The organism is Ectobacillus ponti (assembly GCF_024294785.1).
Classification (GTDB): Bacteria; Bacillota; Bacilli; order Bacillales; family Bacillaceae_G; genus Ectobacillus; species Ectobacillus ponti.
Window position 1 is genome coordinate 424,931 of the sequence record NZ_JANCLT010000003.1, and the last position, 56,637, is coordinate 481,567.

Genomic DNA, 56,637 nt, shown 5'->3' on the forward strand with positions numbered 1-56,637 from the left:
CGAGCCGGTTCCGCTTTTCTTATAGGTTTTCGTTTTGTTGTTTCATTTCGTCTCTGGTTACGACATGGGTTCCGAATTCAAGTTTCTTGTGCTCAGCAACGGAATCTCCCGGATAGATCACGTCTGTATGATAAGGGTCTCTTGTATTGAGTGCAGAGGTAACGCCGACAGAGGGCTGCTTTGGCGCATTTGTCTGAATATCCTGTTTCTTCATCTTATTGTCTCCTTTCAGTGGCCATGCCATTTTACTTCAGAACGAAATATAAGAATAAAACAACGGCGGCCAGAATGACGGCAGCGGACAGGCCGAGCAGGAGCGGCGACCAGCGCATGCCTTCCTCCTTGCGCACATCCTGCCGCGCGCCGGGGGAGATCTCGGCGGCAAACTCTTCCTTTGGCGGTTCGTAATGTTCGTTCAATTCTCTCATTCCTATCGTGGACAGATTTCTTTTCTTAGAGTGGCGCAAAAGCGGGAAATCATTCGTAAGCACCGGTAATTCGGGACATGCTATAGGCTGAGGTGATAGATCTACATGAAAGAGTTTGACACGGTCATTGTCGGTGCAGGATTGGCCGGGCTCACCTGCGGGCTGGAGCTGTCGGGAAAAGGAAAAAAGGTGCTGCTGCTGGAGGCCGAGCCGGTGGTTGGCGGGCGTACCGCCAACTACAGCCTGGGTGGGATGGAAGTGGAGTCCGGCTTTCACCGCTATATCGGTTACTATACGACGATGCCGAAGGTGCTGCGCAAGGCGGGCATCCGGCTGAACGAGATTTTTACATGGGAAGAAAAAATTGAAATTCGCGTCAAGCATGATGACAAGCTTGTGACGCTGGGCCTGGCCCCGTTGTTCGGCCCGCTGAAGCTGATCAGTGGAGTGCTTGGGAATAACAAGCTGCTGTCGCTTCGCGATAAGCTGTCGCTTGTCCCGTTCTTTCTGAACGGCTTTAAGGATTATGCGCTGAAGCCGAAGGAGCTTGATAAAATGAGCATCCGGGAATACGCGGCGAAGTATGGGGTGCGGGAGGATGCGTTTCACAATGTAGTGGTCCCGCTCAGCACCGGCATTTACTTTCTGCCGCCGGAGCGGTATTCCGCCTATGTGTTTTTCGGGCTGCTCGCACCGGGCATCCCCCGTTTGTTCAAGCTGCGCATTGGCGCCTATTTGGGCGGAATGACCGATGTGATGTGCCGGCCGATGGCGGATGTGATTGAGAAACGCTGCGGCACCGTGATGACAAAGCAGAAGGTGGTGAAGCTGCTGCTGAATGAGCAACAGGAGGTCATCGGGGTGGAAACACACAGCGGCGAGAAATTCTACGGCAAGCATGTGGTGGTGGCTACTACGCTCAACTCAGCGAAGCAGCTGCTGAATGTGCCGTTTGGCAAGCACGCTTGGTTTCAGCCGATGCTGAAGCTGCCGATGATGCCGGCTGCGGTGTTTCAGATTGATTTGAAAAAGCCGGCGCTGCGCAAGGATATTACGACCTTTGGCCCAAGAACATCCATGGCAAGCTTCGCCGAGCAATCCCGGACTACCTTTCGGGGACGCCCGGGCCGGCTATCCATCATTCTCGCTGACCCGGAGAAATTCCTGCCGTTGACGCCTGAGGAAACGCTGGAAATTGTACTTAGAGATGCTGAGGCGCTTGGGATGCATATTCGGGAGGATGTACTGGATTATCGGAAAATCGACCACAATTATGATTTTCACTCTCTTGAGCCGGGCTACAACTGGATGCGCCCAGATCAGAACACGCCGGTGAAGGGGCTCGTGCTGGCCGGCGATTATACGATGCAGCCGATTTTCGCCACAATGGAGGGGGCTTGTATTTCCGGTGTCAACGCGGCCAAGATCATTTTAAAGCGCAAAAATCCAATTCGCCGTAAATCGCAGGAGGGATACATATGAAAAAGCGCGAGGAGTTTTCCCATGAAAAAAATCCGCAGCTGGACGGGAAATATGAGGGGCCGATCAACGATCCGATGCCGCAGGGCGGCACAGCAATGGGAGTCCGGATTGATTTGGACCCGACAGAGCCCCGGGAGCCGCGAAACCCGTTTCATACGGTGCCAAAGCCGGATCCCGGTATGCGGGAGCTGCGCGACCGGATGGGCGGGAAAGAGGTATGAGAGGGAGGCTGCCGGGGCAGCCTCTTTTTACAGCTTAAGAAATGCTCTGTCCGGTATGTATGTGCTTTTTCAGATCCAAGATTGCCTGCAGGTGCATGCCTTCGTGGAAGATGGTCCGGATGATCACCTGTTCGATGGTCCGCATGCCCATTTCAGCAGGAGCAAATTTCTCCTTCAGGCGATGGCCGTACCGTTCGCGCAATTGGGCCGGCTGCTGCCGGAGCAGCTCCTTAAGCTCCTGCAGAGACGGTGTTTCAGCAGTAAAGCTTTGCGGGGAGGTGCCGTAGCCAAACCAATCCTGAAATAAGGCTGGAACCGGCACCTCCTCCTTCGTCAAAGCCCGGATCCATAAATACTGGTCCAGATAGATGTGCCCCAAATTCCAGCGGATATTGTTCCGGAATCCAGCCGGAACGACCTCTGCCTGCTCCTCTGTCACCTGTTCCACTGCGCCCAGCAGGTAGCCTCGGTAGCTCTCGAGCTGGGTAAATAACACTTCATGACGTTGCTTCATACTCATTCCTCCTTTTCTCCTGTAATATTCCGTACACGTGTTCTTATTCCCTGCAAAGCTGCTTTAATAGGTGAGACATTCTCCCAATACCCAGCCGACAGACAAGGAAAGAAACAGCAGCATCAGGCCGACAGCCCGATTGTCCTCTTCCACAGCCTTTTGAATGCTGAAGCGGATGGTGACAAGCTCAGCCAAATAAAAAGAGATGATTTGGGCCACAATCCCAATGCCGCCCCAAATCAGCATGTCTGTCAGAGACACAGAATTCGCAATGGCGGAGCCCAGCACGAAAGCGAGGCCGAGCAGCTTGCCGCCAATGGACATGGCAGCCGTTTGGTTTCCCTGGCCGATGAGCCGGAACTCCTTTGTTTTGGTTGTCAGCTCGAAGGCGAGCAGCCCGGCAAACAGCAGCAGCAAGCCGACTCCAGCGTATGATAGAAAGCTTAGAAATAGACTCATAGAACCCCTCTTTTCCTTATGTACTTGCTTCTATTATATATGACAAAATGCAGCTTGTTCAGAAGGGAATTTGTATTCCTGTGAAAATTGGGAATTGTCTCCTTTTTGTCAGATATGGTATGATCGTGTTAAATGTTAACATTAACTAATTTAAGGTTAACAAATGTTGTGTGGAGGAAGCTCATAGGAAAACGAAAATACCCGATGATTGGAAGCTGAGAGTTTCCTCTGCCTGCAGGCAGACTGGGCGATGATTGAGGACCTTGGATTTGAGATTGAGGAGTGCGCGTTATAGGAGGGAGGAAACAAACTGCTACGTTGTGGAAACGGGGCAGTTTGTTTTGGGCTCCTGTGATAACAGGCGAAAAGCGCCTGTTAGCGGTTAGAACCTCCCTTCAGGAAGCCGAGCGAGTCCCTTCCGCTTTTCTTGGTGTCCAGCTGCAGGGACTGGCTTCCGGCCAGGGAGAACCCATCTCCATAAAAGGCAAAAAGCGCCTTTTAGGAGCTGGAACCTCCCTTCAGGAAGCCGAGCGAGTCCCTTCCGCTTTTCTTGGTGTCCAGCTGCAGGGACTGGCTTCCGGCCAGGGAGAACCCATCTCCATAAAAGGCAAAAAGCGCCTTTTAGGAGCTGGAACCTCCCTTCAGGAAGCCAAGCAAGTCCCTTCCGCTTTTCTAAGTAATTGTCAGAAAATTGTTGTTGACGAAATAAAGAATCAAGGTATAATAAGTCACATGATAATGTTAGGAAAGCTAACATGAGGGGGGCGTGCAGGATGCAAAAGGTAGAGGCAATTATTCGGCCGCAGCGGCTGACAGATGCGATTAAGGCATTGAAGGAGATCGGAATCACCGGTTTTACGGTCAACCAGGTTGTGGGACGCGGAAAACAAAGGGACGGCAGAGGGGTATACCGGGGCCATAACTATAATGTGACATTGCATCCGAAAGTAAAGCTTGAGATTGTTGTATCCGATTATAATGTGGAACCGGTCGTACAGGCCATCATTCAAGCCTGCAAAACGGGCGAGGATGGCGATGGGAAGATTTATGTTTGCCCGGTGTATCAGGCTTTTAATATCCGGACCGGTCTTCCGGACACGTCAATCGATGAATTGGCTGACAGGGAGGCAAACTGATGGGCCTCGTGTACTTGAATACGGTTTGGATAGTTGTGGCTGCAGCCATGGTGCTGTTTATGGAGGGCGGCTTCAGCCTGCTGGAGGCAGGGTTGGTTCGGACTAAGAATGCTGTGAACGTTACCATGAAAATTTTTGTGGATTTAACAGTTGGTGTGCTGGCTTTCTGGCTGGTCGGCTATGGCCTGCTGTTTGGCAAGGATTTTGACGGATTTATCGGAACCGCTCTATGGAATGCCCCGGAAACAATCAACATGGGGCTGAAGCTGCCGAATGCGGCATTCGTACTGTTCCAAATGGGCTTCGCGATTGCCTGTGTTTCCATTATTTCCGGAGCTGTGGCGGAGCGCATGAACTTTAAGGCCTATGTTGTGATTGCTGCACTCGTTTGTATGGTGGTCTATCCCGTGTCCGGCCATTGGGTGTGGAATGCAAACGGCTGGCTGGCCAAGCTTGGCATGAAGGATTTTGCCGGTTCAGCGGTCATTCATGCGATGGGCGGCTTTACAGCGTTGGCGATTGCATGGGTGCTTGGCCCGAGACGGGGCCGCTTCAACTCGGACGGCAGCGCCAACGTATTCGCGCCGAGCAATATTCCGTTGGCCTCCTCCGGTGCGTTCATTCTTTGGTTTGGCTGGTTCGGCTTTAATGCCGGCAGTACGCTGGATGCTTCGAATCCGGCTTTGGCGGCAGTGGCCTTGCATACGATGCTGGCGGCGGCGAGCGGTGGAACGGTGACGCTGCTGCTGACGATGTTCAAGTTCGGCAAGGCTGACCCGAGCATGACAATTAACGGTGTGCTGGCCGGGCTCGTTGCCATTACAGCTGGGGCACCCTATGTCGGGTCCAGCAGTGCCATTCTCATTGGGGCGCTGGGCGGCTTCATTGTCGTGTATGCAACGCTATTTGTTGACTTCCTGAAGGTGGACGATCCGGTTGGGGCAGTTGCAGTGCATGGATTCAACGGTGCATTCGGCACACTGGCGGTCGGACTTTGGGATACATCCTCCGGTTTGCTGACAACCGGAAGCATGAAGCTGCTGCTGGTACAAATTCTTGGTATTGTCGTGGTCAGCTGCTGGGGATTCCTGGCCGGTCTTGGGATTGCCAAGGTTGCGGGCCTCACAGTGGGCCTGCGCGCGGCAGCGGCGGAGGAAGAGGAGGGCCTTGATATGGCATACCATGGAATTCCTGCTTACAATGAGCTGGACCGCTTCGCCGATATCCCGCGCAGCATGTATGATTTCGAAGAGTCCACCGGGATTACGGTGGCTCAGCTTACGATGAAAAAGGAAAGCTCTGCATCATAAGAAAAGGCTCCTTGCTTTGCGGCAAGGGGCCTTTTTTGTAAGTTTATAGCTTAAAGGAGCTCTTCAAGGAAACAATCAGGTTGAAGACGAGTCTGTCAGCTGCCGTATGCTTCGGGTCTACGTTAAAGTAGCCGTGGCGGAAGAACTGGAATTTGTCCTGCGCCTTTGCTTCCTTCATGTTCGGCTCTATGAAGCCTTGCACAGCCTGAAGGGAGTTTGGATTCACTTGATCCAGGAAGGTTTGTCCTTCTTCCTTCTCCTGGTCATCCAAAATGAGCGGCTCGTACAGACGGAATTCTGCCGGCACAGCCTGAGTCGCCTCCACCCAGTGGATGGTGCCCTTTACCTTGCGGCCGGTGAAGCCGGTGCCGCTCTTTGTTTCCGGATCGTATGTGCAGCGGAGCTCGATCACATTGCCGTTTTCATCCTTCACGACTTCTTCGCATTTGATGAAGTACGCATGCTTCAGGCGCACCTCATTGCCCGGGAAGAGACGGAAGTATTTTGCCGGAGGGTTCTCCATGAAGTCATCCTGCTCGATGTAAATCTCGCGGGAGAACGGAATTTGGCGCATGCCCATCTCTGGCACTTCCGGGTTGATTTCAGCATCCAGCCATTCCACTTGCCCTTCCGGATAGTTCGTGATGATGACCTTCAGCGGACGAAGGATGCCCATTGTGCGCGGCGCCTTCAGCTTCAAATCCTCGCGTACAAAGTGATCCAGCATTTGGGAGTCCACAACGCTGTTTGCTTTGGCAACGCCAATTTCACGGCAGAAGGTGCGGATGGCTTCCGGCGTGTAGCCGCGGCGGCGCAAACCGGAAATCGTCGGCATACGCGGGTCATCCCAGCCGTCTACAAAGCCTTCGTCCACAAGCTGCTTCAGCTTGCGCTTGCTCATCACCGTATTGGTCATGTTCAGACGTCCGAATTCGATTTGCTGCGGCTTGCTCTCCATTTCACATTGCTCCACAACCCAGTTGTACAGTGGACGCTGATCTTCAAACTCCAGCGTACAGATGGAATGGGTTACGCCTTCAATGGCATCCTCAAGAGGATGGGCAAAAGCATACATCGGATAGATGCACCATTTGTCCCCTGTATTGTGGTGCGTGGCATGGGCAATGCGGTAAATGATAGGATCGCGCAGGTTGATGTTTGGCGATGCCATATCAATTTTTGCGCGCAGCACCTTTTCGCCGTCCTTGAACTCACCATCGCGCATGCGGGTGAACAAGTCCATATTTTCTTCAACGGTCCGGCTGCGGTACGGGCTTTCCTTGCCCGGTGCTGTCAGGGTTCCGCGGTATTCGCGGATTTCTTCGGCAGACAGATCATCTACGTACGCCAATCCCTTTTGAATCAGCAGCACTGCGCGGTTATACATTTCCTCAAAGTAGTCGGAGGCAAAGAACAGGTCGTCCCACTCAAAGCCAAGCCATTTGACGTCCTCCTTAATGGAATTGACGTACTCAATATCTTCTTTCAAGGGATTTGTGTCGTCGAAGCGCAGATTTGTTTTTCCTTTAAACTCGTCGGCAAGCTCGAAGTTCAAGATGATGGATTTGGCATGCCCAATATGTAGATATCCATTTGGCTCCGGCGGGAAACGGGTAATGACATGGTCACGTTTCCCTGTTTCCAGGTCGTCAATGACGATGTTGCGGATAAAGTTGGAAGAGTTATGTTCCACTTGGTTTCAACCTCTTTCATCTAATTATTTTCCTTAATCTTTTATAACATAGGTGGTGGCATTTTGCTACTGCTCTTGCCGTGAACAAGCCGTTTCCAAATAGTAAATCGGGAAATCATCCCAAAATATCCGCCTCCTTCCCAAATCTGGCATGGATGGATGAAGCGGTGCGGGCACCATACTAACACATATAAAAAGAAAGGATGTGAAATCATGAGCCGATTGGAAAAGCAAGTGTCCGGCAAAGCCAAGCTTTCTAACAAGACCGTGAAGTCACGGGTCATGTACTCCCGCCAGAATCGCACAGATTCCGAGTTTGCCCGCGAGATGTCCCGGACCATGCAGCGCGACCAGCTGATCGAACTGACAAAAGCCAATAATGACGAGCATAAGTGAGCAGAGGGCTGGCCTAATGGGCCAGCCCTGTTTTTGGATTGAAGTTAAAGAAATAGGCTCAATAGACCATACAGTACAGCAGCCAGTGCAGCAGAAATGGGCAAGGTGATAACCCAAGTGATGACCATGCGTTGGGCCGTCACCCACTTGACTCCTTTGACCCGGTACGCGGAGCCGACACCGAGAATGGAGGAAGAGATGACGTGCGTAGTGCTGACCGGCAGATGGGCGAAGGTTGCGCCGAAAATGACAAGAGCTGATGTTAAGTCTGCAGCGACACCGTTCACCGGCCGGAGCTTCATAATTTGCCCGCTGATGGTCTTAATGATTTTCCAGCCTCCGACAGAGGTGCCAAGCCCCATGACGGCAGCACAGGAAAGCTGTACCCAGAAGGGCACATCAGCTGAGGTTTGCAAGCCGCCGGCAATCAGGGCCATGGTGATAATCCCCATCGTTTTCTGGCCGTCGTTTGTGCCGTGCGTATAAGCCTGTAAGGCAGCTGTGAAGATTTGATAGATACGGAAGCGCCGGTTTGTCTCCGCCAGCTTATGGTTTTTGAACAATACCTTGAACAACGAGTAGACAAGATAACCGATTGCGAAAGCCAAGATCGGCGACAGCACCAATGCCTCAATGATTTTCAGGAAGCCGCCGTACTGAATGGCATGAAAGCCTTCTGCCGCAATGGCTGCGCCCGCGATAGAGCCGATCAGCGCGTGCGAAGAGCTGCTTGGAATGCCGTAATACCAGGTAATCAGGTTCCAGGTGATGGCAGCCAGCAGGGCGGCGAGCAGCACAATGGACCCGTTTCGCAGCGTGAACGGATCTGCGATGTCCTTTGTGATGGTTTTGGCCACGCCGGTAAAGGTCATAGCCCCGACAAAATTCATGGTGGCCGCGAGGAGAATCGCCAGCCGCGGCTTTAATGCCTTTGTGGAGACAGAGGTTGCGATTGCATTGGCTGTGTCGTGAAAGCCGTTGATGAACTCAAACACCAATGCAAAGGCAATGATGAGCATGGTAAGAATAAAAGCAGTATTCATATGCACCCTTCTTTTTTTATTTCATTTGATTAAATACTCATATTCATAAAATGATTATAGGACTTTTTACAAAGATTGAACACATATATGCTTATTTCTTCACAATATCGCTATGAATTATTGATCCTTAAGCGAAAATTAAGAAATGCTTTCCATAATGGAACAAACTGATACAGCAACATTTCGACGTATTTAGGCAAGAAGGCCCATTCCTCCATGGTGTGAAGGTGTGAATGGCGCCGGCAATGTCTAAAATGTGGATATACACACAAACAAGCACCTCCATGTGTTTCTATGTTGCCCGTGTAAGTATGCAAGCAGCCACGATCACAGAGCTATGAATGTACGCCAACAGGGCAGGGCATTACGATTGGGGCATACCCCTGATCATAGGGGCGTTGTCAGCCACCTCCAATGAAACGCCGCCTGAAGAAAGAAGAATGGTGAGGATCGTTTGCACTTCCAGGGAGTTGGCCGGCAGTGCGCAAGTCTCCCGCTATATGAGTTTCCGAACGGATGAGAGAGGTGATTGCATTGGAATACGTGGCCTGTACAGCCGTTGTGCCAATGTTTGGTGAAGTTGTGAAAAATGAGCAGCCGGCCGCCGGGGGGTGCAGAGAACATGTCCAGCAAACAATCTAGCATGAAACAGGCAGTGCGGTTTGGGCTGGTCGGCGGGCTGAATACAGCGGTGGACTTTGTCATATTCTTCCTGCTGTATCGTCATTTACATGTGTACGCAACTGTTGCGCAGGTCCTGTCTTACAGTGCCGGAGCGGCCAACAGCTACGTCTGGAATAAGTACTTTACCTTTGGCGCCAAGCAGAAGGCAACAAAGCGGGAGGTATTCTCGTTCCTGGCGGTCAATCTTCTGTCGCTCGGTGTCACGGTACTGCTGCTGGACGGGCTGCGGGAGCAGTGGGGATGGCCGGCGTTGGCTGCGAAGGCGGCCGCCACCATTGTGGGAATCGGCATGAATTTTATTGGATCAAAGCTATGGGTATTCCGACAGCAGGCCCTGTCGGAATGATAGAATGCCCCGGCTCCTGAAGAGCCGGGGCATTCTTTTAAGCTTTGCGGACGGTCATCCACCAGCCATAGCGGCTTTTTACCCAAGCAGCCTTGCTTTGTGCATAGGCTTGTCCGATGAAAGTGGTGGTCGTTACAATGCGGTATACGTTCGGCTGTCCGGTAGATTCATAGGTTGCTTGCCAGCCCGTATCCTTTTTCAGTCTTGCCAGAGCGCTTTCGACTGCGGCTTTGCCGACAAAGCCGCCCGTAACAACACGGTATCTCGCTTCATTCACGTCATATGTCTTTTGGACAGCAGTTTGGAAGCTGCTCCAGCTGCCGCGGCCCAGAATGATATGCGGGCAATCCTTGCCGGACCAGTTTTGATGCGGCACCACCCGGGACAGCGGGATGTTGTATTCGCGCATGAGGTATGCAATGAGCTTGCGCGCATTTTCTTCCGCCTTGGCATAATTGCCATCGGCATTTTCTGCAATTTCGATCCCGATGGAGCCGCGGTTGCCTGCGCCCTCATCATCGCCGGCATGCCAGCCGGATTCATTCAGCGGCAAATGCTGGATGACCTGCTTGTCATCTACAGTGAAATGCCAGGATGCCCAGCGGTCCGGAGCGCCTTTTGCCTGATTCATCAAATAGTTTGCATGCATCAGCGCATTGGCGCCAACCGCTGCGTTGGCCGTATTATGGATTGTGATGTACTTTGGCTTCATGGTAAGGCCCGGGCGCACCCGTTCATTGCCGAGCGGCACAATCATTTTCTTGTACGTCACGCCGCGGATGGCATCCGCAGTAAAGGAGGCTGTCACGCCTTCGTACTTCGCCTTCAATGTTGTCACCCAGCCCTTTTGGCCCGCTGCGGTCTGGATATAAAACCAGTCGCCCGCCTGCTTCAGCACCGTCACGCTTTGCGGCGCAAGCTTGGCAGTTGTTTGATAGGCGGCAAACGGATTTGTGTGCAGGTATACATCCTCCTGCAAAGTGAGCTTGTCATTCTTCGTATCAATGTCGCGAAGCTCTACTGCAGCATCATCGTAATACACCCAACGCTGGCTTCCATCACTTATTGTAACGAGGAACCAGTCACCATGGCGTTTGGAGGAGCTGAGCATCTGCGGGGCGATGCTCCCGTCTTTTGTGCCGTTCGGCGTTTTGTACAAGGAAACAATGTTCTTGTTGTAAAGCAGATAGGCGCCGTTTTTCTCAAAGTTGGCGTACACACTTTTGGTGATCGCACCAGGAATGGCGGATCCGATTTGATCCTTGCCCCCATCAGGCACGATGGTTACAGAAGCTGCGGATCCGTTATACGGAACAGCAGCAAAGCTGCCAACGGCAATTGCTGTAGATAGTAGGATGTTCTGTGCTGTTTTTTTCATGTCTTTTTTGCAGCCTGCAAGCTGCAATCTCTTCCCCCTTGCTTTTCTCTATATGGCTGTTGCCTGAGGGGCAACTGTGACTACCTTATATATCGTAAAATAACATATAGAAAAATACAAACATATTTTACGCGGGTTTACCAGTTGGAATATGTGCACATGCGGAAACAGCGAGAGCTCCCCCATATCCGGAGGAGCCCCTCATCATAGGCCGTGCTCGCGTCCCTCTAAGCCGGGAGCGCTGTCAATGCCGCCGCGGGCATTATCCTTTGCGTTGTCGTAAGCCCGCTGCCGCTGGCCTTGCTTGCTGCCCAAGTAGACGGTTTTATGCTGCTCCTGCAGCTTATGGAATTTCTCAAAATCCTCATTCATGACAAAAGCCTCCCTTTGTTACAGTTCTGTTCCAGGCTGCCCGTTGATGCTGTAGGTTACAGTCATCCGGGCATGTAAGGAGTGGGATACGGAGCAATATTTGTCCTTGGACAAGGTGATGGCCCGCACCACTTTATCCTCCGGCAAATCTCCCTCCAACGCATAATGAATATGGATATCGGTAAAGCGCTTCGGATGGTCCTCAGCGCGTTTTCCCTCCACTTCCATATGAAACGCGGCCGGGTTCAGGCGCATTTTTTGCAAAATGGAGATGATATCAATGCCGGTGCAGCCGGCAACAGCGCTCAGCAGCAGCTCCGTCGGCCGCGGGCCGCTGTTTTGGCCGCCGACCTCTTCTGCTGCGTCCATGCGCATTTCATGGCCGGACGGCCCGGTGCCGGAGAAGGACATGTGCCCATTCCAGGAGACGCTTGTCTTCATAGTATGCTCCTCCTTTTATAGCGGAAAAAAGCCCGGGAGCTTCCGGGACCTCTGCCTACTTCTTATGCTTTGGCGGAAACATTTCACTGTTTGTGCGGGTGTTCGGCACAATTGTGGCATTATTGTCCACAATATGCGGCCCCTTGTCGCGAATGCCATTGGCATGCTGCTTTTGAATTGTATGCGGATCTTGATTGTTGCCCATGTGTATCACCTCCATGACTATAGTATTTGTTGCTTTTCTGCAATTTTATTTGGAAGATATTGTGTGATTGGAGGTTATTTGGTAATATTTGTATACAACTAATCCAGTAATCTCTTTTATATAAAGGAGAAATCCATGCAAGAGCTGCTGTAATTTGAAAGCGTATACAAAAAGGGGGATTTATAAGGATGAAACGAAAATGGCTGGCGCTGACCGCTGCTTCTGCACTCATGCTGCCGATTGCGGCGCCGAATGTGCTGCATACAAGCGCGTATGCAGCTGTGCAGTCTGTCATTCCCGGGGCACAGGACGTGACCGTAACGAAATTTGATGGGACAAATGGAAGCTGGCTGACAACAAAGAATCCGGCTCAGTGGCAGGCAGCCGGCGGAAGCATTGGGCTGGCGCCTTACAATTGGGGCAGCCAAGCTGCCGGCACAGGCTGGTACAAAATGTACAAGCCGGCTGCAGTGACCGGCACACAAATCAAGGGAGCGTTTGGTGACGCCCGCTTTGTCCTCCGGATTCCGGACAATTGGAACGGCAAGCTTGTTGTAGCCGGCACACCGGGTACGCGTGATGAATTCTCCACAGATCTCCTGTTCAGCGATTTTGTGCTGGCGAAAGGCTATGCATTTGCGGCAAGCGACAAGGGAACAGCCGGGGAGGCGGATGCTTCCGACCCGCTGGCAAAAGCGAAGAATCCGCTCATTGCGGCTGATGACAGCATGGCCGAATGGCACCAGCGTTTCCGGGAGCTGACAAAGGCGGCGCAGGCTTACCTTGTGCAGCATTACCCGGAGCAGCTCATTTCCAGGCATGACAAGCAAAACCCGGCCAGCAAGCTGATTACAAAGGACCACCAGGTGCCGACGTACGCAATCGGAATTTCCAACGGCGGCTATGTTGTGCGCTATGCCCTGGAGCATGACGGCAAGCGGAAGACAGGTGAACCGGCCTTGTTTGACGGCGGCGTGGACTGGGAAGGCGTGCTCTGGCGGGCGAAGGATCCGAACCTGATCACGTCCTTGACGCAGGTTGTCAACAATGCGGGACAAGCCATTTACGGAACCGGTGCAGCCAAAGAGGAGGCAGTGAAGGCTATGCATGCCGCGGGTTTGCCGGAGGGCTCGGAAAAGCTGTGGGCTTACCATGACCAAATCTATTGGTTCCTGACATTGAATATGTATCGCGATGAGATTGACCCGAATGCGCCGGGCAGAATCGATTGGCACAATTATTTTAATCTCATAGGCGGATTGCGTGACCGCACGTATGATGGCATTTTCAAGGATTACAACTATATGCTGCGTCCGGGCAGCGTGAAGAACAATGTGCGGGCCATTGAAAATACTGGTGATCTGCAGGCGCCGCTCATCAGCATCGCGGGCACCTATGACTCGCTTATTTTCCCAAGCGTCCATGCGGACCGGTACAGTGAGCTTGTAAAGAACAACGGCAGCGCCAGCCTGCACCGGATGTATAAGATTGAGAAGGGCAACCATGTGGACAGCCTTGTGTGGAACAGCGCCACGGACCAGGAGAAGCAGCTGCAGCCTCTCCTGCCATATGCGCACCAGTCCTTTGATTTGCTGGTGGATTGGGTGGAGAATAAGCAGAAGGCGCCGGCAAGCCATACCGTGGCTGCGCCGAAGGTCAACACAAATGTGGTCAACCTGAAGACAGGCGAAGAGCACGAGCCGGCAGAATAGCCTGCAGCACAATATATCGTTATAACACATAGTCTTTTCTTGCATGTTTCCTTCTCTTATAATGGGGAAAACAATAGGGGGCATGTACAGATGTGGAACGATTTTAAAAAATTTGCGTTAAAAGGAAATGTTCTGGACCTGGCTGTTGGTGTTGTGATTGGCGCTGCATTCGGCAAAATTGTGACGTCGCTTGTGCAGGACGTCATCATGCCGCTTGTCGGCATGCTGCTTGGCGGCGTCAATTTCAGCGGCCTGAAGCTCACCTTTGGCAGTGCTGTCATTAAGTACGGCAGCTTTCTGCAGTCGGTCGTGGACTTTTTCATCATTGCCTTCTCGATCTTCCTGTTCATCCGCCTCATCAGCAGGCTGAAGAAAAAGGAAGAGGTGAAGCAGGAGGCAGCCAAGCCAACGCAGGAGCAGCTGCTGGCGGAAATCCGCGATTTGCTGAAGGCGGCGGCGAAGGAGCATTAAGCACAGGGACGGGAGAGAATCCCGTCTTTTTTAATGGAAGGATTTTGAAGCTGGCATACAGAATTGGTTTGGGGAACAGGGGGGATATCATTTGTTTCAAACGGTGAAGGGCTTTTTACGGGTTTGGGAGTATGAAACAGCTGTTACCGGGCGGCTGCTTGCGCAGCTGACAGACGGGGCGCTCAGGCAGCCGATGGCGCCGGGCCAGTGGGATTTGGGAGGAGTCGCCTGGCATCTCGTAACGGCAGTGCAGGCGATGACAGCCTGCACTGCGCTCCGCTTTGCAGCGCCGGAGCATGGCAAACCGGTGCCGGAGTCAGCCCGGCTCATAGTCGGCCAGTATAACCAGATGGCAACGTCCTTTGCTGAGGCGCTGCGCGTACAGTGGCAGGATGAGGACCTGCTTCGGGTCATTGACTTTTTCGGGCAACAGATGCGCATTGGCAATCTGCTGTTCTTCTTGCTGCAGCACCAGACGCATCACCGCGGACAGCTGACGGTGCTGATGCGGCAGGCAGGGCTTCCGGTGCCTGGGGTGTATGGCCCATCGAAGGAAGAGTGGGCAGCGCGGGGCATGCAGGATCCAAACCTGTAGGAGGGAAAGAGGAGGATTCAAAGGGGGGAACGCACCTTTGGGTCTTCTTTTTTGGGGCTGTAAGCTTTGCCCCGGAGACCAGAAGGGATAAAGCTACGGGGCGGAACTGCACTTTTCTATAATTCATCATTTTATATTGATATTCATGTAAAAGAAATACTAATCTTTTAGCGGCATGAAATGTAATATTGTTTGCTTATTTTGCTTTTAAACGTTATAGGGCCCTGTAAAATCCGTATTTTAGCTTCCGTTTCTAAAATTTTCCTTTTTATTTCGACACCTAGAAGAGATGTTTTTTGGTGTGACAGCTGCAGTATATGTTGTATTTCGAGTTTTATTGTTGAATATTGTCAGATTTCTATGCACCTATAACTGAATTATTTACAATATTATGAATATATTTACAAATTCGTTTCGGTGTTATATCTTGTATATACGATGAATTCTCTATTTTGCTCTTCTCGAATTCTTTAATGAGAATTGCGAATCAGAAATTCACTATATTACGCATAGGAGAGATGAGGATATGCTATGATTACACTCAGGAAAATCCACAAGTCCATCGGCCACAAGATTTACAAGGTATGCATTGCCGGTTTGGTAGTAGCCATGCCCCTTGCACTTTCGGGCAGCCCCCACGTATCGAAAGCGGCTGGCATGAATCCAGATCCAGTGCCGGATTACTACACGACACCGAACTATGCGAACAGTCCGCTGCCGGAAGTTGATGCCAACAAGAATGTGATTCAGGGAACGGGTATCCGTAAATTTGTGGACTCCCTGCCAGGCCTTGGCGAGGCGAACAAGAACAACCTGGGGCAATATATCCCGGTTGCCATTCCCGACACGACTACATACCCCGGCTCGGATTATTACGAAATCTCCTTGGTGCAGTATACTGAGAAGCTTCACAGCGACCTGCCGGCCACGACTCTCCGCGGCTATGTACAAACCAACACCACCGACCCTTCTGTACAAAAACCGAATTATTTCGGACCAACGATTATCGCTCAAAAGGACCGGCCAGTACGGATCAAGTTCACCAATAAGCTCGGAACTGGCAAAGACGGTGATTTGTTCCTTCCCGTTGATACTTCCATAATGGGTGCCGGCATGGGACCTGACGGCAAGACAATGTACACACAAAACCGCGCCAATTTGCATTTGCATGGCGGGATTACTCCATGGATCAGCGATGGCACGCCGCACCAATGGATTACGCCAGCTGGAGAAAACACGCCATATCCGAAAGGCGTCAGTGTGCAGAATGTGCCTGACATGCCGGACCCAGGCGATGGATCCATGACATTTTATTACACTAATCAGCAGAGTGCCCGCTTAATGTTCTTCCATGACCACAGCTACGGCATTACGCGGTTGAACGTGTATGCCGGAGAAGCCGGCGGTTACTTGCTCCGCGATCAGGTGGAGCAGGATTTGATCAAGCAGGGTGTGATTCCGCAAGATGAAATTCCGTTATTGATTCAGGACAAAAGCTTTGTGCCGAATGACACGCAGCTTATGGCCACCGATCCGACCTGGGACAAAACGAAGTGGGGCGGAACCGGGAATCTATGGTTCCCGCATGTCTACATGCCAAACCAAAATCCGTATGATATGTCCGGCGCCAATCCGTTTGGGCGTTGGGATTATGGGCCATGGTTCTGGCCGCCGAACACAGGCTTAAAGCAGGGTCCGGTGCCAAATCCGCTGGCCGGCCAGCCTGGGCAAGGGGCCATGAATCCAGGTGTTCCAAACGTCACGGCAGTGCCGGAAGCCTTCATGGATACGCCAGTCGTCAATGGAACGGCTTACCCGTATGTGGACGTGCAGCCAAAGGCATACCGCTTCCGTATCCTGAATGCGTCAAACGACCGGACATGGAATTTGCAATTATATAAGGCGAAGTCCAATGCCAGCATGTGGAATGCAAGCGGCACATTGAATGATGCGGATGCCGGCGAAGTTAATATGGTTCCAGCGGTGCGCACGGCAGGCTATCCGGCGACCTGGCCGACTGACGGAAGAGATGGGGGCGTTCCAGACCCGGCTGCGGCAGGGCCGAAGATGATGCAGATCGGGACTGACAGCGGCTTCCTGAAGAGTCCGGTCGAGCTGGCCAACCAGCCGATTGATTATGAATATAACCGGCGCAGTGTGACAGTTCTCAATGTGTCCAGCAAAACGCTGCTGCTCGCTCCGGCTGAACGGGCGGACGTCGTGGTTGACTTCAGCCAGTATGCCGGCCAGACCCTGATTTTGTACAATGACGGCCCGGCGCCGATTCCAGCCTTTGATCCGCGGTATGACTATTATACAGGCGATCCGGATCAAACATCGTCAGGGGGCGCGCCGACGACATTGCCTGGCTATGGTCCAAATACACGGACCGTCATGCAGATTCGTGTGGCGGCAAATCCGAGCGGTACAACAGCAGGCACAGCAGCAAGCAACCTCAAGTATCCGCTGGGCTCAACGGAGTTTAAAACAGCAATGGAAACCGCCTTCAACAACGGGCAGAACAAGCTGCCGGTGCCGGATGGAACGTGGGGCAACATTCAAGATACAAGCCTAACGTTCACACCGAACGGCTCTACAAGCTCAATTACGATGCCGATGCAGCCAAAAGCCATCGCGGAAGCATTTGAAGCGAATTACGGCCGAATGAATGCTGTACTTGGAACAGAATTGCCGAATACGAACTTCACGAACCAAACGACAGTTATGCTCGGGTACATTGATCCGGCTACCGAGAACTTTAAGGACACGGCGACGCCGCTGAGTACGGTGGCAAATGACGGCACCCAGATATGGAAAATCACCCACAACGGGGTTGATACCCATGCGATCCACTTCCATTTGTTTGACATACAGCTTGTCAACAGGGTCGGATGGGATGGCTCGATCCGTATGCCTGATGCCAACGAAAAAGGATGGAAGGATACACTCAGGATGAATCCGCTGGAGGACGTCATTATTATCATGAAGCCGACAGCGCCGAAGGTTCCGTTTGGCCTTCCTGACAGCATCCGTCCGCTTGACCCGACGATGCCTGTCGGCTCAACCTTCAGCTCTCTGGACCCGCTGACCGGAGCTGCGAGCACGGTAACGAATAAGCTGACAAACTTCGGATGGGAGTATGTATGGCATTGTCACCTGCTCGGACATGAAGAGAATGATATGATGCGTCCAATGACACTGACTGTAGACCGTTCCTTGCCGGCAGCCTCCGTGCTGAGCGGCACAAGACCAGCCAATAGTCCGGCTGTCCTGAACTGGACGGACCCGACTCCGGCGAGCGGTGCTCCGCTTGGCAATCCTGCGAATGAAATCGGCTATAAGATTCAGCGTGCGCCGATTGACGCAGCCGGCAAAATTGGCGTCTACACGCAAATTGGTACAGCTCTGGCCAATGCAACAAGCTATACAGATACAACCGCTAATGCCAATACAAGCTACAGCTACCAGGTGATTGCTTTTAACGCAGCGGGCGAAACAGCCTCCAATGCGCTGACACTTGCCGGCCTGCCGGCAGCACCGGCAAATTTGACTGCTGCAGCATCCGGCACATCTGCAAATTTGACGTGGACGGACCAAGCAACAAATGAGACAGGATTTGTGGTGGAGCGCTCTGCAGACGGCACAAACTTCACCGTCGTGAATAGTGCAGTACCGCCTGTAACAGGCAGCAGTGCCAGCTATACAGATACAGGCCTGGCGCCGGGAACGTACACGTATCGTGTGAAGGCAGTGAACGCAGTCGGCTCATCCGCCTATTCCAACACGGCTGCTGTGACAATCACAGCAACTCCGGCTGTTCCGGCAGCACCGGCAAACCTGCAGGCAACGCTGCAAATGGGACCGACCGTGGCACTGACGTGGGCGGACCAAGCGGTAAATGAAACGGGCTTTACTGTAGAACGCTCCGCGAATAACGGCGTAAGCTTCACAGCAATCGGCAATGCCAATGCGGTAACGGGAACAGGAACAGGCTCCTACAATGACACGAATGTGAACGCAGGGCAGACATATTTGTACCGGGTAAAGGCGGTAAATGCAACAGGCTCCTCCACGTATTCCAACACTGTCAGGGTTCCGCTGCCAAGTGCACCGGCCGCGCCTTCCAACACGCAGCTGTCCATTAGCAATCGTGGAACTTTGACAGATACCTTAATGTTCCAATGGAGAAAGCCGTCCGGCACAGTCTCAGGCTACATTGTCCAGTATGCAACGAATGCGGCATTTACACAAAATGTCGTTACTGCACCGCCGATTGGTGCCGCTGCAACCTCTTATAGTGTCAACGTGGCGAAAGGGAATACGTACTATTTCCGTGTGCGGGCAGTGAACGGATTCGTTGTTTCTCCGTGGTCAGCCGTACGATTTATTACAGCTCGTTAAAGCTGTAAATGCAATCGTGTATGGCGAAGGGGCATTCAATCTTGTCCCTTCGCCGTCACTTGAGTGTAGAAAGGAGGCTGCAGTATGAAAAAGAAAACGCTTATTACGTCTGTTATTACCGCATTGCTTGTCGTTTGCGTGACAGCGGCGATATTCACCGACACCTTTGCCTTTGCGACGGGACAGAGCGCGGCTGCCAAGAGTAAGACAAAGCAACCGAAGCAGACAACGGTGCGGAAAGGCCGCTTTACTGAAATCAACACAGTCAGCGAAGCAGCGGCTGTCCTGAACGTCAAACCGATTTGGATTCTGGATGAGGTGAAGAAGGGCAAAACCATGGCTCAAATTATCAACGCAAAAGGAATGACGGAGCAGGAGTTCATTCAGAAGGCAACAGAGCTTGAAACAAAAACGATACAAGATGCAGTGAAAAGCGGATCCATGTCCCAGGCGCATGCTGATGCGCTGCAAGCCGGCATGTCTGACCGCCTGAAAGAAAACATGAAGATGAAGGCGATGGATGTAAAGGAACACGCTGCGATGAATATGAACCATTAATGCAAAAAAGCTGGTCTGAAGACAGTATGTCACTCAGACCAGCTTTTTTTCGCTGCACAAGTTTAAGCAATGTTTGGAAAGCGTGGAAGATGGCGAAAGCTCTATGTTACGATACAAGAGAGATTGATAGAGTATGAGGGTTCAGCACAACATATAGAGACACTGCGAGTGAGGGGAATAGGATGAAGAGAAGGATAGCAGGTCTGCTGCTGGCAGGCTGTATGGCTGCCGGTATATGGACTCCGCCTGCAGCTGGTGCGGCCGGATGCGGCGTGCCGGGACTGTCAAAGCTGACCGATCCGCTTGCCGGACGGATGGAAAATGGGGAAACCTTGATTTGGGAGGGAGTCAGCCCTGATTTGCTTCGGGCGAAACAGAAGTACGAGGAATTGCTGGCGCAGAGGGGCTGGCATATTGTGTATGCCTCCGCGCACCGCCCGTACCAATATCAGCGCCACTTTTATGAAATCGTTACCAGGTTGCGCAGCGGGAAAATGAGAAGCGGTGCCTGCGCGGGACTGCGGCGCACTCTGCAGGCTGAATACAAGAAGCACGGGTTAACGGGAGCTGTCGCGAAGCCGAATCCGGAAGCGCCGCATGTGAAGGGCATCGCGTTTGATGCTGCTGTGTTTGACGGGAAGGGGCGCCGTTTGAATCCAAATGGCCGCATCAATCCCGAGCTCGTGGCTGTGGCCCGCCAGGCCGGCCTGCAGTTTACCGTTCCGGGCAGGTACGCTGTGCATCATCAGCTGATTCCGGGCATGATGAGACAAACGGCTGCCATCGGGAAGAAGAAAACGGTCCATCAACCCGTCCTCCGGCAAGGCAGCAGGGGCGCAGCTGTGATCACGCTGCAGAAGGCGCTGAGCAAGAAGGGCTACAAGGCTGGCAAGGCGGATGGCGTGTTTGGACAAGCAACGAAAAAAGCGGTAGTCCGCTTTCAACGGGACAGGAGGCTGAAAGCCGATGGCATTGTCAGCGCTGCCACCTGGAAAAAGCTGATTGGATGATAGAGGAGAATGGCAATTGTGCCATTCTTTTTTTATTGGAATATACACAAGCTGAATAATGGTAATTCAGCGGTAAAATCGGTAAGATAACAGTGAGCATGTACATATCGTTTCCAGAGAGGGGAATCACCATGACGAATTTGTTTACACCCTTTACATATAAGGGGCTGGAGTTGAAAAACCGCATTGTCATGCCGCCGATGTGCCAGTACTCTGTGCCGGCGAAGGATGGCGTTCCGACAGACTGGCATGTGCTGCATTATGCCAGCCGTGCTGTGGGCGGAACAGGGCTGGTCATTATGGAAATGACAGATGTGGACCCGGATGGGCGCATCACTGACTTTGACCTGGGCATCTGGTCAGACGAGCATGTGCCGGCGTTCCGCAGGGTAGTGGATGCGGTGCACGCACAGGGTGCAAAGATCGGCATCCAAATTGCGCATGCGGGCCGGAAAGCGACAGACGCAGTGCCGCCGGTGGCGCCATCCGCCATTGCTTTTAATGAAGAATCCCGCACGCCGCGCGAGCTGACGACAGAAGAAGTGCAGGAAATGGTGGAGAAGTTCCGCCTTGGCGTCCGCCGTGCCGTACAGGCAGGGGTGGATGTTGTGGAGATTCACGCCGCGCATGGCTATCTCATTCATCAGTTCCACTCGCCGCTGACAAATCAGCGTACAGATGTATACGGGCAAGATCCGGCACGCTTCGGTGCAGAAGTCATCCAGGCGGCCAAGGAAGAGCTGCCTGCCGACATGCCGCTGATTGTCCGCATTTCTGCAGTTGAGTACGTGGAGAATGGCTATGGCCTCGATTACAGCATTGAATTGTGCAAGCGGTACCAGCAGGCCGGCGCGGATATCTTCCACGTTACATCTGGCGGGGAAGGCCCAATCGGCTCCAACGGACGTCCGGGTGTGCATGCGGGCTATCAGGTGCCAATGGCGCGCGCGGTGAAGGAAGCGCTGGGCTGCCCGGTCATCGCGGTTGGCCGTTTGGACAATCCGGTGCTGGCAGATGCTGTGCTCGGCAACGGCGAAGCGGATCTTGTGGCTGTCGGCCGCGGCATGCTGCATGACCCATACTGGGCGCTGCATGCGGCCGAAGAACTGAAAATGAAAGTGGATATTCCGCAGCAATATGTTCGCGGCTTTTAAGCAAAAAAATCCTGCCCGGTGCTGGCAGGATTTTTTCTGTTGTTTTTGCTACACTAGTGGTACAAACAAACAGAATTTTCAGACCTGCGGGAGGATGGTAGCATGAAGAAGAGGATTCCAGTATATATCTTAAGCGGATTTTTGGGGAGCGGCAAAACAACGGTGCTGCTGCGCATGATTGCGGCCTGCAAGGAGCGCGGGCAGCGGCCGGCCATTATTCTAAATGAGCTTGGCAAGGTGAATGTGGAGGAGCATTTGTTTGCTGACGAGGACTTGAACGAATTGCTCGATGGCTGCATCTGCTGCACCATTCAAAGCAACTTCCGCGCCGTGCTTGATGATTTGGCTGCGCAGAGCCCGGACGTGCTGCTGATTGAAGGGACGGGCGTTGCCAATCCGGTGGAGCTGATTGAAGTATTGACAGAGCCGCGCTACACCGGATATTTTCATCTGCATTCGCTGATCAGTGTTGTCGATGCATCCAGATTTTTGGAGTATCAAAGCATTTTCCTCAGCTCCGGGGCAATGCGCAAGCTGTTCCGCGACCAAATCCGCTGCGCCTCTTATGTGGTGCTGAATAAAACGGATGCCATATCAGAACGAAAGCTGGCGGGCATTGTGGAAAAGGTGCGGGCGCTGGTGGGAGAACATGTTCCGCTGTACAACACAACCTTTGGGCAGATTCATGCGGATGAGCTGTTCCAGGAGCGGATTATGGTGCATCATGCGGATGAGCCGGCTTCCCGCGGGCAGCATCACGCGGCAGTCAGGGCGGTACGGATGGATGCTGTGCCGCCGCTGGAGCAAAAGCAGCTGCAGGACTGGATCAAGAGCCTGCCGGACAGCATCTACCGCGGCAAAGGCGTGCTTCGCCTGCAGGGGAAGGAAGGGCTGTATGAGCTGCAGTATGCATCAGGCCAGCTCGCCATCAAGCACATGTATATGGACAATCCAAACGTGACGGCCGCTCTTGTGTTTATTGGGGAAGGAGAGACAGCGAAAGCGCTGGTGCAATCGTTTCAGAAGGAATTTGGCAAGGTACGGCTTCGGTAGGGCGCTTTTGCCGGCGCCGTGGATTAGGCATCCGGCTCTGGCTGTATAAAAATTAGAATGGTCACTTCAGGACCAATTTTCATCCAGGGAGGAACGGGTTGTTTCATTGCTTCATGTATAAGGGATATTCAGGTTTGTTAAGTGGTTCTTTTACAAGTTTATAAGAACTTATGTATTGACTTCGTTTTGATAAGTATGCTATCTTAATAGTGTGAAGGATATGGTGATTTTTCCTATTGGAATAGTGAGTTTTTACAGCGAGGAACCTGGGCTGTAAAAAGCTCCGCTGCCGATTACCCGCAGGCAGCGTTCATATATACACGGCAAGAAAGAGAAGCCAGCTCTATTTCTGTCATGCACCTGTCACTTGAATGAGAAATATACTGTGTGTACAAGGAGGGTAGACATGATCAGAAAAGCACTTGCATCATTTCGCAGGCAAATGTATTACACATTCGGCATTCTTTTGATTGCCTGGCTTTGTACACCGTTTGCCGAGCATCTGCTTGGCTTCGGTGTTGGATTGATGGTCAGCGTGTACTGCGCCTGGCTCTTGGGCCGCCGAATCGAGAGGATGGGCGAAAGCATCATGCTGAATAAGCGGATGCCGTCGCTTGGCACCGTCAACCGTTTTGCCGCCGCCATCTTGGGATGTCTCGTTTTATATGAAATTGAGCATCACATGGCTATGTGGGCCTTTGCAACCGGCATTCTTGGCGGTTATACGCTCTTAGTGGTAAACCTGGGCTATTACAGCGCCTATCATCAGGAACAAAAATCGGCTCAAGGTGAATCTATATAATTTGGTTATGTCAGCCTCGCTGCCGGCAGTGGCCTGTATCTTCCACATCCCAGCCGCCCGGTAAGAACGGCTTTCATATATAGCACAGTATATACTGTTCGATTAAAAGCTCCGGCCCCCCTCCGGAGTCTTTTTTGCGCCTAAAATAAGCATTGTGCCGGTTCTCTCGTTTCATTAAAATGGATATATAAGTAAATTTCAAGCTGGAGAGGGGCGTTTCGTATGAGGAAACTGTTCTATCTGACTTTTGCCATATTCCTTGCTGTTGTGTCAGGCTGTTCCAATACATCGCAGGAGAAGACGGAGAGTTCCGCTTCCAAGGCTGATATGAAGCAGGCAGGCATGCAGAGTCAGGCTGCCGATGTGAAGGAGAAGGCGGCAGATCCCCAGGCCGAAAGCAGGCCGCAGGTAAATCGCAAGCTTATTAAAACAGTAGATTTACAGGTGGAAACAACAAAGCTTGAGGAATCTGTGCAAAAATTGGAGAGCTTGAGCAAGCAATTTGGCGGCTATGTACAGTCCAATCAAGTGCAAGGGACTTCGCTGGAGCAGGGGAAACGCGGCAAACGCACCGCCTCTTACGTCCTCCGCATCCCGGCCGACCAACTGGATGCCTATTTGAAGGAAGCCGGCAGCATCGGAAATGTGCTGTCCAAAGCAGTCGGAACAGAGGATGTGACGGAGCAGTACTTTGATACGGAAGCGCGCCTTACCTCCTTGAAGACGCAAGAGGAACGGCTGCTGGCGCTTCTGAAGCAGGCCGGTTCGCTGAAGGACATGCTGGAAATCGAGAAGGAACTGGCTGCGGTCCGTTATGAGATTGAACAGCTCACGACCACACTGAAAAAATATGACGGGCTGGTAAGCTACAGTACAGTGCGCTTTACTTTGACGGAGGTCGCCACCATTACAGATACGACGGAGCCGAAGACGACAGGAGAGCGCATTGCCCGCCAGTTCCGGGATAACATCACCGCCATCGCGGACGGAGCGCAGGCTGCGGCTGTTTTCCTGATCGGCAACTCACCCATTCTCCTGCTGCTGGCAGCTCTTGCAGCCGGGGGCTTCCTGATTTTCCGCAGGGTAAAGCAAAATCGGGGAAACCGCAATATTGGCAGCTGAAGGCATTGAAAAAACCTGACTCCGGTCAGGTTTTTTCAATGTGCGGCAGCACGTTCGCACCGGTGAATCCAGGCCTCTACGTATTCCTCGTGCGGTAAGACCCTGTGATCCAGGTCGCCAATCCACCGGATTCCCTCCTCTGCACACCAGCGCAGGCAGGTTTCATACAAATCCATATCCAGTTCGTCGTCATCCCAGTACACACGTACAGCCTGCACACCGCTTCTATAATATGAGTAGGCGCGTGTATGCCCGTCTGTGAGAAAAATGGTGCCGCCAAGCCGCTGAATGGGAAGCGGTGCATGATTATGATAGTTGAAAGGGTTAAAGGCTGAGTGCTTCAAACGATCCAGCTTCCCTTGGCTGATATAGAGCCGGCTTGGCTGGAGAAGACGCAAATCCATATAAAATGTCCGCATACGACAGCCTCCTAAAACACAATCGTTTTGTTGCCATGGACAATGACACGGTCTTCCAAATGCCACTTTACAGCCCGCGCCAGCACACTCCGTTCAATGGAACGGCCGATTTTCTTCAAATCCTCCGCATTATGATGGTGCTGGACGCGTTCAATGCCCTGTTCAATAATCGGGCCTTCATCGAGGTCGTCCGTCACATAGTGGGAGGTGGCGCCAATCAGCTTCACGCCGCGTTCAAAGGCGCGCTCATACGGCCGGGCACCGATGAAGGCAGGCAGGAAGGAATGATGAATATTAATGATGCGGTGCGGATGCGCCGACACAAATTGCGGTGTCAGGATTTGCATATAGCGGGCCAAAACAATGAGATCGATCTCATATTCCCGCAACAGCTCCAGCTGTGTTGCTTCTGCCTCCGCGCGGTTTTCCCTGCGGGCCGGAATATGGTAAAACGGAATGCCGAGCTGCTCCACAGCCTCGCGTGCATCCTCGTGGTTGCTGATCACCAGGGAAATGTCTGTAAGCAAGTCTCCATTTTGCCACTCCCACAGCAGCTCCAGCAGACAATGCAGCTCTTTGGAAACAAAGACAGCCGTCCGTTTCACCTCATACAAGGGCAGCAGCCGCCAGTTCATTTCAAAATCTGCGCCAATTGTCCGGAATGCCTCCTGCATATATGCAGCCTTTCCCGGCAAATCCGGGCACTCGAACTCGATGCGCATGAAAAACGTGCCGCCTGTCGGGTTGGTGGAATATTGGCTGGACTCGATAATATTCGCTTCATAGGTAAATAGGAACTGTGAAACGGCTGCGACGATGCCCGGCCGGTCCGGACATGTAATGAGCAGCCGTCCCCGGTTGCGGTTTTCCTGCTGAAAAGCCTGCAGATGTGCGGCAATGGATGGCTTCATAGTTTCACTCCTCTATTTGAATTTCTCTATTATAACGCAAGACTTTCTCTTTCAACATACAAATTTTTTGAATATTGAAAAGAAAGCGCTTAAGAAACTCTTAAGAAATACATATGCCCATTGTTAAGGATTGCAGGTTACAATGAAGGTAATTCATGGAAGAAAAGGGAGGGAGAGCATGAATTCGTTTCAGGTGCTGGTCGTGGATGACGATCAGGAAATTCGGGATGCGATCGAGATTTATCTGCGGAATGAAAATATGCGTGTGCTGAAGGCGAAGGACGGCATTGAGGCGCTGGAGCTGCTGCATGAGCAGGAGGTGCATCTCGTTGTGCTGGATATTATGATGCCGCGGCTGGACGGCATTGCCGCCACTTTTAAAATCAGGGAGCAAAAAAACATCCCCATCATTATTCTCAGCGCCAAGAGTGAGGACGCCGACAAGGTGCTCGGCCTGCAAATCGGCGCTGACGATTATGTGACAAAGCCATTTAATCCGCTCGAGCTGATTGCGCGGGTGAAATCCCAGCTGCGCCGTTATGTGACACTGGGCACCTATGAGGGAAAACCGAAGCTCATCGATTTGAACGGCCTGACATTGGACCAGGAAACAAAGGAAGTACAGCTTCATGGCGAGACGGTCAAGCTCACACCGATTGAGTACAAGATTGTGGAGCTGCTGATGAAGCATCCGGGGCGGGTGTTTTCCATCCATGAAATCTATGAGCGGGTATGGCAGGAGCATTGCTTCAGCCCGGAGAACACAGTGGCTGTGCATATCCGGAAAATCCGCGAAAAGATTGAAATTGATCCGAAGAATCCAAGATATTTGAAGGTGGTGTGGGGACGTGGCTACAAAATGGAGAAATAGGTGGGCGAAAGTGGTTTGGCTGCTGTTGTTTTCCTTTGGCCTGACCGGCTTGTTATCCGGCATGCGCCATATGAATGTGTACATGGCACGCGATTATTTTCACTCCGCGCAGTTTGATGCGGAAACACGTCATTTCGTGGAGCTGCTGACGACGCTGGAGCTGAACAAGTCCAGTGTCGAGGAGCTGAAGCAGCATATAGAGGTGACCGATGCGGACATTCGGGAGCACCGCTACCGGTACGGTGACCTGGAAGCGCAGCTGTCCAATATCAAGGCGCAGTATGAAGGGAAAATTGACGGGGCCAAGAGCGCCGGCGACACCTCTGCGGCAGACACGCTCATCGCGGAACGGGACAAGAAGCTGGCGGACATTACGAACAATTTCAAGAGCGATGAGTATGTACGGCAGAAGGTCGCTGCAGAAAAGCTGCAGAAGCTGCAGCAGTATGATGAGGAAACGCAAGCGTTCAAGAGCCAGCTTGCCCACTATAAAAAAGGCTATCTATACTATTTCAGGGATGGGGATACAGGGCAGGTATATACGAATATAGAAGGAAGCGATGAAGAGGCGAAGCAGGTGATGAACAGCAGCAAGAATTTGTTCTCCCGCCAGTATCCGGAGCGGGGTGCAGGCAGCCTGTTTGATGGCTATATGCTGCAGACCGGTGACTGGGAGGCGGTGCAGCCAATTGTAAAGAAGAGCGCAAAGGACTTGAGCGGAACCGTAGTCATCGCCGGCGATGCTGACCCGGCCAGTCCGGTCATGGCAGAGTATCAGCGGTACAAAGCCATGCAAATGCTCCTGTGGACGTATGCAGGCCTCAGTGTGGCAGCCTTGCTGGCCTGCTGGTACTGGAACAAGAGAACAGGCATGTTCCATAGCTTGCTTGCAGATTCTTGGCAGAGCCATTACCGTAAGATTCCTTTGGATGTCAGGATTGTTTTGTTCCTCCTGTCCTCCTTTCTCACCTTCGTTTTTGTGATGGAACAGGGTGCGTTCGCTGTAGTGGAGGGGTATTTGTATCAAACCATGATGAACATTGCTGAAGGCACGCTCACTCTTGCAGCAGCGGTGGCGGCGGTATGTATCCAATGGCAGCTGCTGCAGGCATCCCGGAAGAGCGGCACACTTCGCCAAGAGTGGGAGCATGCGTTGCTGTACAAGGGATATGATGCTGTGAAGCAGGCATTTCGCATCCGCAGCATCGGCACGCAGGTGACTATGCTGACGGCTCTCCTGTTTCTGGCCGGATCCAGTGCCCTCTTTGCGGCCGTAGACCCGGCATTCACAATCGTGTATGCTGTTCTCTGCCTCTTTGTTGCTTTGCCGGCAGGTATCTTAATCTTGAAGTATGCCGGATATCTCAACCGTATCATCATGAGTACGAAGGAGCTGGCTGCGGGCCAGCACGTGCAGGATATACCGGTGCAGGGAGCATCGGCGCTGACCTCGCTTGCGAAAAGCATCAATGTGCTGAAGCAAAACGTAAAAGCCTCGCAGCGGGAGCAGGCAAAAAGCGAACGGCTGAAAACAGAGCTGATCACCAACGTCAGCCATGATTTGCGCACGCCGTTGACCTCCGTCATCACATATACGGAGCTGCTGAAAACACCAGGGCTTGGCAATGAGGAGCGAGCTGCGTACGTAGAGATTATAGACAGGAAATCCAAGCGGCTGAAGCTGCTGATTGATGACCTGTTTGAGGTCAGCAAGATGGCGAGCGGCAGCATGGAGCTCGCGGCGGAGCGCGTGGATTTGGTGCAGCTGCTCCAGCAGGCCCTGGCGGAATATGATGAAGCAATTGCGGCGTCCACGCTGCAGCTCCGCTTCTCGCATGGGCAGCCAAGCATCTTTGTCAACGTGGACGGTCCGAAGCTTTGGCGCGTGTTTGATAATCTGATCAGCAATATTTTAAAATATTCCCTGGAAAACACGAGGGTGTATATCACAGCGGTGCAGGAAGGGGAGGAGGCGGTGCTGACCTTTAAAAACGTCTCTAAATATGAGCTGGGCGGCAGCACGGATGAGTTGCTCGAACGCTTCCGGCGCGGCGACACGTCCCGCCATACAGACGGCTCCGGGCTTGGTCTCGCCATTGCCAAATCCATCGTGGACCTGCATGGCGGCAGCCTTGAAATTGAGGCTGACGGCGATTTGTTCAAGGTGGTCATCAGCCTGTACGGGGCGGAGTAGTCCGCCTCTTGTACTGTCTCCCCCATTTCCGACATACAGATAAAGCATAATGCTGGAATGGAGGGATGGGCATGGGAGAGGAGGGGCGCAGCATCCGGGCTTTTGTGGATCTGTGGCACGAGCTTGCAAAGCGCAAGCGGCTGCGGAAGGAAATGCCGCTTGTCCGGCAAAGCGCGGCGGTGGAAGAGCTGGTGAAGAAGCGGGCGCCGCACATGAACCAGCTGATTCTGGCACTACAGGAGCATGCAGAGGTGCTTGGGCTGATTCTGCAGGTGCTGGAGGCAGCCCGCTGCTTTGGCACCGGCGAAACGAAGGTGTATCCGTTCATGGTGGACATGGAGAAAGCGGTGGAGCAGAGCGGCTCCTTCAAATCCGTCTTCTACAGCGCCATCGTGCAGGCGCGGCAGCTGCTGGCGCAGCACAGGGATGTAACGCTGCTTTCCTGTGTGAAGCAGGCCATGAAGCTGGAGGAGGAAGCCATTCAGCTTGGCGATCAGGCGTTGGATTACATAGGATTATTTGAACAGCTGGTGTACGAGGATGATGACGAGGGGCTCCGGCAGTTTGTGCGGGCAACCTGCAGCCTGTATTTTGAAGCGCAGGATATGTACGAAAATTTGCTGCACCATGTAAAGCTGTACCGGCAGCTGAACCGTGTGTACGGCCCGCGGAAGCTGGCTGATTATAATCGCTACTAGCTAAGAAGGGGGCTGACATGTCAGCCCCCCTCGCTTTATTTTAACTGCTTTGTTACGGCATCCAAATCCTTGGAGAAATCATTCAGCTCTTCCACAATGCCAGAAATCGTGTGGACAGAAGCTGCTTGTTCCCTATTGGCAGAGACAATGGAAGCAGACATGCGCTCCAGTTCAGCAGCCGCTCCCTCAATTTCCTGAATAGAGGAAAGGATGTCGTTCGACTTTTGAGCCAGCTCCGTAATGGAAGAGGTCATATCCAGCGTCTCATCCGCGGCTTCCTTTGTTACCGCAAGGATGTCAGTGAAGGAATTGCCGGCCTGCTGTATGACAGCAACGCCACGCTCGGCCTCCTGCAGACCGTGCTCGGCGGACTGTACAGCGCTGTCTGTCTTGCTTTGCACATCTTTTACAAGGTTGGTAATCTGCTGGGCAGCCGAAGCAGACTGCTCGGCCAGCTTGCGCACTTCCTCGGCCACCACCGCGAAGCCGCGCCCTTGCTCACCGGCGCGGGCAGCTTCAATGGAAGCGTTCAGGGACAGCATATTCGTCTGGTCCGCAATTTGAGTAATAACCTCAATTGTCTGGCCAATTTGCTGGGACTGTGCTTCTAAATCGCGTACTTTGCCTGTTACATCACCGACAGATGCCTGGATGCGCTGCATTTGCTGCAGTACGGCTCTCACAGCTGCATAGCCTTCCTCCGCCTTTTGGCTGGAATCGCGGGAGGTGCGGTTTACAAGCTCGGCCGCTTCGCTTACCTTTTGCATGCTTGTGACCATTTCCTGCACAGTGCGTGTGCCTGTTTCCGAAACAGCTGCCTGTCCGGCTGTCTGTATGGTCATATCCTGTACGGACTGCGAGACGCTCTCACTCGCATGGGCCGTGCGCTGTACCTGCTCCTGCAGCTGGTCTGCTGTATGCACGACACGCTTGGAGGCGTCGCCCAATTGCTCATACAACTGCTGCACCATGGCTGCCTGGGCCTCCTGCTCCCGCTCAAGCGTGCGCATATATCCGTTTTTCACTGCAATCTGCCAGGAGGTTGCCCCGGAGGTCAGCAGGAGATATACGGCATGCAGTACAACCATAATAAGGGTATAATCCTTCACTCCGAACACAACCGGCGTCAGAGCCGGCACCGCGAAGCCAAGGATATGCTGCAGTGCGAACAGCACGGTCATCAGCAGAATCAGCTGAATGTCTTCATAAAAGGAAACTACGGCCACCACCATAAAAACAGAAAAGTGATACACAGACATGCCTTCACCAGCTGCAATCATGGTAAAGCTGATAAAGGTGAACAGCAGGGTGTTGACTACAGCAGCCAAACGGGCTTGCCCGCTGCGCCGGTTTTGCAGGAAGGCCAACAGCCAAAGTGCAATGGTTATACCAAACAGTGCATAAAAATACCCTGTCCCTGCACTTGCGTGTGTGCCATGCTCACTGTTGCTTTGCATCGGGATATACATATGAAGCAAACGAATGAGACCAGATAATACAATACCAATCATTCCAAGCCGCAACATAATTGTATTTTTAAACCGCAGCATCATACTTACACCACCTTAATTTAAATATAACAATATTATGTATATTTAGCAAGGTGTGAATTGTCCCCAGTTTCAGCACGTAAAAGAGCTCCCTGTTCAAGCTCATTGCACAGGGAGTCCCTCACGATTGCTTTAGTGTGCCGTTGCGTTCCGGCGCATGGTCCGCTGCAGTACGAATGCGGCTGCGAGCAGAAGGGCAAGCAGTGTCATATACAGGGCGTCATCGCCGCCCAGATGGTACAGCGAGGTGCCAAGCAGCGGTCCAATAGCAGCTCCGGTAAACCGGACAAAGTTGTACACGCCCATGGCGGTTCCTTTCTCCTTGCCGAACAGATTGACCAGCGAGGTCGATTGCGACGGCAGACTGACACCGAGCAGAATGCCATAGCCGAGCAGGAAGAGGATCAGAACCGGCATGCCGAGGACGTGCCAGTGCAGGCAGACCCAGAACAGGGAGACAACAGCCCCGATTCCGTAGGAGGAATAAATCAAAATCGCGGCATGCGACAGATAAGCCTGCAGCCGTCCGCCGAGAATGGTGCCGAGGACAATGCCGGCAGTCAGCGGCATAAAGAACAGCCCCTTCATTGTCAGCGGCACCTGATACAATTCATCCAGCAGGCCCGGCAAAAATACAAGGAACAGATAGTAGCCGTAAAACTGCATAAAGGCAAGCAGCATGATGGAGCGCGCAGCCGGATTGGCCAGAATGCCGGTGAAGGTGCCAAAGGCAATACGGCGCGGCGCGGCATCGCGCGGCAGCGTTTCCGGAAGCTGCACCCGATTATACACATAGGCAAACAGCGCGCCTGCCGCCAATACGGCAAAAGCGGTGTGCCAATCCATATAAGCGGAGATCAAGCTTCCCACGACGGGGCCAAGCACCGGACCGAGGAACACCATGGTCTGATAGATGCTCATGGCCTTGCCGCGCTCATGCGGCGCGTAGATGTCGCCGATGACGGCTGCGGCCACCACAGATCCTGTAGTAATCCCGAAGGCCTGCAGGGCGCGGCCGAACAGGAACAGGTAGTAATTTCCGGATACGAAGCAAATCAGCGAACCGGCAAGAAAGAGAAGCAGTCCGGGCAGAAGAGTCGCTTTCCGGCCGCGTGTATCTGTCAGCGGCCCGACGAAAAACTGGTTGGCAGCCAGAATGAAGGTGTACAGCGAAATCGTCAAATTCACCATGAACTGATTCACATGATAGAAGCGGCCGATTTCTGTCAGGCTGGGGGTGTAAATGGTTTGGGTAAAGGGACCGAGAAAAGCGGCAATGGATAAGCCGATCAAAATGGTCCGGTTCTGTGATTTCAAATGATTCACCTCATTTATTTTTTACTTTGTTATCAGAAATCCATTTTTCATTATAACAGAAGTATATCCAATCTGTATGGCATGAAGCTTAGGGCAGCTGTAGTTCGCTGCATGATTCTTCCTCTGCAGGTGATGATATACATGTACAAATTAAAAGAAGGACGAGGTGCAAGCAACATGGGATACAACAAGGGAAAGAGAGGCAGACAGCTGGCGGCTGCCGCTGTGCTCATTGGGTCCTTCATCGCGCAGGCAGCACCGGCCAAAGCGCAGACACCTGCTCCGGTGAAGCTGCGGATTTTAGAGACAACCGACATTCATTCGTACCTGCTGCCATACGACTACTACAAGGATGCACCGACAAACGAGTTCGGCTTTGCCAAAGCGGCAACCTTAATCAGGCAGGCGCGGCAGGAGGCAGCCAACTCGGTTTTGTTTGACAATGGGGACCTCATTCAGGGCAATCCGCTTGCGGACTATGTTGCCAAGGTCGAGCCGCTGAAGCCGGGGCAGGTGCACCCCGTGTATAAGGCATTAAACCCGCTTGGCTACGACGCTGCAACCCTTGGCAATCATGAGTTCAACTATGGCCTGGATTTTTTGGCGGAGGCGGTGAACGATGCCAGCTTTCCGTATGTGAACGGCAATATTTATGTAGACGACCAGGATCAGGATGATACAAATGATGAGCTCAAATATAAGCCATACGTTATTTTGGCCAAGCAGGTACAGGATGAGAACGGCAGTACGCAGACGCTGAAGATTGGCATTCTCGGTCTTGTGGCGCCGCAAATCATGCAGTGGGACAAGGCGAACCTGGAAGGAAAGGTGAAAGCACAGGATATCGTGGCTGCTGCGGAGAAGCAAGTGCCGAAGATGCGCGCGGAAGGCGCAGATCTCGTCATTGTGCTGGCCCACACCGGCTTTGACGTGGCGGCCGAGCCATATAAAAACGCAGAAAACGCCGTCATGCCGCTGTCCAAGGTGCCGGGCATCGATGCCGTCCTGTTCGGTCACAGACATGTGATGTTCCCGGGTGCCGCGGAATTTAATAACATGGCAGGGGTGGACAATGTAAAAGGAACGATAAACGGTGTCGCGGCGGTGGAAGCCGGCAACTGGGGCAATGGCCTCGGCGTAATAGATGTCATGCTGCAGAAGGTGGAGGACAAGTGGCGGGTGACAGGCTCGCAGGCTGTTGTCCGCCAGGTCTATGACAAGCAGACCAAAATCCCGCTCGCGGAAGCGGACCAGCAGGTGACTGAGGCGGTGCAGAATGAGCATAACGCGACAATTCAATATGTTCGTTCCAAGATCGGCGAAACAGCTGTGCCGCTGTACAGCTATTTCGCGCGCGTACAGGATGACCCGACGATTCAAATTGTGAATGCAGCGCAAACATGGTATGTGGAGCAATATGTGAACGAAAAGCTGCCGGACTATAAGGGAGTTCCGATTTTGTCTGCCGGGGCTCCGTTCCGGGCCGGGAGACAGGGGCCGTCTGATTTTACGAATATTGCGGCGGGAGAGCTTTCGATTAAAAGCGCCAACGATTTATATTTGTATCCAAACACACTGAAGGCAGTGGAACTGACGGGTGCAGAGGTGAAGGAGTGGCTGGAAATGTCCGCCTCCCAGTTCAACCAGATCAATCCGGAAAGCACGGAACCGCAGCCGTTGATTACAGCGGGCTTTGAACCGTTTAACTTTGATGTGATGGACGGGGTGTATTACGACATTGATATCACACAGCCGGCCAAATATAAACCGGACGGCACAGTATGGAATGCAAACGCGCAGCGCATCAAGAATTTGCGCATGCCGAACGGCACCGCCGTCAGCGGCACAGAGCGATTTCTTGTGGTGACGAACAACTACCGGGCAAGCGGGGGCGGCAACTTCCCGGGACTGGCCGGCGGCAAGGCGAAGGTTGTTGTCGATTCGGCTGATGAGAACCGGCAAGTGCTGATCGATTACATCCAGCAGCTCGGCAAAATGAATGCGGCCGCTGATCAAAACTGGCGGATTGCACCCATTCCGCGAAATGTGATGCTGACGTTTCAATCCTCGCCGGATGCGGCAAGTATGCTGACACAGAATCCGGCCATCAAGTATGTCAGCGAGGTGACAGACGATAAGGGCATATGGGGCTTGTATGCACTGCAGACATACTTCCCGGCTCTGACGGTGGAGACCGTCCGCGACAATGATAACAAGTTGCGCGGCCAAACAGTGCCAAGGGCTTCTGTTACCGTACAGGCCGGCACGAAGGTGCTTGGCATGGGAAAAGCCGATGCTGAAGGTGAAATTCTCATCACCATTCCAAAGCAGAATATCGGCACAGTTCTGACCATTACAGCCTCGGACAAGGGTGTGGATAGCAAACCGGTTACCGTACAGGTGAAAAGCCGCATTGCTGTGAAGGATCCGGAAGTCAGGGCAATCAAGAGTGCTGACACCAGCATCAGCGGCAGCGCTGAACCCGGCATGAAAATTATGGTGAAAAAGGCTTCGGAGGTCATTGGGACGGGAACGGCTGATCAAGAGGGCAGATTCCAGGTGGAGATGAAGAAGCAGCGCCGCGGCACGGAGCTGTATATATACGCAGCGGACAAGGACGGCAATATGAGCAAAGGTGTGAAGAAGACGGTGAAATAGTACAAAGGGCATGGGATGCATTTCCGTTTGTTTTTCTGTGTTGTGTGCTACAATAGCTAAAACAAAACGGGGGAACAGTATGCGGTACATAGAGGTGACAGATAACGAGCAGCTTTCGGAGGTTCGAGAGATTTTTGCGGAGTATACAGCATCACTTGGAATTAACCTGGACTTCCAGGGTGTGGAGGCAGAGCTGGCAGCCTTGCCTGGGAAATACGCACCGCCTGAAGGGGCCATATTTCTTGCGATAGATCAGGAGACAGCAGGCTGCGTTGCTCTTCGGAAATTGGAAGAGGGTGTGGGGGAAATCAAGAGATTGTATGTGCGTCCGCATTTTAAAGGTCGGGGCCTGGGCCGCCAATTAATGTCCCTGATAATCCGCAAAGCGCCGGAATTGGGATATACAAAGCTGCGGCTGGATACACTGCCCTCTATGAAAGAGGCGGTGTCGCTGTATACAAGCTTAGGGTTTAATCGGATTGCACCATATTGCTACAATCCGATTGAAGGTGCAATGTATATGGAGTTAACATTGCCAAGCCATATGTAAACAACGAGCCATCCTGAAACCAGGGTGGCTCATTTTCATTCTATTTCACCACTACTGTCATAGCGGCAGCGCTGATTTGCTTTTTGGCATTTGTTGCTGTTACATACAGCTTTGTGCCTGCCGGCTGCCGCGGGATTTTCGCGCTATAGCTGCCATCTGATTTTTCGGTGGCTGAATAGGTCTTTGTCCCAATTTTTACGTTCACGGCTGTGCCGGGCTCTGCTTTGCCTGTTACGGTTGTGGAGAGAACCGTAGCTTTGTTGACAGCGGGCATGTTTGGAGCCGCTTTTACGATAGCTGCTTGTGCTGCTGTACTCCTGTTCCCGGCGCTGTCAGTTGCCGTAACAGATAAGGCTGTGCCGGCATTCTGCACAGGAATGGCCACCTTGTATGTGCCATCCGTTTGGGAGGCAGCGGCTGTATAGGCCTTGCCGCCGATTGTAACTGTCACAGCCGCTCCTTTTTCCGCCGTGCCGCTGACGATTGTGTCCTTATTCGTCACCTGCTTGACTGCAGGTGCGGCCGGCGCTGTGCCGTCTTTTACAGTAACGGACACAGCGGGGCTTGTCATGTTCAGCTCATTTTGAAACAGCACAGTTAATACGGTGCCTGCCGGCTGCGGCGCAATGGCCGCCTGGAAGCTGCCTGTACCGGATGTCGCGCTTCCCAGCAGCACCGTTCCTTTTTTAATTTGAACGGTTACGCCGGCAGGTGCTGTTCCGGAGATGACCTTGTCATTGTCATCCACGGCATTCACAGTTGGCGCATTGAGTTTTTTTACAAGATAGGCGGATGCGATAAAGTCTGTCTTGCCGTCCGTTGTTTTCACCGGATACCAGACGAATTGATTGCGCTTTACAGGAGACAAGTCATATTTCCATGTGCCGGTGATGGTCAGCACGGTGCCCTTCACAAGAGAAGGGTCCGTTGTTGTTGAAGTGCCCGGCTGCGTCCGCAGTTTGACGGAGTCTCCTGTTACAAGCGCCTGGTCGCCGGCCTGCAGCTGATAGACGGAAGCGTGCAGGATGCCTGTCAGCTTGTAGGACAGTGTGGTGAAGGCGAGCGTGCCTTTGCCGTCCTCCACATAATTGAAGTCCTTCACCTGAAACGGGTAGGGGGCAAGCTTGGTGTCGCCCAGGAAGCTGCCTGCTTCCAATTTCGCAAATACCTGCTCCTGATATGCGCCTGTATTGCGGGAGCCGTCAGCCCGGTAGAGCGGACTGTTCACCTGCTTGACGCCATTGTAGGCCATAACCGGAAAATACCAGTTCTCCATGACATTGCGGCCAATGCCGCTGATTTTCGGGAGATCTGTGCGGTCATAGGCCTTGCTGAGCATGCGGACGCCCTCTTGAATGTTAAACACAATATCCGTCTTTAAGCGCTCCTGCACCGCGGCGCGCTCATCCGGACTGTAGTCCGCCAAATTTGTGATTTGCATGATGCCGATGCCGTTATCAGCGGATACATACGGCTGTCCTGCGTCTGTAAATTGGCGCCAGCCGCTTTCCTGGTCCGCCACAGCCTTTACGACCTCAGGCGGAACATTCGCGTTCAGCGCCGCATTTGTCAGCAGGCAGTTCATCTGCTGATAGGACGGGTTTTGATTCGGCACGATTGCGCCAAACTGGGCGCAGGCGCCGGCAATATCGGCTGCCGCAGCTGCCTGCCCGGATGGCAGAGCCGGAAGCAGTAAACTGATCGCAAGTCCTGTTTTCAATAGAATGGATCTCATAGTCATTCTCCTGTCTCTATGAACTCTACTAACTATTATAGCATATCAGTTTCGTAGACTCCTAGAAACTTACAGGGGAAAAGCCTGCAGGGCAGGCTGCGATACGTCAGAGACTGTATTTTTTCAAGCGGTATTGCAGGCTTTGCCGGCTCATGCCCAGCGCGCGCGCCGTCTTGGACACATTGCCGTTATGCTCCTCAAGCAGCTGACGGATGTATTGCGCCTCTGTTTCACCCAATCTTTGCTTAAGCGGAACCTCTTCCTCAGGCATCGCCGGCGGCTGAGATGGCAGTGGAGGGATGGAGGCCGGCAAGTCCTGCAGCGAGCGGTAAAAGCGGGCGGACAAATGGGCGGGGGTAAGCGTGTCTTCTCCCTCAGCCAGATTCATGGCTCCCTCAATGATGTGCTCCAGTTCACGGACATTGCCCGGCCAATCGTGCAGCAAGAAGCAGCGCCGCACTTCCTCGTCAATGCCGCGGACATGCAGCCCGAACAGCACATTATATTTTTGGATGAAATAGGGAACGAGCTCGTCAATATCCTCCTTGCGCTCCCGAAGCGGCGGCAGGAAGAGGGTGACGACGCTGAGCCGGTAGTACAGGTCCTTGCGCATGCGGCCGGCGGCGATGGCCTCAATTGGATCTTCGTTGATGGTAGCGATAATCCGGACATTGACTTCCTTCTCCTGCATCGAGCCGATTCGGCGCACGGTGCGCTCCTGCAGCACCCGCAGCAGCTTTGCCTGCAAATGCGGGCTGAGCGAGTTGATTTCATCGAGCAGCAGCGTGCCGCCGTTCGCTTCCTCAAACAGGCCGGGCTTATCCATCGCTCCGGTGAATGCCCCCTTTTTCGTGCCGAACAGGATGCTCTCCATCAGGCTTTCCGGAATGGCTGCGCAGTTTTGTGAGATGAATGGCTTTGAAGCGCGGGCGCTCTCATTGTGAATGCTTTGCGCGAATACCTCCTTGCCGGTTCCGGTCTCGCCGACAAGCAGGACGGAGGAGGAGGTGCGCGACGCCCGTTTCGCTTCCGCAATGACGGAGCGGACCGCCTCGGACCGGCCGATAATATGCTCAAAGTGAAAGCGGGTGTCCCTTGTTTGCAGCATGTTCTCCTGGATGCGCTGCTGCAGCTGCGTAATATCTTTGACAAACTCGACCGCACCTTGGATGCGCCCGTCTTTCATGATTGGAAAGGTATCGTTGATGGTGGTAATTTCTTTTCCTTTGTTGTTGAAGTACGTTTGCTTAATATTGCGGCGCGCCTTGCCGTGCTTTAAGGCATCGATGAGCGTGCTGCTTTGGTTTTCGGCAAAGGCGAATACCTCCAGCGGGCTCTTGTGCAGCACCTCCGCGCTGTCCATGGACTCAATCTCCATCATCTTGCGGTTATAAAGAATGGTTTTTCCGGCTGCATCCACAACATGGATGCCCATATCAATTTCATGTAAAAGCTGCTCGTACAGCGCGTTTTGCTGCCGCAGCTTGTCCAGTTCATTCATTTTGCACCCTCCTTGCTATAACTGTACAGAAATTCTGCATTTACTGCAAAGGAATTTTGCGATTTTGCACCCGGTTTTGTGGATTGCAACGATGCAGATATGAGTTTTGTTGGAATTGTAAAATTGGCACGAATTTTGCATATATAAAGAGTAGGACAATGATAGGGGGTACAAATGATGAATACAACAACAAAGTCTGAAAGCATTATTCAGCAAACAAGCCAATACGGAGCGAACAATTACCATCCGCTGCCGGTTGTCGTCTCCCGCGCGGAAGGCATCTGGATGTATGATGCAGAAGGAACGCGTTACATGGATATGCTGAGCGCCTATTCCGCGGTTAACCAGGGCCACCGCCATCCGAAAATCGTGCAGGCGTTGAAGGATCAGGCGGATAAGGTGACACTGACATCCCGCGCGTTCCACAACGACCAGCTGGCGCCGTTTTATGAGCGCGTGGCTTCTCTGACGAACAAGGAAATGGTGCTGCCGATGAACACAGGCGCCGAAGCGGTGGAAACGGCCATCAAAGCGGCAAGAAGATGGGCGTATGATGTGAAGGGTGTTACAGATAACCAGGCGGAAATTATCGTTTGCGAAGGAAACTTCCACGGCCGGACGATGGGGGCAGTATCTCTGTCTGCAGACCCGGAATACCGCCGCGGCTTCGGTCCGTTCCTGCCGGGCGTCAAGGTGATTCCTTACGGCGACCTCGATGCGCTGAAGGCAGCCATCACACCAAATACAGCGGCATTTCTGCTCGAGCCAATTCAAGGCGAAGCCGGCATCGTAATTCCGAAAGAGGGCTTCCTGAAGGGGGCAAGAGAGCTGTGTACGGCGCAAAACGTGCTGCTCATCGCCGATGAAATCCAAACCGGCCTGGGCCGTACCGGCAAGCTGTTCGCGTGTGAGTGGGAAGGAATTGTGCCTGACATGTATATTCTCGGCAAGGCGCTTGGCGGCGGCGTGTTCCCGATTTCCTGTGTGGCGGCAAACCGTGATGTGCTGGGCGTATTTAACCCTGGCTCCCACGGATCTACCTTCGGCGGCAACCCGCTGGCATGTGCTGTATCCATCGCTGCGCTTGACGTCATTGCGGAGGAGAAGCTGGTGGAGCGTTCTGCTGAGCTTGGCCAATACCTCATGGAGCAGCTGCGCCAGATTGAGAACCCGGTTATTAAGGAAGTGCGCGGCCGCGGCCTGTTCGTCGGCATCGAGCTGCACGGGGCGGCGCGCCCATATTGTGAGCAGCTGAAGGCAGAAGGGCTGCTTTGCAAGGAAACGCACGAAACCGTCATCCGTCTGGCACCGCCTCTTGTCATCGGGAAGGAAGACCTGGACTGGGCGCTGGAGCGCATCCGCAAGGTGTTCGCATAATATACGGGGAGCCTGGCTGTGGGGCAGGCAGGCTTCCCTGCAGCCTATAAAGACAGAATGTTTCAAACAGTGAAACAGCGCTTTGTACATAAATATAAAAGCGCTTACAAAACGGGGAGGATGTTGGATATGGGAGAAAAGCAAGAGCTGAGGCGGGAGCTGAAGAGCAGGCACATTTTTATGATCGCGCTTGGCGGCGTGATTGGGACAGGCTTGTTCATGAGCTCCGGCTACACGATTAACCAAGCCGGGCCGGGGGGAGCCATCCTGGCATACATGGTGGGCGGTCTGGTTATGTATTTAACGATGCTTTGTCTGGGAGAACTGGCGGTGGCAATGCCGCACGTTGGATCCTATCAAACGTACGCCACAAAGTTTATTTCGCCGGGGACAGGCTATGTGGTCGGCTGGATGTCCTGGCTGAACTGGTCGGTGACAGTCGGGCTGGAGCTCATTACGGTCAGCATCCTGATGAAGCGCTGGTTTCCGGATGTGCCGTCCTGGATTTGGTGTGTGATCTTTGCAGTTGTGCTGTTCGGTATTAATGCCTTATCTACACGGAGCTTTGCGGAGGTCGAGTTTTGGTTTTCCAGCATTAAATTGATTACAATTTTGGCCTTTATTCTTCTCGGCGGCGCGGCGATGTTCGGCTTCCTGGATATGAAGGGCGGCGAAACGGCTCCGTTTTTATCTAATTTTACTGATCATGGCGGCTTGTTTCCGAATGGAATTGCCGCAATTTTAGTCACGATGATTGGAGTGAACTTCTCCTTCCAGGGCACAGAGCTTGTCGGCGTGGCCGCGGGGGAAAGCAGCAATCCGGAAAAAACCATTCCAAGAGCCATCAACAATACAGCCTGGCGCATTCTCATTTTCTTCATCCTGTCCATGTTCGTGCTGGCTGGTCTGTTCCCGTGGCAGAAGGCCGGCTTGGTGGAAAGCCCGTTCGTGGTCGTGTTTGATAAAATCGGGATTCCGTATGCCGCTGATATTGTAAACTTTGTGATTATCACGGCGGTGTTGTCCGTGGCAAACTCCGGCTTGTACGCCACGTCGCGGATGCTTTGGTCCATGTCCCAGCAGGGCATGATCGGGCCGAAGTTCGGCAAGCTGTCCAAGCGCGGCGTGCCGATGAATGCCCTCGTTGCCAGCATGCTGGTCGGCTGCTTATCCCTCCTGTGCGGCATCTACGCGGAGGATACGGTATATCTTTGGCTATTGTCCATTGCCGGCTTTGGAGCGGTTTTCATCTGGGCATCCATCGCTTTGTCCAATCTGCTGGCGCGGCGGGCATTTGTCCGCGGCGGCGGCCGGGTGGCGGACCTGAAGTACCGCACACCGCTGTATCCGTTCGTGCCGCTGCTTGGTTTGACGATGAACGTGCTCATTATGGTGAGCCTGATTTTTATTCCGGACCAGCGCATGGCCATCTATTGCGGGGTTCCATTCCTGATTGCCTGCACGCTGTACTACCGCTTCGTGGCGCGCCATAAAATGCGGGACAAGCTGGAGGAGCAAGAGTTGAAGGGTGCTTGATGCAGAAGCCGGCCTGTTGGGGCCGGCTTTGTTCTGTGGGGGAATGCTTTTCGCGGCGGGGCAGCTGTGGTAGAGTAGGAGAAAACAGCAAGAAAGGAAGGATACGATGAAGAAACTGGTAAAAGTGGTCGGCGCGGTTACATACAATGAGTCCGGCGAGATTTTATGCGCGCTGCGTTCCCCGGACATGTCGCTGCCGAACCTGTGGGAGTTTCCCGGCGGCAAAATCGAGGAGGGCGAGCAGCCGGAGGAAACGCTGGTGCGCGAGATTCAGGAGGAACTCGATTGTACGGTGGATGTGTACGAGCTGATTGCCGATGTGGTGCATGAGTATCCGAATATAATTGTAAACCTGCTTACATACAGAACAAAAATTGTCTCCGGCACGCCGACTGCCAAGGAGCATGCCGAGCTGCGCTGGGTGCCGCTTGCGGAGCTTCATACACTCGAATGGGCGCCGGCGGATGTGCCGACCATTGAGGCATTGCAGCACTACAATGGGCGGCAACTGATAAAATAGTTGACATAGAATAGAGTTGTGAATACAGTAGAAGCATACACAGCGGAGAGATCTTGCTTTTCCCTGACCGGGAGCAGTGCTTGAGCATAGGCCAATACGACAGTAGGGGCGGATGAACGGGACAGCGGCGGAAACGGGAGAACAGAGATACATCGGCATATTTCTTGACCAGACACAGGTGAAGGAGTATGCCGATTTTTTATTATAAGGAGGCTTTGTATGAGCAGAACGAAGGGAACAGTAGAGGCGGAAATCAGCAAGGTGATCACACAATGGGAGAAGGACTATCTGGGACGCGGTTCCGTATCAGTTAAAGCGGATATCCTGCGGGACATGGTCATTGTGACGCTGCGCGGCGTGCTGACGCCTGCCGAGTATGCGGTGTGCGGCACACGGGAGGGCATGCTGTCGGTGAAGCGGGTGCGCGCCGATCTTGTGGAGTCCGGCGTGGAGGATTTAAAGCGTATGGTGGTGGACATTGCCGGCGAGGAAGTGAAGAGCTTCTTCACCGATATCAGCACGCAGACCGGCGAGCGGGTCATGGTGTTCCGGCTCGTGAAGGATTTGGAGAAAACATTCAAATAAGAGGGAGATTTTCGAAGCATCACAGCGATGGGTCGAAAAGAAACCGGCAGCTGCTTATCATGCGGACGCCGGTTTTTTGTATAGAGAAAAAGAGGAAAACACATGCTTGAGAATTTATTATCGCCGGCGGTGTGACGTTGCTTGGCATTCTGGCAGGAGGCGCCTCCTATATTGCAGCCCCTGCGGCATGAAAGGCTGCTGTGCCTGAAGCGAATCCATCCATCTGCCTGGGGCTGGCGCTCGGTGTAACCTTTCCGTTCAACCTGCTGTTGGGCATTCCGTTGTACCATCAGCTCGCACGGTGGCTGGCTTAGGAGAAAGCACCGAAACTGTGGTGCTTTTACATAGGACAGCAAGCATTGTCAGATACTACCCATAGTTGTATATGCAAGCTATGGAGGAGTGTTTTCTATGTCAGCCAAGCAAATCCGTTTCGGAATTCTACTGTTATCCTGGTTTACGCTGCTATTATACCCGAAGAAATCCTTGAAAAAGTATATGCCGGCGACTTTATTGGCGGCTGTGCTGCTGCTGCTCGAAAGCTTATTTTCCGTACCTCTCCGGCTGTGGCAGGTGCCCGGTCGAAATAAAACGGTGAACGATGCCAGCTTCATTTTCGGCCCGTTCTTTGCCGGCACGCTTTGGGTGTTCCGGTTTACATTCGGCAGCTTTAAGATGTACATGCTGCTGAATGTCATACTGGACTGCCTGCTGGCCTTTCCGCTGACGAAGTTTTTTGAGCAAAAGGGCGTCTATGAGCTGAAAAGGCTGAAGCATTGGCATCTGTTCAGCCTCGCTGTAGCCTATGCGGGCATCATCTACGGCTTTCAGATGCTCTGGAGCAAGCGCAGATGAGATACTTGTAAATACAACAATGGGGACGTGGATATTATGGATTTGGGAACAAGACAGCAGCTTGTGCTCATGGTGCGGGCGCTGTACTTCTGCATGACAGAGGAATGGGAGGAAGCCGGCAGGAGCTATGGCCTCTCTAGTGCCCAACAGCACCTGTTGTTTCTTCTGGCGACAGCGGACCGGCCGCAGACTCCGACAGATATCAGCCGTCATGGCTGCTGGCATATCTCCACGGTAACCCGTCTGCTGAAGCCGCTGCAGGCAAGAGGGCTGCTCCGGGTGTACGTGCATCCGGAGAACGCCAAATATAAGCAGGTGGAGCTGACCGGTGAGGGGCGTGCGATGTTCGGGCAGTTTGCCAAGTCGATTGAGCATACTGAAGCTTTTCCATCCGACTTCAGCATGCTTACGGAAGAGGAAGCCAAGCTGTTTCTGGACCTGGGCAGCATGCTGATCCGCGCCAAAAAAGGCGCGCCATTTGTGGAAAGGCTGAAAGCGCGGGTATCCGGCTTGGATTATACGGACGGGGAGGCATTCTCATGAGGTACCGTTTTCTTCTATTTCCCGGAATGGGCCTTGTCCATTTGCTGTTATTTCTTTTTACGTATGTCAGAAAAAAGGACGCCCGCATCTTGCCGCTGCTGCTTTCCAATATAGGATTTGCCCATATGCTGGAGTATGTTATCTTCAATATCTTCAGAAGCTACCGGTATAAGCCGGGGCTTCTGCAAAATAAGCATTTTGATAATATGCTTGGGGCGATGGTATCGCAATCCGTCGTAGTGCCGGCTGCCGCGACATTTCTGACCGCCTTTCGCATTGGGAAACTCGGCAGGGCGGGCTATACGGTGCTGCTTGCCTTGTCCGAGCGGCTGTTCATCAGGCTTGGGCTGTTCCGGAATTATTGGTGGAGAACCATCTATACCTTATTGCTCGTTCCGATTGGCTTTTGGGTGTCAGACCAATGGTACAGACTGCTTGGAGGTTCCAGGCGGCCTGCAGTTGTCCGTGCCGCCGTGCTGCTGCTGAGTGCAGGGAGCTTCTATACAAATGCGAAGTTTCTGCTTGCTGTATGGCTGGACACAGGCCTGTTCCGGACGCATGTTGTCCGCAATCGCTACCGCGACCATTTTATAGGAAACATCATGTATATTGCCGGAATGGCTCCGCTTGCCATTCTGCCGGCCATCTGGCCGAGTGTGCCGTTGGCCGGCGCCGTGCTGCTTTGTATGCATGCTGCAGATCAGCTGCTGTATCGGCTCCGCATATTGCGCGGGCCGGGCTGGGTCGTGTACAGCTTGCTGCCGCTGCATGTCGGCGCCATGCTGTTGGCGCGGTATGTGGACAGGCTGCTCCCAAAATATGATACAATACATACAAAAAAAGGGAATGAGGGATAGAGATGGAACAGCGTGCAGAAATAAACGGCATTCCTTGCCTGGTGATGGGCAATGGGGCACCGAGATGCATCATGTATCACGGCTGGGGATCGCGCAAGGAGGTGCTGCAATTCTTTGGCAGCATTCTGGCGCAGAATGGATTTACAGTATATATTCCGGACGCGCCGCATCACGGGGAACGCGGGTCTTTTGACTATCACAGCGCAGAAGGAAAAGAGCGGTTTTGGGACGTCATTCTGGAGATGGTGGAAGAGTATCCGCAGCTGGCTGCCGGTTTGCCGGGGTCAGGCCCGTTGTTTCTTGTCGGCAGCTCAATGGGCGGCTTCGCCGGCTCGGCCATGTTTGCCAGACACCGGGATGTGGCCGGGATTGTCAATCTGATGGGAGCTTGCGCCTGGGAAAAGGCGGAGGAGGTGTTCCGCCGGATGTCCGGCCGCCCGGCGGCAGAGGATGAGGAGCTGGCCCGTATCAGGGAGTATGATCCGCTGCCGTTGCTGAAGGAGCAGAACCGGCCGATGCTCCTGCTGCATGGCAGCAGTGACCCGGTGGTGCCGGTGGAGATTCAGCGCTTTGCGTACAAGGAGCTGGGACAGCCGGAAGCAGTCACATTTACAGAAATTCCCCGCATTGGCCATACGACAACGCTTTGGATGGCGGAGGAGACGGTCCGCTGGCTGAAAGGGCACGTGTAGGACATACAGTTTTTGAGAAAGCGAGCTTGTACAGGGAAGAGGATGGAAATGAAGAGGCTAGTAACAGCAACAGTCGCAGCAGAGAAGAGCATTGTCTATAAAAACTGCACAGAGTTGAATGAGAGACACGAGCTATCCGAATCAAAGGTGCTGTGTGATACATACAGAAAAAGTGAGTGTTAAGGTATGGACTATATCAAGGGATACCGTAATCAGGAGCAATACCGCCGGAGCTTCGATGAACTGGCACAGACTGTGTTCGGCATCAGCTTTGCGGATTGGCACGCAAAAGGATACTGGACGGAACAGTACGAACCGCATTCCTATAGAGATGGCGATCAGATTGTTGCCAATGTGTCGGTGAACAAGCTCGATCTGGTAATGGGCGGCGAAAGAAAACGGGCCATCCAAATCGGCACGGTTATGACGCACCCGGAATACCGCGGCCGGGGGCTCTCAGCAGACCTGATGCATCGGGTACTGGCGGAGTATGAGGGACAGTATGATATCATGTATCTGTTTGCCAACCATTCGGTGCTGGAGTTCTACCCGAAGTTCGGGTTCCAGGCCGTGGAGGAGCATCAATTTACAATGAAGTATACCGGCACCGGCGCAGGCCGTGTGCGGCAGCTTGGGGAACAGGATTTGCCGCGGGTCTATGAATTCGCGCGCAGACGTGTTCCGGTATCGCAGGATTTTGGTACAGCGAACGCGGCTGAGCTGCTGATGTTTTATTGCACTGCCGTGTTTCCGCAGAACCTGTACTATCTGGAGGACTTGGATGTCATCGTGCTGGCACGGCAGGTTGGGAATGAGCTGCATCTGTTTGATGTAGTAAGCAAAAGAGAAGTAGAGCTGGAGCAGGTGCTGCAGGCATTCATGCCGGCCGGTGCGGATAAGGCGGTGCTGCATTTTACCGGGACAGGGTTCATGGATACAAGGGTGTATGAGGGCAGCGAGGTGCTGTTTGTCAAGGCAAATGGCTTGGAATTGCCGGCGTATTTCAAGCACCCTGTCACATCGCAAGCATGAGTGCAGGCCTCTCCCCGGGTATCAGTCCGTATAGATTTTTGGATGAAATTCATGGCTAATTTGCAGGAAATGCTTTAAAATAAGCAAAGATAATGCAGCTTCTGTTGCTGCCGTATTGGATCAGGATGCGGTGGGCGGAGGCTTTTTGTTTGTAAAGGGGGAGTCAGCTTGAAAAAGAGAAACACGCCGCTGATTTTGCTGAGCATCAACATGTTCATTGCGATGCTTGGGATCGGTCTCATTATCCCGGTGCTGCCGCAATTCTTAAATGAATTTCAGGCGGGCGGGAAAACGGCCGGGTATTTGATTGCGGCTTTTGGTTTAACACAGTTTGTCTTCTCGCCGTTTGGCGGGGAATGGTCTGATAAGTATGGCCGGAAAATATTGATTGTCGCGGGTATGCTGCTGTTTGCCGTGTCGAATCTGCTGTTTGCCCTGGCGCATGAGACTTGGATGCTGTACCTGTCGCGCTTAGTCGGCGGCATGAGTGCCGCGCTGATGATTCCGGCCATGATGGCATATGTCGCAGACATTACAACAGAGGAAGGCCGCGGTAAAGGCATGGGTCTGCTCGGAGCTGCCATGTCGCTCGGCTTTGTCATCGGGCCCGGCATTGGCGGTTTATTGGCAGGTATTGCGCTGCGCATGCCGTTCTATGTATCTGCCGGCGCCGGCGCGCTTGCCATGATCGGTTCGATCCTGGTGCTGCCGGAAACACGCTCGAAGGAACAGCAGCTGGAATCCCGCCAGTCCACGGTGAAGCAGGAGAGCATGCTGCGCCAGCTCATGCAGTCGCTGAAGGCACCTTATTTCATCTTGCTTGTGCTTGTGTTTACCCTGACCTTTGGCTTGTCCAACTTTGAAGCGGTATTCCCGCTGTTTGTAGACCGTAAGTACAGCTACACGACCGGCGATATTTCCATTCTGATTACGGTCGGCGCCCTGGTCGGGACGGTGATCCAGGCAGCGGCAATTGACCGCCTGATCCACCGCTTTGGCGAGAAAAAGCTGATTAACGCCACATTCCTGCTTTCAGCCATCATGCTTGTGCTGATGCTCTTGTCCGGCAACTTTGTGTATATGCTCGTGCTGACCACACTGTTCTTCACGTTCACCTCCATCATGCGGCCGGCCATCAACACGCTGCTGTCCAAGATGGCCGGCAATGAACAAGGGTTTGTGGCCGGCATGAACAATGCGTACATGAGCCTTGGCAACATTTTCGGGCCGACAGCTGCGGGAATTCTGTTTGATTTGAATTTGAGCTTTCCGTACGCATTTGGCGCTGTTGTGCTGGTGTTCAGCCTGTACTTGTCCATGCGCTTCGGGCGCAAGGCGGGTCCTGTGATGCAGCGGGCTGCGGGAGAATAAGAGAGGAGGGCTGGCCTGTATGGGCCAGTCTTTTTCTATGTGTTTAGTAATAAAAAACTAGCAGCCAGGTTTGACTGCCAGTTGATGCACTTGCTCATCTTATTTTTTGGGCATTCTGGACAGCTTGATAAAAAATGAACATGGATGTTTCATAAAGTAATATGGAAAAGAAATTCTTAAGGAGATGGTGAGATTATGGAATTGTTCAGTGTTTCAGAAAAGACCATCCCGGCAGCGGCTGTCATGGAGCTGTACCGGGATGCCGGCTGGTGGCCGGAGCGGACAGAAGCGGACAGAAGCGGACATTGCCGATATGCTGAGCGGAAGCACGGCAATCGGTGCGTGGAGCGGTGAGCGGCTCGTTGGATTTGTACGGGCTGTTTCTGACGGGAGATTCCGGGCATACATAGAAGACGCAGTCGTTCACAGCTCCGTACAAAGAGAGGGGATCGGGCTGAAGCTGACGGCGAGGCTGATGGAGGAGCTGGCTCATATTGATATTGTGAGCTTGTTCTGCGAGGAGCGCCTGATTCCGTTTTACGAAAAGAACGGGTTTCGGTACAGCCGGTCGCAGCGGATCATGCATCGGAAGGGATAAAAGGAAGAAACAGTTTAATAGCTTTGGAAAAGGTTTTTTGAAAAGGCGGTAGAAAATAAGAAGGGATACATAAGAGAAGGCAGGATTGATGCAGACATGGAAAAAGCATGTGTGGAACAGGAATTGAACAGGGCCATTGCCCTGCGGGAAAGCGGGCAAAAGCAGGAAGCGAATGAGCGGCTCGTGAAGCTGGCGCAGGACTATCCTGATGATGCACTGGTGTGCTATCAGTGCGCGTGGAGCTATGATGCAATGGGGGAAGAACGGAAGGCGGTTCCTTATTACGAACGGGCCATCGAACTGGGGCTGGCGGGCCGGGATTTGGCCGGCGCATATTTGGGGCTGGGGAGCAGCTATCGGACATTGGGTGAGTATGAGAAGGCGAAGCGTGTGCTTGGGGAGGGGATGGTGGCGTTTCCCGGCCATCAAGCGATGAAGGTATTTTATGCCATGGCGCTGTACAATAGGAAGGAAGCGGCGGCGGCGATGGAGGTGCTGCTGCGCTGCTTGCTTGATGCGACAGAGGATGAGAGCATTCTGCACTATAAGCGGGCTATCGCCTTCTATTCTGATAAACTGGATGAGACTTGGGAATAAGTCGTCCGCGATCAATTAGAACAGCCTCCATCCATTGCGGAAGGAGGCTGTTTGGCCTAGATCTTGAACGGATTTTTCCATTCCATCAGCGTGCCGTAGTTGCAGGATTCCTCATCCTCCAAATAGTTCGGCACAACGGCAACCGGCGTCCGGCCGCAGCGGAGCAGGAAGGTGATGACCGGGTCCTTCAGCTCGCCTTTTACAACGGCAGCCAGATAGTCGTCAATGGACATTTCGTCCGCCTTTCTGTGGTAGCCGGGCATGCGGCCGCCGCCAAGGAGCCGGTCGAGCCCCTTATGCATCACAACATCATACATGGAGAACATAAGCCACTTGCCAAGGCCAAGCTTCCGGTAAGCCGGGCTGACGCTGATGTCCACGACGTACAGCGTGTTGCCGTCCGGCTTATGGGTGCGGATGTAGCCGCTGTCGGTGACTTCCTCCCATGTGTGCTGCGGAGGCGCCGGGTCAAAGTCTGTGAGCAGGCCCGTCATCGAGCCGGCGACAACGCCGTCCACTTCAATGCAAAGCGCCCCTTCCGGGAAGAGGGTGATGTGGTTGTGCAGCTGTTCTTCATTCCATAAGAGTTCATCAGGAAACGGCGGCGGAAAGCTTTCGCGCTGAATCCGGTGCAGCGCCGGGAAGTCTGCCTCTGTATAATTGCGGACGACTGCAGGGACGGTGCGGTCCTGGTCGAATACGTAAAATTCTTTCCGGTACATGGGCGCTTACTTCCAGTCTGTGTACAGGTCCGTGCGGCGGTCGCGCCATGTGGTCACGGAGCCTTTTTCACGCACTTGGTACAAGAGGTCAAGATCCAGATCGGCAGTGATGATCATATCATCATTGATTTCGCCTTCTGCCAGAATGCCGCGCGGCGGGAATGGAATGTCGTTTGGCGTGATGATCGCCGCCTGGCCGAAGTTCGCGCGCATGAAGTCCACTGTCGGCAGCGCGCCCACTGTGCCTGTCAGCACGACATAGATTTGGTTTTCGATGGTGCGCGCATGGCTTGTGTAGCGCACGCGATGGAAGCCGTGGCGGTCATCGGTGCAGGATGGGCAGAAGATGACGTCTGCGCCCTTCGCCTTTGCCATCCGCACGATTTCCGGGAATTCAATGTCATAGCACGTCAGCATCGCGACAGTGCCTTTTTCGGTTTCAAACACCTGCAGGCCGTCTCCGGCAGCCATGTTCCACTCCTGCACCTCTGTCGGGGTGATGTGGATTTTCGCCTGCTCGACCACGTGGCCGTCCGGATAAAACATGTGCGCCACATTATATAGCTTGCCGCCGCGCTCCACTACATGCGTGCCGCCGATAATGTGCATGCCGGTGCGCTTTGCCTGCTCGATGAACAGGGCGCGGTATTGCTCCGTGAACTTCGGCAGATCATTGATGGTAAGGGCCTTGCCGTTTTCGTCGCCGATGGACATGAGCTGGGTGGTGAAAAATTCCGGGAACAGGACGAAATCCGCGCTGAACTCCTCGGCTGTTTTGACATAATGCTCAACCTGCTGTGCAAATTCCTCGAAGGATGAGATGGTGTGAAGATGATATTGTACGGCTGAAACGCGCATTTTCATGTATACGCCTCCTTGTCATTTCGCTATTGTTTATTATTCGTTAAACTGCCAAGAGGCGCAAGTACGAACTTGGGAGGAACATAGTGAGAAAAAGTATACTATAGCTCCTCTGGCTGGCTGCCTACTGTTTCCATATACTGTTTTCCCCATTCGTACATGGCGTCGAGAATCGGCATCAGGCTCTCGCCGTGCTTCGTCAGGGAATATTCCACCTTTGGGGGGACCACCGGATATACTTCCCGGTGCACAATCAAGTCCTCCTCAAGCTCCCGCAGCTGTGTTACGAGCATGCGCTGGGTAATGCCGGGGATCAAATTTTTCAGCTCGCCAAAGCGCTTTGTGCCGCTTTTGCCGAGATGCCAGAGAATGAGCATCTTCCATTTGCCGCCGATGATGGCAAGCGTCAGCTCTTTCTCGCAATTGAATGTTTCATGGATATGGCCCATCGTTTCACCTCAAAGTCTAATATGGTGACAGTATAGGGGCTTCATGCTAATTCTGCAATGTTTGCGGCTCGAAGAAAACCAGGCTGTCCACATTCTGCAGCCATTCTCTCGCACCGGAGCCATCCCTGTTGGCTGTCCAGACCTGTCTGTTGTCAAACAGAGAGGAGGAGCGGTACCAAATCAGCTTTTGCAGGCTGCGCACATATTGCGGATTGTAGTCGCCAAAGCCCGGCGGCGGCTCTGTCAGCCTCGTTTGCCGGCCGCTCTTAATGTCGACACTGTACAGTACCGGGCGAGGGTGCTTGCCGGCGTCATTGTCCCATTCCGCTTCCCTGACACGGGAGGTGACGATAGAGGCATCGCTTGTCCAGGTGAAGTCCAGTTCGGCGTAGTTGTTCGGGGTCAAGGAGGCAGGCATGGCTTTTACGCCAAGCTGTTTATTTTTAAAGCCAAATACAATGCGGCCGTTGCCGGCAATGTAGGCAAGAATATCATGGCTGTAGGCCCATTGCGGCCTGCCGACGCCGGAAGCAACAATGGCCACCCGCTCAAATTCTGTTCCATCTGCTGACAGCGTGCACAGCTGGTTCTCGTCCATGGCAAGAGATGCTGTCGGCGCCAGGATGAAGGAATACCACCTTCCGCTTGGCGACAGCCGGAAATCTTCGGCCGTGACGGCAAGAACATCCTGCTTTTTCGGGATGGTAAAGAAGGGGGTCACGCCGCTGCTGAGGTCTGCCGTGTCACTGAGCTTCTTTTTATATAAAATGGGAGTGGTCCAGCCATCCGGCTGCAGACTGGCGTTGGCGGACAAGAGAAAGCCCGAGCCGTCCGGCAGCCATGTGTAGCTGCCGACGCCAAGCGCAGCATTGCGGAACGCGCCGTGCTCAAATATATTCAGCACGCCCATGTCCTGAAAGGCGAGCCGATTATCGCGGGGCGCCCATTGCACGTTGAAGCCGTTGTCAAATGCACGCTTGTGCCGCTTTGTTTTCAGGTCATAGATCCAGATTTCATTCTTGCCGGCCGGGTTCTCCTTTTGATAGGAGAGAAGCATGCCGTCGTGCGACCATTGCGGGGCATGAACAATACCGGTGTACTTTGTCAGCTGCGTCTCGCGGCTCTCTTCCAGCAGCCAAAGCTGGTTGTTCCGGATGAAGGCTGCCTTCGTTTCGGTTTGTGCTGCGGCGACGGATGGAAACAGGAGAAGGAAGAGAAAGAGGAGTCGAATCATGAGGCACCGCCTTTCTGTAGGATACATATACTATGTGCCGGCACTGGAAAAAGTATGAGGTGCTACCCATTGAGGACAAAATCGTGTATTGTTAGATAGGATAAACATGTTTTTGAAAGGAATTTGTAACGATGACAAATGAACATATGCATGAGCTCACGTCGCGTCGGACGTTTGCCATCATTTCTCACCCGGACGCCGGGAAAACGACGCTTACAGAAAAACTGCTTTTGCTCGGGGGTTCCATCCGTTCCGCTGGTACGGTAAAAGCAAAGAAATCAGGTAAATATGCGACATCCGACTGGATGGAAATTGAGAAGCAGCGCGGCATCTCTGTTACCTCCAGTGTGATGCAGTTCTTCTATCGCGGCCATCATGTAAATATTGTGGACACACCGGGACACCAGGACTTCAGTGAAGATACGTACCGTACGCTGACAGCGGTGGACAGCGCCGTGATGGTCATTGACGGCACAAAAGGGATTGAGGCGCAGACCATCAAGCTGTTCAAGGTTTGCCGCATGCGCGGTATTCCGATTTTGACGTTCATCAACAAGCTTGACCGTGAAGGAAAAGAGCCGCTTGAGCTGCTTGAAGAAATTGAAGAGGTGCTTGGCATCGAGTCTTACCCGGTTACTTGGCCGATCGGCATGGGCAAGCGATTCCAGGGCACGTATGACCGCTTTGCGAAGAAAATTGAGGTATACCGCGGCAACGAAGAGTCTTTGTTTGTGGACTTCGACGGCGAGAACATCTCGGATGAAGTAAGGCAGTACGTGGATGCTTCCATGCTGGAGCCGCTGTCAGATGAGCTGATGCTGCTTGAAGAGGCCGGCAATGAGTTTTCTGTGGAAAAGGTCAAGAACGGCGAACTGACGCCTGTCTTCTTTGGCAGCGCCATTGCCAATTTCGGAGTGCAGTCCTTTTTCAATTCATTCCTGCAACTGACACAGCCGCCGCAGCCGCGTATGTCCTCAGCAGGCAAAATTGATATCGACTATCCGCATTTCTCCGGCTTCGTGTTCAAGATTCAGGCGAACATGAACCCGGCGCACCGCGACCGCATCGCGTTCCTGCGCGTATGCTCCGGTAAATTTGAGCGCGGCATGACCGTCACGCTGTCCCGCACCGGCCGCAAGATTAAGCTGGGCCAGTCCCAGCAATTCCTTGCTGCTGACCGCGAGACGGTGGACGAGGCCTATCCGGGCGACATCATCGGCTTGTACGATGCCGGCACCTACCAGATTGGCGATACGATTGTAGGGGACGGCCAGGCCTTCCAGTTTGAAGCACTGCCGAAGTTCCCGCCGGAATTGTTCATGAAGGTGCGCGCGAAAAACGCCCTGAAGCATAAGCATTTTGACAAGGGGATGACGCAGCTGGTGCAAGAAGGTGCCGTACAGCTGTACCGTACGCCATTCTTCGGTGACTATATCTTGGGTGCAGTCGGTGAACTGCAGTTCCAGGTGTTTGAATACCGCATGAAGGCTGAATACGGCGTTGATTTGGAGTTTACGCCGATGCGCCACAGCATCGCCAAGTGGATTCCGAAGGATAAGGTGGAGAAAGTGTCCACAGATTCCCGTATCATCCTTGTGGAGGACCTTGAGGGCAACCCGGTGCTGCTGTTTGAAAATGACTTTGTGCACCGCTTATTCCAGGATAAGAACCCGGATATTAAGCTGATGAGCATTTTAGAATCGTAAGCAAGGGCCCGGCCATATGCCGGGCTCTTCTTGTCAGATGAACAGGATATACGGCAAAACAAAGCGATGCCGCCCGCAGAACGCAAACCTGAGGAGCAATTGGTAGGCAAAACCGTCCTGTCGCGTTACAATGTGACTTAGTATGGAGGGGGAATGTACGTGAATCGGATGTTGGAACGCTTGATGCCGGTCATGACACCCGCAAGTGTGCTGATCGGGGTGATGGCGGCGGCGCACTTGAAGGGGTATGCGTATCTTGTGCCATGGATTTTTGCTTTCATGACCTTTGCCGGAAGTCTCAGCTCGAGCTTTGGGGCGCTTGGCCGCTCGCTTTCCCGGCCTCTGCCGCTGATGGCGGCATTATTCATTTTGCATGTTGCCATGCCGCTTTGGGCTTGGGGTGTGGGGCATGTGGCATTTGCGGGAGATGCGTATACCATTACCGGACTTGTTCTGGCAGTGGTGATCCCGACGGGCATTACCAGCTTTATATGGGTATCGATTTATAAAGGGAACCTTGGCTTTACGCTGTCACTGATCCTCATCGATACCTTCTTGTCGCCATTTCTGGTGCCCTACAGCATTTCACTTTTGGCGGGCGAAAAGGTGGCAATGGATACATGGGGCATCATGAAGGGCCTGCTGATCATGGTTGTGGTGCCATCCGTATTGGGCATGCTGCTGCATGAAGTGACAAAAGGAAAAGTGAAGCAGACGCTCGCGCCGAAGCTTGCACCAATCTCGAAACTCGGCTTGGCAACGGTTGTCATGATCAACAGCTCTGTTGTTGCTCCCTATTTAGAAAAAGTGGACGGTAAGCTGCTGTTTACGGCAGCTATCGTGTTTGTGGTGGCTGCATCCGGTTACGCGCTCTCCTGGGGTGTTGGCATGCTGTTCAAATGGGAGCGGGCGGATGTGGCAGCGCTGTTGTTCACTGGCGGCATGCGGAATATCAGCGCCGGGGCAGTCGTGGCCGTGCATTATTTTCCAGCGGCAGTTGCCGTGCCTGTTGTGATTGGCATGCTGTTTCAGCAGGTGCTGGCTTCCTTGTATGGACGCCTGCTGCATGAGGCAGACAAACGGAAGGCTGCTTCGGCTGCCGCTTAAGGGGACTGGCTGCAGTCCTCTTTTTTTGTGGATTTCTTCATCAGTTTTCCAAACGTCTGGTCATACTAAGAGGAAAAGCAAAGGAGAGGTGTTATGTCGAACTGGGAGCAAGCTGTAGAGCGGATCAAGCGATTGGAGTGTCCAACCGGTGAAGTGGAAAAGCGGGTGGCCGGCATTCTGGCGGAGTACGGGGTCGCAGCACCGGGAGAGATTCTGGTACACCGGGACGAAGCGCGGGAGCCTGACAAAGGAGAAGTGTACCGTGCCGAGGCTGCGGGCCAATCCTTGTTCATTTACGCAAAATCAGGCATGGATGATTATGTGGCAAAGGTAATGGATGTGCATCAGGGCTAGGGTCTTTCAGAAGACCCTTTTTCCTGTTATTCCCTGTATAAAAGGCATTGCATCAGGCAGCTTGGCATGTTATATTTAGTTTCCGCCGCTGATGAGTCAGTGAGCGAAGCAAGATTTCAAAAAAGGTATTTACAAATGCGATAAGATACTGTAAGATATTATCTTGTCAGCAAGAAACAGCTCTTTGAAAACTGAACAAAACACAAAACGTCAACATTTATTTTTTGAAGCTAGACAAACACTTTTATGGA

55 protein-coding genes and 2 pseudogenes are annotated in these 56,637 nt (G+C 53.1%); 37 read left to right on the forward strand and 20 right to left on the reverse strand.

Annotated features, from left to right (window positions below; all coding sequences use genetic code 11):
* Positions 1 to 19 precede the first annotated feature (19 nt).
* Entirely contained in the window at positions 20 to 214 is a 195-nt protein-coding gene (locus tag NK662_RS08425; protein WP_254758468.1) for a hypothetical protein, read from the reverse strand.
* A gap of 31 nt (positions 215 to 245) precedes the next feature.
* Entirely contained in the window at positions 246 to 419 is a 174-nt protein-coding gene (locus NK662_RS08430; RefSeq protein WP_254758469.1) for a 2-isopropylmalate synthase, read from the reverse strand.
* 114 nt (positions 420 to 533) lie between these two features.
* On the opposite strand from NK662_RS08430, the gene NK662_RS08435 reads away from it, so the two are divergent.
* Together NK662_RS08435 and NK662_RS08440 are read left to right on the forward strand one after the other, a co-directional pair.
* Positions 534 to 1,910, forward strand: a complete 1,377-nt coding sequence (locus NK662_RS08435) for an FAD-dependent oxidoreductase (RefSeq protein ID WP_254758470.1) — start codon at positions 534 to 536, stop codon at positions 1,908 to 1,910.
* Entirely contained in the window at positions 1,907 to 2,131 is a 225-nt protein-coding gene (locus tag NK662_RS08440; protein ID WP_254758471.1) for a hypothetical protein, read from the forward strand. The genes NK662_RS08435 and NK662_RS08440 overlap by 4 nt, the downstream gene beginning before the upstream one ends.
* Before the next feature lie 34 nt (positions 2,132 to 2,165).
* Here the strand turns inward: NK662_RS08440 and NK662_RS08445 are convergent, their stop codons facing one another.
* Entirely contained in the window at positions 2,166 to 2,645 is a 480-nt protein-coding gene (locus NK662_RS08445; RefSeq protein WP_254758472.1) for a DinB family protein, read from the reverse strand.
* Between the two features lie 63 nt (positions 2,646 to 2,708).
* Complete coding sequence (locus NK662_RS08450; protein WP_254758473.1) at positions 2,709 to 3,104, reverse strand: DUF350 domain-containing protein; 396 nt, start codon at positions 3,102 to 3,104, stop codon at positions 2,709 to 2,711.
* A 773-nt stretch (positions 3,105 to 3,877) separates the two neighbouring features.
* Here NK662_RS08450 and NK662_RS08455 point away from each other — a divergent pair.
* Positions 3,878 to 4,240, forward strand: coding sequence for a P-II family nitrogen regulator (locus NK662_RS08455; RefSeq protein WP_254758474.1), 363 nt, complete (start codon positions 3,878 to 3,880; stop codon positions 4,238 to 4,240).
* Entirely contained in the window at positions 4,240 to 5,550 is a 1,311-nt protein-coding gene (locus NK662_RS08460; protein WP_254758475.1) for an ammonium transporter, read from the forward strand. Before NK662_RS08455 ends, NK662_RS08460 begins: the two co-directional genes overlap by 1 nt.
* 43 nt (positions 5,551 to 5,593) lie before the next feature.
* Here NK662_RS08460 and NK662_RS08465 read toward each other — a convergent pair whose 3' ends face one another.
* Entirely contained in the window at positions 5,594 to 7,243 is a 1,650-nt protein-coding gene (locus NK662_RS08465) for a glutamine--tRNA ligase/YqeY domain fusion protein (RefSeq protein ID WP_254758476.1), read from the reverse strand.
* Positions 7,244 to 7,456: 213 nt separating this feature from the next.
* Between NK662_RS08465 and NK662_RS08470 the strand changes: the two genes are divergently transcribed.
* Complete coding sequence (locus tag NK662_RS08470) at positions 7,457 to 7,639, forward strand: hypothetical protein (protein ID WP_254758477.1); 183 nt, start codon at positions 7,457 to 7,459, stop codon at positions 7,637 to 7,639.
* Between the two features lie 44 nt (positions 7,640 to 7,683).
* Here NK662_RS08470 and NK662_RS08475 read toward each other — a convergent pair whose 3' ends face one another.
* Positions 7,684 to 8,682 carry an inorganic phosphate transporter gene (locus NK662_RS08475; protein WP_254758478.1) on the reverse strand — a complete coding sequence of 333 codons (999 nt, stop codon included), beginning with the start codon at positions 8,680 to 8,682 and terminating at the stop codon, positions 7,684 to 7,686.
* 622 nt (positions 8,683 to 9,304) lie between these two features.
* Here NK662_RS08475 and NK662_RS08480 point away from each other — a divergent pair.
* Positions 9,305 to 9,712 carry a GtrA family protein gene (locus tag NK662_RS08480; RefSeq protein WP_254758479.1) on the forward strand — a complete coding sequence of 136 codons (408 nt, stop codon included), beginning with the start codon at positions 9,305 to 9,307 and terminating at the stop codon, positions 9,710 to 9,712.
* 37 nt (positions 9,713 to 9,749) lie between these two features.
* Here the strand turns inward: NK662_RS08480 and NK662_RS23560 are convergent, their stop codons facing one another.
* The 4 genes from NK662_RS23560 to NK662_RS08500 form a co-directional block, all read right to left on the reverse strand.
* Positions 9,750 to 11,090, reverse strand: a complete 1,341-nt coding sequence (locus tag NK662_RS23560; protein WP_279663973.1) for an N-acetylmuramoyl-L-alanine amidase — start codon at positions 11,088 to 11,090, stop codon at positions 9,750 to 9,752.
* Between the two features lie 204 nt (positions 11,091 to 11,294).
* Complete coding sequence (locus tag NK662_RS08490) at positions 11,295 to 11,462, reverse strand: hypothetical protein (protein WP_254758480.1); 168 nt, start codon at positions 11,460 to 11,462, stop codon at positions 11,295 to 11,297.
* A gap of 18 nt (positions 11,463 to 11,480) precedes the next feature.
* On the reverse strand, positions 11,481 to 11,903 hold the full coding sequence (locus NK662_RS08495; RefSeq protein WP_254758481.1) for an OsmC family protein: 423 nt from the start codon (positions 11,901 to 11,903) through the stop codon (positions 11,481 to 11,483).
* Positions 11,904 to 11,958: 55 nt separating this feature from the next.
* Entirely contained in the window at positions 11,959 to 12,108 is a 150-nt protein-coding gene (locus NK662_RS08500; protein ID WP_254758482.1) for a hypothetical protein, read from the reverse strand.
* Between the two features lie 188 nt (positions 12,109 to 12,296).
* Here NK662_RS08500 and NK662_RS08505 point away from each other — a divergent pair, with 188 nt between their 5' ends.
* The 10 genes from NK662_RS08505 (at position 12,297) to NK662_RS08550 (ending at position 24,986) form a co-directional block, all read left to right on the forward strand.
* The gene (locus tag NK662_RS08505; protein ID WP_254758483.1) at positions 12,297 to 13,820 is read left to right on the forward strand and encodes an alpha/beta hydrolase; all 1,524 of its coding nucleotides are present in this window, start codon (positions 12,297 to 12,299) and stop codon (positions 13,818 to 13,820) included.
* Positions 13,821 to 13,910: 90 nt separating this feature from the next.
* Positions 13,911 to 14,291, forward strand: coding sequence for a large conductance mechanosensitive channel protein MscL (gene mscL, locus NK662_RS08510; protein WP_254758484.1), 381 nt, complete (start codon positions 13,911 to 13,913; stop codon positions 14,289 to 14,291).
* A gap of 91 nt (positions 14,292 to 14,382) precedes the next feature.
* Positions 14,383 to 14,886, forward strand: coding sequence for a DinB family protein (locus tag NK662_RS08515; protein WP_254758485.1), 504 nt, complete (start codon positions 14,383 to 14,385; stop codon positions 14,884 to 14,886).
* 531 nt (positions 14,887 to 15,417) lie between these two features.
* Complete coding sequence (locus tag NK662_RS08520; protein ID WP_254758486.1) at positions 15,418 to 19,287, forward strand: fibronectin type III domain-containing protein; 3,870 nt, start codon at positions 15,418 to 15,420, stop codon at positions 19,285 to 19,287.
* 84 nt (positions 19,288 to 19,371) lie between these two features.
* Positions 19,372 to 19,845: a hypothetical protein gene (locus NK662_RS08525; RefSeq protein ID WP_254758487.1), complete on the forward strand. Its 474-nt coding sequence runs from the start codon at positions 19,372 to 19,374 to the stop codon at positions 19,843 to 19,845.
* 182 nt (positions 19,846 to 20,027) lie between these two features.
* Positions 20,028 to 20,855 carry a peptidoglycan-binding domain-containing protein gene (locus NK662_RS08530; RefSeq protein WP_254758488.1) on the forward strand — a complete coding sequence of 276 codons (828 nt, stop codon included), beginning with the start codon at positions 20,028 to 20,030 and terminating at the stop codon, positions 20,853 to 20,855.
* Positions 20,856 to 20,986: 131 nt separating this feature from the next.
* Positions 20,987 to 22,009, forward strand: coding sequence for an NADH:flavin oxidoreductase/NADH oxidase (locus tag NK662_RS08535; protein WP_254758489.1), 1,023 nt, complete (start codon positions 20,987 to 20,989; stop codon positions 22,007 to 22,009).
* Between the two features lie 102 nt (positions 22,010 to 22,111).
* Positions 22,112 to 23,062 (forward strand): CobW family GTP-binding protein, encoded by a 951-nt coding sequence (locus NK662_RS08540; protein ID WP_254758490.1) that lies wholly within the window; start codon positions 22,112 to 22,114, stop codon positions 23,060 to 23,062.
* A 406-nt stretch (positions 23,063 to 23,468) separates the two neighbouring features.
* Complete coding sequence (locus tag NK662_RS08545; protein ID WP_254758491.1) at positions 23,469 to 23,864, forward strand: ATP synthase subunit I; 396 nt, start codon at positions 23,469 to 23,471, stop codon at positions 23,862 to 23,864.
* A 222-nt stretch (positions 23,865 to 24,086) separates the two neighbouring features.
* Positions 24,087 to 24,986 (forward strand): DUF4349 domain-containing protein, encoded by a 900-nt coding sequence (locus NK662_RS08550; protein ID WP_254758492.1) that lies wholly within the window; start codon positions 24,087 to 24,089, stop codon positions 24,984 to 24,986.
* A 35-nt stretch (positions 24,987 to 25,021) separates the two neighbouring features.
* Here NK662_RS08550 and NK662_RS08555 read toward each other — a convergent pair whose 3' ends face one another.
* The gene (locus NK662_RS08555; RefSeq protein ID WP_254758493.1) at positions 25,022 to 25,405 is read right to left on the reverse strand and encodes a hypothetical protein; all 384 of its coding nucleotides are present in this window, start codon (positions 25,403 to 25,405) and stop codon (positions 25,022 to 25,024) included.
* Between the two features lie 11 nt (positions 25,406 to 25,416).
* Entirely contained in the window at positions 25,417 to 26,316 is a 900-nt protein-coding gene (gene purU, locus NK662_RS08560; protein ID WP_254758494.1) for a formyltetrahydrofolate deformylase, read from the reverse strand.
* A 178-nt stretch (positions 26,317 to 26,494) separates the two neighbouring features.
* On the opposite strand from purU, the gene NK662_RS08565 reads away from it, so the two are divergent.
* From NK662_RS08565 to NK662_RS08575, 3 genes are all read left to right on the forward strand, one after another.
* A complete protein-coding gene (locus NK662_RS08565) occupies positions 26,495 to 27,187 on the forward strand; it encodes a response regulator transcription factor (protein WP_254758495.1) in 693 nt (230 codons plus the stop codon).
* Entirely contained in the window at positions 27,165 to 29,381 is a 2,217-nt protein-coding gene (locus NK662_RS23735; RefSeq protein WP_254758496.1) for a sensor histidine kinase, read from the forward strand. Before NK662_RS08565 ends, NK662_RS23735 begins: the two co-directional genes overlap by 23 nt.
* A 71-nt stretch (positions 29,382 to 29,452) precedes the next feature.
* Positions 29,453 to 30,079, forward strand: coding sequence for a hypothetical protein (locus NK662_RS08575; RefSeq protein WP_254758497.1), 627 nt, complete (start codon positions 29,453 to 29,455; stop codon positions 30,077 to 30,079).
* Positions 30,080 to 30,114: 35 nt separating this feature from the next.
* Here the strand turns inward: NK662_RS08575 and NK662_RS08580 are convergent, their stop codons facing one another.
* Positions 30,115 to 31,632, reverse strand: a complete 1,518-nt coding sequence (locus NK662_RS08580; RefSeq protein ID WP_254758498.1) for a methyl-accepting chemotaxis protein — start codon at positions 31,630 to 31,632, stop codon at positions 30,115 to 30,117.
* Between the two features lie 129 nt (positions 31,633 to 31,761).
* A complete protein-coding gene (locus NK662_RS08585) occupies positions 31,762 to 32,946 on the reverse strand; it encodes an MFS transporter (protein ID WP_254758499.1) in 1,185 nt (394 codons plus the stop codon).
* A 177-nt stretch (positions 32,947 to 33,123) separates the two neighbouring features.
* Between NK662_RS08585 and NK662_RS08590 the strand changes: the two genes are divergently transcribed.
* Positions 33,124 to 35,604, forward strand: a complete 2,481-nt coding sequence (locus NK662_RS08590) for a bifunctional 2',3'-cyclic-nucleotide 2'-phosphodiesterase/3'-nucleotidase (RefSeq protein ID WP_254758500.1) — start codon at positions 33,124 to 33,126, stop codon at positions 35,602 to 35,604.
* A 79-nt stretch (positions 35,605 to 35,683) separates the two neighbouring features.
* A complete protein-coding gene (locus NK662_RS08595) occupies positions 35,684 to 36,154 on the forward strand; it encodes a GNAT family N-acetyltransferase (protein WP_254758501.1) in 471 nt (156 codons plus the stop codon).
* A gap of 40 nt (positions 36,155 to 36,194) precedes the next feature.
* Here NK662_RS08595 and NK662_RS08600 read toward each other — a convergent pair whose 3' ends face one another.
* Both NK662_RS08600 and NK662_RS08605 read right to left on the reverse strand, forming a co-directional pair.
* Positions 36,195 to 37,889, reverse strand: a complete 1,695-nt coding sequence (locus NK662_RS08600; protein ID WP_254758502.1) for an Ig-like domain-containing protein — start codon at positions 37,887 to 37,889, stop codon at positions 36,195 to 36,197.
* A gap of 106 nt (positions 37,890 to 37,995) precedes the next feature.
* Positions 37,996 to 39,390, reverse strand: a complete 1,395-nt coding sequence (locus NK662_RS08605) for a sigma-54 interaction domain-containing protein (protein WP_254758503.1) — start codon at positions 39,388 to 39,390, stop codon at positions 37,996 to 37,998.
* Between the two features lie 177 nt (positions 39,391 to 39,567).
* On the opposite strand from NK662_RS08605, the gene NK662_RS08610 reads away from it, so the two are divergent.
* The 13 genes and pseudogenes from NK662_RS08610 (at position 39,568) to NK662_RS08670 (ending at position 49,953) form a co-directional block, all read left to right on the forward strand.
* Positions 39,568 to 40,767 (forward strand): ornithine--oxo-acid transaminase, encoded by a 1,200-nt coding sequence (locus tag NK662_RS08610; protein WP_254758504.1) that lies wholly within the window; start codon positions 39,568 to 39,570, stop codon positions 40,765 to 40,767.
* A gap of 129 nt (positions 40,768 to 40,896) precedes the next feature.
* The gene (locus tag NK662_RS08615) at positions 40,897 to 42,303 is read left to right on the forward strand and encodes an amino acid permease (protein WP_254758505.1); all 1,407 of its coding nucleotides are present in this window, start codon (positions 40,897 to 40,899) and stop codon (positions 42,301 to 42,303) included.
* Positions 42,304 to 42,409: 106 nt separating this feature from the next.
* Positions 42,410 to 42,823 (forward strand): (deoxy)nucleoside triphosphate pyrophosphohydrolase, encoded by a 414-nt coding sequence (locus NK662_RS08620; RefSeq protein WP_254758506.1) that lies wholly within the window; start codon positions 42,410 to 42,412, stop codon positions 42,821 to 42,823.
* Between the two features lie 219 nt (positions 42,824 to 43,042).
* Positions 43,043 to 43,408 (forward strand): Na-translocating system protein MpsC family protein, encoded by a 366-nt coding sequence (locus tag NK662_RS08625; protein WP_254758507.1) that lies wholly within the window; start codon positions 43,043 to 43,045, stop codon positions 43,406 to 43,408.
* A gap of 125 nt (positions 43,409 to 43,533) precedes the next feature.
* Positions 43,534 to 43,722: pseudogene (locus tag NK662_RS08630) on the forward strand (sodium-dependent bicarbonate transport family permease); the annotation flags it as partial.
* 97 nt (positions 43,723 to 43,819) lie between these two features.
* Complete coding sequence (locus tag NK662_RS08635; protein WP_254758508.1) at positions 43,820 to 44,263, forward strand: hypothetical protein; 444 nt, start codon at positions 43,820 to 43,822, stop codon at positions 44,261 to 44,263.
* Positions 44,264 to 44,299: 36 nt separating this feature from the next.
* Positions 44,300 to 44,806: a MarR family winged helix-turn-helix transcriptional regulator gene (locus NK662_RS08640; protein ID WP_254758509.1), complete on the forward strand. Its 507-nt coding sequence runs from the start codon at positions 44,300 to 44,302 to the stop codon at positions 44,804 to 44,806.
* Positions 44,803 to 45,663: a hypothetical protein gene (locus tag NK662_RS08645; protein ID WP_254758510.1), complete on the forward strand. Its 861-nt coding sequence runs from the start codon at positions 44,803 to 44,805 to the stop codon at positions 45,661 to 45,663. Before NK662_RS08640 ends, NK662_RS08645 begins: the two co-directional genes overlap by 4 nt.
* 2 nt (positions 45,664 to 45,665) lie before the next feature.
* Positions 45,666 to 46,355, forward strand: a complete 690-nt coding sequence (locus NK662_RS08650) for an alpha/beta fold hydrolase (protein ID WP_254758511.1) — start codon at positions 45,666 to 45,668, stop codon at positions 46,353 to 46,355.
* 186 nt (positions 46,356 to 46,541) lie between these two features.
* The gene (locus tag NK662_RS08655; RefSeq protein ID WP_254758512.1) at positions 46,542 to 47,387 is read left to right on the forward strand and encodes a GNAT family N-acetyltransferase; all 846 of its coding nucleotides are present in this window, start codon (positions 46,542 to 46,544) and stop codon (positions 47,385 to 47,387) included.
* Positions 47,388 to 47,555: 168 nt separating this feature from the next.
* Complete coding sequence (locus tag NK662_RS08660; protein WP_279664000.1) at positions 47,556 to 48,758, forward strand: MFS transporter; 1,203 nt, start codon at positions 47,556 to 47,558, stop codon at positions 48,756 to 48,758.
* Positions 48,759 to 48,953: 195 nt separating this feature from the next.
* Positions 48,954 to 49,356, forward strand: a pseudogene (locus tag NK662_RS08665) (GNAT family N-acetyltransferase).
* Between the two features lie 111 nt (positions 49,357 to 49,467).
* Complete coding sequence (locus NK662_RS08670) at positions 49,468 to 49,953, forward strand: tetratricopeptide repeat protein (RefSeq protein WP_254758542.1); 486 nt, start codon at positions 49,468 to 49,470, stop codon at positions 49,951 to 49,953.
* A 56-nt stretch (positions 49,954 to 50,009) separates the two neighbouring features.
* On the opposite strand, the gene NK662_RS08675 is transcribed toward NK662_RS08670, so the two are convergent.
* The 4 genes from NK662_RS08675 to NK662_RS08690 all read right to left on the reverse strand — a co-directional run bounded on the left by NK662_RS08675 (position 50,010) and on the right by NK662_RS08690 (position 53,219).
* Entirely contained in the window at positions 50,010 to 50,675 is a 666-nt protein-coding gene (locus tag NK662_RS08675) for a GNAT family N-acetyltransferase (protein WP_254758513.1), read from the reverse strand.
* Positions 50,676 to 50,681: 6 nt separating this feature from the next.
* Complete coding sequence (locus tag NK662_RS08680) at positions 50,682 to 51,539, reverse strand: carbon-nitrogen hydrolase family protein (RefSeq protein ID WP_254758514.1); 858 nt, start codon at positions 51,537 to 51,539, stop codon at positions 50,682 to 50,684.
* A gap of 98 nt (positions 51,540 to 51,637) precedes the next feature.
* A complete protein-coding gene (locus tag NK662_RS08685) occupies positions 51,638 to 51,985 on the reverse strand; it encodes a winged helix-turn-helix transcriptional regulator (RefSeq protein ID WP_254758515.1) in 348 nt (115 codons plus the stop codon).
* 46 nt (positions 51,986 to 52,031) lie between these two features.
* The gene (locus NK662_RS08690; protein WP_254758516.1) at positions 52,032 to 53,219 is read right to left on the reverse strand and encodes a TolB family protein; all 1,188 of its coding nucleotides are present in this window, start codon (positions 53,217 to 53,219) and stop codon (positions 52,032 to 52,034) included.
* 131 nt (positions 53,220 to 53,350) lie between these two features.
* On the opposite strand from NK662_RS08690, the gene NK662_RS08695 reads away from it, so the two are divergent.
* The 3 genes from NK662_RS08695 (at position 53,351) to NK662_RS08705 (ending at position 56,386) form a co-directional block, all read left to right on the forward strand.
* A complete protein-coding gene (locus NK662_RS08695; protein ID WP_254758517.1) occupies positions 53,351 to 54,925 on the forward strand; it encodes a peptide chain release factor 3 in 1,575 nt (524 codons plus the stop codon).
* A gap of 153 nt (positions 54,926 to 55,078) precedes the next feature.
* A complete protein-coding gene (locus NK662_RS08700; protein WP_254758518.1) occupies positions 55,079 to 56,032 on the forward strand; it encodes a bile acid:sodium symporter family protein in 954 nt (317 codons plus the stop codon).
* Between the two features lie 93 nt (positions 56,033 to 56,125).
* Positions 56,126 to 56,386, forward strand: a complete 261-nt coding sequence (locus NK662_RS08705; protein WP_254758519.1) for a hypothetical protein — start codon at positions 56,126 to 56,128, stop codon at positions 56,384 to 56,386.
* The last annotated feature ends 251 nt before the right edge of the window (positions 56,387 to 56,637 follow it).

What these genes read in the sequence shown, in the direction of transcription:
- NK662_RS08425 (WP_254758468.1), bottom strand. Translation starts at nt 214, where the DNA reads ATGAAGAAACAGGATATTCAGACAAATGCGCCAAAGCAGCCCTCTGTC.
- NK662_RS08435 (WP_254758470.1), top strand. Translation starts at nt 534, where the DNA reads ATGAAAGAGTTTGACACGGTCATTGTCGGTGCAGGATTGGCCGGGCTC.
- NK662_RS08440 (WP_254758471.1), top strand. Translation starts at nt 1,907, where the DNA reads ATGAAAAAGCGCGAGGAGTTTTCCCATGAAAAAAATCCGCAGCTGGAC.
- NK662_RS08445 (WP_254758472.1), bottom strand. Translation starts at nt 2,645, where the DNA reads ATGAAGCAACGTCATGAAGTGTTATTTACCCAGCTCGAGAGCTACCGA.
- NK662_RS08450 (WP_254758473.1), bottom strand. Translation starts at nt 3,104, where the DNA reads ATGAGTCTATTTCTAAGCTTTCTATCATACGCTGGAGTCGGCTTGCTG.
- NK662_RS08455 (WP_254758474.1), top strand. Translation starts at nt 3,878, where the DNA reads ATGCAAAAGGTAGAGGCAATTATTCGGCCGCAGCGGCTGACAGATGCG.
- NK662_RS08460 (WP_254758475.1), top strand. Translation starts at nt 4,240, where the DNA reads ATGGGCCTCGTGTACTTGAATACGGTTTGGATAGTTGTGGCTGCAGCC.
- NK662_RS08470 (WP_254758477.1), top strand. Translation starts at nt 7,457, where the DNA reads ATGAGCCGATTGGAAAAGCAAGTGTCCGGCAAAGCCAAGCTTTCTAAC.
- NK662_RS08475 (WP_254758478.1), bottom strand. Translation starts at nt 8,682, where the DNA reads ATGAATACTGCTTTTATTCTTACCATGCTCATCATTGCCTTTGCATTG.
- NK662_RS08480 (WP_254758479.1), top strand. Translation starts at nt 9,305, where the DNA reads ATGTCCAGCAAACAATCTAGCATGAAACAGGCAGTGCGGTTTGGGCTG.
- NK662_RS23560 (WP_279663973.1), bottom strand. Translation starts at nt 11,090, where the DNA reads ATGAAAAAAACAGCACAGAACATCCTACTATCTACAGCAATTGCCGTT.
- NK662_RS08490 (WP_254758480.1), bottom strand. Translation starts at nt 11,462, where the DNA reads ATGAATGAGGATTTTGAGAAATTCCATAAGCTGCAGGAGCAGCATAAA.
- NK662_RS08495 (WP_254758481.1), bottom strand. Translation starts at nt 11,903, where the DNA reads ATGAAGACAAGCGTCTCCTGGAATGGGCACATGTCCTTCTCCGGCACC.
- NK662_RS08500 (WP_254758482.1), bottom strand. Translation starts at nt 12,108, where the DNA reads ATGGGCAACAATCAAGATCCGCATACAATTCAAAAGCAGCATGCCAAT.
- NK662_RS08505 (WP_254758483.1), top strand. Translation starts at nt 12,297, where the DNA reads ATGAAACGAAAATGGCTGGCGCTGACCGCTGCTTCTGCACTCATGCTG.
- mscL (WP_254758484.1), top strand. Translation starts at nt 13,911, where the DNA reads ATGTGGAACGATTTTAAAAAATTTGCGTTAAAAGGAAATGTTCTGGAC.
- NK662_RS08520 (WP_254758486.1), top strand. Translation starts at nt 15,418, where the DNA reads ATGATTACACTCAGGAAAATCCACAAGTCCATCGGCCACAAGATTTAC.
- NK662_RS08525 (WP_254758487.1), top strand. Translation starts at nt 19,372, where the DNA reads ATGAAAAAGAAAACGCTTATTACGTCTGTTATTACCGCATTGCTTGTC.
- NK662_RS08530 (WP_254758488.1), top strand. Translation starts at nt 20,028, where the DNA reads ATGAAGAGAAGGATAGCAGGTCTGCTGCTGGCAGGCTGTATGGCTGCC.
- NK662_RS08535 (WP_254758489.1), top strand. Translation starts at nt 20,987, where the DNA reads ATGACGAATTTGTTTACACCCTTTACATATAAGGGGCTGGAGTTGAAA.
- NK662_RS08540 (WP_254758490.1), top strand. Translation starts at nt 22,112, where the DNA reads ATGAAGAAGAGGATTCCAGTATATATCTTAAGCGGATTTTTGGGGAGC.
- NK662_RS08545 (WP_254758491.1), top strand. Translation starts at nt 23,469, where the DNA reads ATGATCAGAAAAGCACTTGCATCATTTCGCAGGCAAATGTATTACACA.
- NK662_RS08550 (WP_254758492.1), top strand. Translation starts at nt 24,087, where the DNA reads ATGAGGAAACTGTTCTATCTGACTTTTGCCATATTCCTTGCTGTTGTG.
- NK662_RS08555 (WP_254758493.1), bottom strand. Translation starts at nt 25,405, where the DNA reads ATGCGGACATTTTATATGGATTTGCGTCTTCTCCAGCCAAGCCGGCTC.
- purU (WP_254758494.1), bottom strand. Translation starts at nt 26,316, where the DNA reads ATGAAGCCATCCATTGCCGCACATCTGCAGGCTTTTCAGCAGGAAAAC.
- NK662_RS08565 (WP_254758495.1), top strand. Translation starts at nt 26,495, where the DNA reads ATGAATTCGTTTCAGGTGCTGGTCGTGGATGACGATCAGGAAATTCGG.
- NK662_RS08575 (WP_254758497.1), top strand. Translation starts at nt 29,453, where the DNA reads ATGGGAGAGGAGGGGCGCAGCATCCGGGCTTTTGTGGATCTGTGGCAC.
- NK662_RS08580 (WP_254758498.1), bottom strand. Translation starts at nt 31,632, where the DNA reads ATGATGCTGCGGTTTAAAAATACAATTATGTTGCGGCTTGGAATGATT.
- NK662_RS08590 (WP_254758500.1), top strand. Translation starts at nt 33,124, where the DNA reads ATGGGATACAACAAGGGAAAGAGAGGCAGACAGCTGGCGGCTGCCGCT.
- NK662_RS08595 (WP_254758501.1), top strand. Translation starts at nt 35,684, where the DNA reads ATGCGGTACATAGAGGTGACAGATAACGAGCAGCTTTCGGAGGTTCGA.
- NK662_RS08600 (WP_254758502.1), bottom strand. Translation starts at nt 37,889, where the DNA reads ATGAGATCCATTCTATTGAAAACAGGACTTGCGATCAGTTTACTGCTT.
- NK662_RS08605 (WP_254758503.1), bottom strand. Translation starts at nt 39,390, where the DNA reads ATGAATGAACTGGACAAGCTGCGGCAGCAAAACGCGCTGTACGAGCAG.
- NK662_RS08610 (WP_254758504.1), top strand. Translation starts at nt 39,568, where the DNA reads ATGAATACAACAACAAAGTCTGAAAGCATTATTCAGCAAACAAGCCAA.
- NK662_RS08615 (WP_254758505.1), top strand. Translation starts at nt 40,897, where the DNA reads ATGGGAGAAAAGCAAGAGCTGAGGCGGGAGCTGAAGAGCAGGCACATT.
- NK662_RS08620 (WP_254758506.1), top strand. Translation starts at nt 42,410, where the DNA reads ATGAAGAAACTGGTAAAAGTGGTCGGCGCGGTTACATACAATGAGTCC.
- NK662_RS08625 (WP_254758507.1), top strand. Translation starts at nt 43,043, where the DNA reads ATGAGCAGAACGAAGGGAACAGTAGAGGCGGAAATCAGCAAGGTGATC.
- NK662_RS08635 (WP_254758508.1), top strand. Translation starts at nt 43,820, where the DNA reads ATGTCAGCCAAGCAAATCCGTTTCGGAATTCTACTGTTATCCTGGTTT.
- NK662_RS08640 (WP_254758509.1), top strand. Translation starts at nt 44,300, where the DNA reads ATGGATTTGGGAACAAGACAGCAGCTTGTGCTCATGGTGCGGGCGCTG.
- NK662_RS08645 (WP_254758510.1), top strand. Translation starts at nt 44,803, where the DNA reads ATGAGGTACCGTTTTCTTCTATTTCCCGGAATGGGCCTTGTCCATTTG.
- NK662_RS08650 (WP_254758511.1), top strand. Translation starts at nt 45,666, where the DNA reads ATGGAACAGCGTGCAGAAATAAACGGCATTCCTTGCCTGGTGATGGGC.
- NK662_RS08655 (WP_254758512.1), top strand. Translation starts at nt 46,542, where the DNA reads ATGGACTATATCAAGGGATACCGTAATCAGGAGCAATACCGCCGGAGC.
- NK662_RS08675 (WP_254758513.1), bottom strand. Translation starts at nt 50,675, where the DNA reads ATGTACCGGAAAGAATTTTACGTATTCGACCAGGACCGCACCGTCCCT.
- NK662_RS08680 (WP_254758514.1), bottom strand. Translation starts at nt 51,539, where the DNA reads ATGAAAATGCGCGTTTCAGCCGTACAATATCATCTTCACACCATCTCA.
- NK662_RS08685 (WP_254758515.1), bottom strand. Translation starts at nt 51,985, where the DNA reads ATGGGCCATATCCATGAAACATTCAATTGCGAGAAAGAGCTGACGCTT.
- NK662_RS08690 (WP_254758516.1), bottom strand. Translation starts at nt 53,219, where the DNA reads ATGATTCGACTCCTCTTTCTCTTCCTTCTCCTGTTTCCATCCGTCGCC.
- NK662_RS08695 (WP_254758517.1), top strand. Translation starts at nt 53,351, where the DNA reads ATGACAAATGAACATATGCATGAGCTCACGTCGCGTCGGACGTTTGCC.
- NK662_RS08700 (WP_254758518.1), top strand. Translation starts at nt 55,079, where the DNA reads ATGTACGTGAATCGGATGTTGGAACGCTTGATGCCGGTCATGACACCC.
- NK662_RS08705 (WP_254758519.1), top strand. Translation starts at nt 56,126, where the DNA reads ATGTCGAACTGGGAGCAAGCTGTAGAGCGGATCAAGCGATTGGAGTGT.